This is a genomic window from Paracoccus spongiarum (assembly GCF_030732095.1).
GTDB lineage: Bacteria > Pseudomonadota > Alphaproteobacteria > Rhodobacterales > Rhodobacteraceae > Paracoccus > Paracoccus spongiarum.
This window is the reverse complement of record NZ_JAVAMQ010000011.1, coordinates 1-55,183: the sequence shown is the minus strand read 5'-3', so window position 1 is coordinate 55,183 and position 55,183 is coordinate 1. Positions and strand designations below refer to the sequence as shown.

The window sequence follows — 55,183 nt, the reverse complement described above, 5'->3', positions numbered from 1 at the left end:
CTCGTGGCCGACCCGGACCGGGGCCACCAGCATGGTGTCGCTGCCGATGAAGGCGCGGGCGCCGATCTCGGTGCGGTGCTTCATCACGCCGTCGTAATTGCAGGTGACCGTGCCGGCGCCGATATTGCTGTGCTCGCCGATATGGGCGTCGCCCAGATAGGTCAGGTGGCCGACCTTCACACCCTCGTCCAGCACCGAGTTCTTGATCTCGACGAAATTGCCCACATGCACGTCGCCGCCCAGTTCCGCGCCGGGGCGCAGCCGGGCAAACGGGCCGACGGTCGCGCCCGACGAGATGTGGCAGCCTTCCAGATGGCAGAAGGGCAGGATCTCGGCCCCGGATTCGACGGTGACCCCGGGGCCGAAGACGACATTCGGCCCGATGATCGCATCGCGGCCGATGGCGGTATCCAGCGAGAACCAGACCGTGCCCGGATCGATCAGCGTGACGCCGTTCTCCAGCGCGTCACGCCGCGCCCGGGCCTGGAAGGCGGCCTCGGCGGCGGCCAGTTCGGCGCGGGTGTTGATGCCCAGGGTTTCCTCTTCGTCGCAGGTCACGACATCCGCCCGGCGACCCTCGGTGCGGGCCAGCGCCACCAGATCGGTGAGGTAGTATTCGCCGGCCGCGTTGTCATTGCCCAGCCGCACGATCAGTTGCCGCAAGAGCCCGGCCTCCAGCGCCATGACGCCCGAATTGCACAGCGCGATGCGGCGGGTGGCGGCATCGGCGTCCTTGAACTCGACGATCCGTTCCAGTCCGCGGTCGGTCACGACCAGCCGGCCATAGCGGCCCGGTTCCTCGGCCTCGAAGCCCAGCACCACGACGTCGGCCGGGTGGCCCGACAGCGCCGCCAGCGTATCCTCGCCGATGAAGGGGGTGTCGCCATACAGCACGATCACCTTGCCCTCGAAGCCCTCAAGCTCGGTCAGGGTCTGGCGCACGGCATGGCCGGTGCCGAGCTGCTCGGATTGCAGGACGATCGCTGCATCGGGGTCCAGCCGGGCGACCGCCTTGCCGACCGCCTGGGCGCCATGGCCGGCCACCACGATGACCTGTTCGGGTTCCAGGCTGCGCGCCGCCGCCAGCGCGTGGCCGATCATCGGCACGCCGCCAAGCCGGTGCAGCACCTTGGGCAGGTCCGACTGCATCCGGCTGCCCTGTCCCGCGGCCAGGACCACCACCGCTATCGCAGAATCCGCCATTGCCGCCCTCATCGCCTGTTCACATTCTTTGCGATGGGTTCTAGTCGGGGCCGGCGGCGCTGGAAAGGCCCGGCGCGTTCACCTTTGTTTTCGGATCGTTTCGTGGGGGCGGAAAATGGCTGACGGATCGCGCGGCACGGTGGTGTTCGACCTTGACGGGACGCTGGCGGACACCTCGGCGGACCTGATTGCGGCGGCCAATGCCTGCTTTCGGGCGCGCGGGCTTGGCGCGCTGCTGGACCCGGTCGCGGATGCGCTGATCGCCTTTCACGGCGGGCGCGCGATGCTGCGGGCGGGCTATGGGCGGATCGGTGCCGACACGCTGCTGCCGCCGGGCGCCGAGGACGAGGATTATCCGCGGCTGCTGGATCATTATGGCGCCAACATCGCCGTGCATACCCGGCTGTATCCGGGGGCAGGGGCGGCGCTGGCGCGGCTGGCCCGGGACGGCTTCCGGCTTGCGGTCTGCACCAACAAGCCCGAGGCGCTGGCCGAAACGCTGCTGTGCGAACTGGGCATCCGCGACGCCTTCGACGCGCTGATCGGGGCCGATACGCTGCCGGTGCGCAAGCCCGATCCGCGGCCCTATCGCGCGGCGGTCGAGGCGGCGGGGGGCCGCGTGGCGGCGTCCTTCCTGCTGGGCGACACCGAGACCGACCGCCGCACCGCCAGCGCCGCCGGGGTGCGGGTTGCGCTGGTCGGTTTCGGTCCCGAGGGCGCGGCGATCGGGCGTCTGGCGCCGGATGCGCTGATCGGCCATTTCGACGAACTGCCCGACCTCGCGCGGCGCTGGCTGGCATAGGCTGCCGGCCGCCCCCTACCATTCGGCGCGGCCTTGCGCTAGGAACCCGCCCAAAGCCCGGACCTGATGCCGGCCCGAAGGGATTTGTCCACATGAAATTCACCCTCTCCTGGCTTGCCGAACATCTCGACACCACCGCCACGCTGGACCAGATCACCGAGGCGCTGACCGATCTGGGCCTTGAGGTCGAGGATGTCGCCGACCCCGCGGCACGCCTGCGCCCCTTCACGCTGGCAAAGGTAATCGAGGCCAGCCCGCATCCCGACGCCGACCGGCTGAGGGTCTGCCGCGTGATGACCGACGAGGGCGAGAAACAGATCGTCTGCGGTGCGCCGAACGCCCGCGCCGGCATCACGGTGGTGCTGGCAAAGCCCGGCGATTACGTGCCCGGCATCGACACGACGCTGGGCATCGGCAGGATCCGCGGCATCGAGAGCCACGGCATGATGGCGTCCGAGCGCGAGCTGGAACTGTCCGAGGAACATGACGGCATCATCGAACTGCCTTCGGGCGAGGTCGGCGAACGGTTCACGGACTGGCTGGCCCGGAACGCGCCCGAGCGCATCGACCCGGTGATCCACATCAAGATCACGCCCAACCGCCCCGACGCGCTGGGCGTGCGCGGGATCGCCCGCGATCTTGCCGCGCGCGGGCTGGGCCGGCTGAAGCCGCTGCCAGAGGCGCGGGTCGAGGGCCGCTTTGCCTGTCCCAAAGGCGTGCGGATCGCGCCAGAGGTGGCGGCCAAGGCGCCGTTCTTCGCCGGCCGCGTGGTGCGCGGGCTGCGCAACGGGCCCAGCCCCGACTGGCTGCAGAAACGCCTGCGCGCCATCGGCCTGCGGCCCATCAACGCGCTGGTCGACATCACCAATTTCTTCACCTTCGACCTCAACCGCCCGCTGCATGTCTTCGACGCGGCCAAGGTCACGGGCGATCTGGTCCTGCGTGCCCCGCGGCCCGGCGAAGAGATCACGGCGCTGGACGACAAGACCCATGTGCTGCCGCCCCATGCCGTCGTGATCTGCGACGCGAACGGGCCCGAAAGCATCGCCGGGGTGATGGGCGGCGCCGCCTCGGGCGCCGACGCGGCGACCACGGAGGTGTTCATCGAGGCGGCCTATTTCGACCCGATCAGCACCGCGGCGACGGGCCGGGCGCTGAAGATCAATTCGGATGCGCGCTATCGCTTCGAACGCGGCATCGACCCCGACTTCACGCTTGCCGGGCTGGAGATGGCGACCCGGATGGTCCTCGATCTCTGCGGCGGCGAGGCTTCGGAGGTCGTCACCGCCGGCGCGCTGCCCGACACCCGCCGCGCCTATCGCCTTGATCCGCAGCGCACCAGCCGGCTGGTCGGGCTCGACATCGCCGAGGATCGCCAGCGCGCGATCCTGCAATCGCTCGGTTTCCGGCTGGAGGGCGACATGGCGCATGTGCCCTCGTGGCGTCCCGACGTGCTGGGCGAGGCCGACCTGGTCGAGGAAATCGCCCGTATCGAAAGCCTGACCCGGCTTGAGGGCAAGCCGCTGGCCCGGCCGCAGCCCGGCGTGCCGCGCCCGATCCTGACGCCCGGCCAGATCCGCGAGAAGGCGGCCCGCCGGCAGGCGGCGGCCCTCGGCTACAATGAATGCGTCACCTACAGTTTCATCGACCAGGCCGCGGCCGCGATGTTCGGCGGCGGGTCCGATGCGGTGCGGGTCGAGAACCCGATCAGCAGCGAGATGACCCATCTGCGCCCCGACCTGCTGCCCGGCCTGCTGGCCGCCGCGGCGCGCAACCAGGCGCGCGGGGTGGCCGACCTGGCGCTGTTCGAGATCGGGCCGGTCTTCTCGGGCGGCGAGCCGGGCGAGCAGGCAACACAACTGGCGGGGCTGCTGGTCGGATCGACCGCGCCGCGTGACCCCTTCGCCAGCCGCCGCAAGGTCGATCTTTATGACGCCAAGGCCGATGCCGAGGCCGTGCTTGCCGCCGTCGGCGCGCCGGCGCGGGCCCAGATCAACCGCAGGCTGGACGGCTGGTGGCATCCCGGCCGCGCCGGCAATATCGCCCTTGGGCCGAACATCCTCGCCAGCTTTGGCGAGGTGCATCCGCGCGTGCTGCGTCAGCTGGACATCAAGGGGCCGGCGGTGGCCTTCACCATCCGGCTCGCCAACATCCCCTTCCCCAAGGCGCAGGGCGCGGGACGCCCGGCGCTGGAGATCTCGGGATTGCAGGCGGTCGAGCGCGATTTCGCGTTCGTCGTCGATCCGGGCGTCGAGGCGGTGACGCTGGTCAACGCCGCGCAGGGGGCCGACAAGGCCCTGATCCGGCAGGTCAGCGTCTTCGACCAGTTCACCGGGCTGGAGGGCGGGGCCAAGTCGATCGCCATCACCGTCCGGCTGGAACCGCGCGACAAGACCCTGACCGACGCCGAGATCGAAGCGGTCAGTCAGAAGATCATCGACAAGGTCGAGAAGGCGACGGGCGGCACGCTGCGCCGCTGACGGTTGCCGGGTGCCGCAGGCCGGGACGATCGACCAGCTGCGGAGCCCGCCGGGCGACCGCTCGCCGAACCGGGCCGGGGCCTGCGCCAGTTCGCGAATGCCGGCAATCGCTCTGCCGAGAGTGCCGGTACTGGCCACGCAGTCGAACGACCGCCTCGGCTCGTCGGGTTGGCTGCGGCCATGAAGCGGCCTAGAACGGTCCGGGCGCAGCCATGACGCCCGACCGGATCGGGCGGTGGCACAGCCCCCGCAGGGCCGATGGCTTCGATGACCTGTCGGTCGGGCCATTCGCGCCGAGGCGTGCGGGATGTCCGGAAGGGTGACAGCCATGCGCACGCGGGAACGGGTATTGCTCGGGATGTCCCGCAGGGCGCTGGACGGCGCAAGGCCGGTCGTCGCGGGCGGGACGATGCGGGCTCACTGGTGCGGACGCGGTCCACCGAGGCGGCTGGCCGCCTTCGGCGTGTCCGGCGCGCTGTTCCGGGTCGGCAGGTTCCCCGGCCTCGCCCGGCCCGACCCGGCAGGAGGAGCGGGCTTCCCCCGCCGGTCTCGGTCCGCGCCGACATGCCGGACCCGCAGGGCGGGGACGCCCGCCGTCTCGCCGCCGGCCTCCACTGCCAGCCCCGCCGGGGCGCAGCGCATCGTCGAGGGCAGCGGAGAGGTCCGCAGCCGCAGGGCGGCCGCTACCACGACCCCTGCCCGGTCGAGGACGGCAGGGGCGCCTCGGGCTGCGCTTCTCGAACTCTGCGCGTCGCATCTTGCTGCCGCCTGCCGCGGCCTCAAGGTCGCCGGTGTGACACCCGCCCGGCCGTCCCGCATCATCATCGGCCGAGGCTGCCCGGCGATGCGACGGCAACCATGTCGAAAAGGATGGCCGAGCGCCCGGCCGGCGATCCCGTCCCATGCCCGGGCTGACAGCCGGAGGTGACACCCCTCTGCCTGCGAACGTCAATCTGTTTGGCAAGACGGACAGAAAACCGCGCGGCGATTCGGAAGAATCACCGCAATTCCCTGATGAACAGGACAGGTTCTGGAGCGGGTGATGGGAATCGAACCCACGTATTCAGCTTGGAAGGCTGCTGCTCTACCATTGAGCTACACCCGCGCCGCACCGGTATAGGCGCGGCGGCGCGGGGGTGCAAGACATCCGCGCGCGGCTTGGGCCTCAGCGCCGCTGTGCGAAGAAATCCTGTAGCAGGTCGCGCGACGCATCCGCGCCGATGCCGTCATAGACCTGCGGGCGGTGATGGCATTGCGGATGGTCGAAGACCCGCGCGCCATGCGCCACCCCGCCCATGCGCGGATCGGCGGCGCCGTAATACAGCGTCTCGATCCGGGCCGCCGAGATCGCCGCCGCGCACATCGCACAGGGTTCCAGCGTCACCCACAGGCTGTAGCCCGGCAGCCGCTGCGATCCGGCTGCCGCGCAGCCGGCCCGGATGGCGAGGATCTCGGCATGGGCGGTGGGGTCGGACAGTTCGCGGGTGCGATTGCCATGCGCCCCGGCGATGCGCCCGTCCGGGCCGATCAGCACCGCGCCCACGGGCACCTCGCCCCGCTGCGCGGCGGCCCGCGCCTCGGCCAGCGCCTGCGGCATGTGGGAGGTGAAGATCATGCCCCGCTTGTCGCAAGGCGGGGGGCGGCGCGCAAGCGTCCGCGATAAGGCTTTCCCAATGCCCGGCAACCGCGTAGAAGCCATGCTTTGCCACCGCAGCGATGCGCAGGAGATTTCGCCATGACCGACGATCCCGACCAGACCAGCCATGTCGACGGCCCCGCCGGGCCGGCAGCCCAGAATCCGGCCCAGACGGCAGCCCAGACGGCGGCCTTTACGGCGGCCCATACGGCGGCCAAAAAGCCTGCCGATGCGGACCGCATCGCCAAGGTGATCGCCCGCGCCGGCCTTGCCAGCCGCCGCGACGCCGAGCGGATGATTCTCGAGGGCCGGGTCAGCGTGAACGGCCAGAAGATCGACAGCCCGGCGCTGGACGTAGGGCCGGCCGACCGCATCACCGTGGACGGCAAGAAGCTGGACGAAAAGCAGGAAACCCGCCTGTGGCTGTATTACAAGCCGGTCGGTCTGGTGACATCCGAGGCCGACGAGAAGGGCCGCCAGACGATCTTCGACGCGCTGCCGCGCGATCTGCCGCGGGTGATGACGGTCGGGCGGCTGGACCTGACCTCCGAGGGGCTGCTGCTGCTGACCAATGACGGCGAGCTGAAGCGGCGGCTGGAATTGCCCGCGACCGGGTGGCTGCGCCGCTATCGGGTGCGGGTGAACGGCACGCCCAGCGACATGACCTTCGATCCGCTGCGCCGTGGCGTGACCATCGAGGGCGAGGACTTCGCCCCCATGGAGATCAAGCTGGACAGCCAGCAGGGGGCCAATGCCTGGCTGACCGTCGGCATCCGCGAAGGCAAGAACCGCGAGATCCGGCGGGCGATGGCCCATGTGGGGTTGCAGGTGAACCGGCTGATCCGCGTGGGATACGGCCCCTTCAAGCTGGCCGGGCTGGAACGCAACGAGGTCAGCGAGGTCAAGCGCCGGGTGCTGCGCGACCAGCTGGGCGGGCTGTTGACGGGCGAGGTGGCCGAGAAGGATCGCGAGATGCGGCCGCGCGGCGCCGAGGGCGGCGGCCGGGCGCGGCTGGGCGAGGATCGGCCCCGCGCCGGCGGTCCCGGCAAGGGTCCGCGCCGGCAGGCCGACGGCGCAAGCCCCGGGCGGCGGCGCGGTGCAGACGAGGGCGACCGGCCGCGCCCGGCCGGCGGCGGCTGGGCGCGGGGCGACGGCCGAGCCGGACGCCCCGATCGCGACGGCGCAGCCTTGCCGCGCGGCGAGAGGCCCTGGGCGCGGGGCGACCGCGGCGGGGCGGATCGCGATGCCGGCCCGGGCGCCGAGGCCGGATCGCGCGGCGACCGCCCGCGCCGCAGCTTTGCTGCCCGCGCCGAGGGCGAGGCGCAGGGCCGGCCGGACCGCCGCCTTGGCAAGCCGGGCGGCAAGGGCTTTGGCAGGATCGGAGATGGCGATGCCGCACGGCCCGGGCCGGGGGCCGAGGGCGACCGTGCGCGCCGGCGCTTTGGCAAGCAGGGTGACGACCGGGCCGCACAAGGTGCCGCTTCGGGCCCGGCGACCGGCGCAGGTCTCGCGCGCGGCGGCAAGCCCTTCGGCAAACCCGGCGCGGGGCAGGGGGCGCGCGAGGGCGCGCGTCCGGGGCGGGCGCGCGGAGAGGATGGCAAGCCCTTCAGCCCCCGCGCGGGCGGTGGCAACCCGGGTGGCGGCAAGCCCGGTTTCGGAAAGCCCGGCGGTGGTCGGCCCGGAGCAGGCCGGTCAGGCGGACCGGCGGGTCGGGGGCCGGGCGGCAAGCCCGGCGGCGGCTTCAGGGGCGGCCCGGGTGGCGGCTCTGGTGGTGGACCGCGCGGGCCACGCGGCGGCGGGGCGTAAGACGGAAAAAGAGGGGCGCAACCGGCGCCCCTTTCTCATTTCGTCAGGATCAGCTTGCCCGCCCGGGTGATGCGCAGCTGATAGATCTGGTCGTCCAGCACGATCAGCGCCTGATTTCCCCCACGGGTCAGTTGGGTGGCGTCATGCTGGGGCATGCGGGCCAGCACCGTGGTGGCCGGCTGCGAGAAGTCGGAGGGGCGGGTGGCGGTCATGGGGCTCTCCTGACGGGATGAAGTCGATGGTCCAATGCTGACAAATTTGGTCTGGTATGTCAAAGTAAAAGAGTCGGAATTGGCGCGACCCGGCGCCCTCCCTGCGCAGGGCTGCCCTCACCCGCCCGACAGGCACGCCTCGACCGTCTCGGCCAGACCGCGCAGCGTCGCCTCGTAAAGCCCGGCGCCGCCCTCGATCGCCGCGCCGGCCGGGTCCAGCGCCGCGCCCATCACCACATCGCTGCCGCCGATCGCCGCCTCGATCAGCTTCTTGTCGTGGCCGAACTCGGGAAAGGCGCAGCGCGCACCTGACGCACCGATCTGTGCCTGCACATCGGCGATGCGGGCCGCCGAGGGGCTGGTGGCATCGCCAAGCGCCACGGCGATGGCAGGCTGAAGGCCGAAATGGTCCGTGAAATAGCCATAGGCGTCGTGAAACACCACAAAGCGTCGGTCTGCCAGCGGCGCCAGCCGCCCCGTGATCTCGTGATCCAGCGCGCTCAGGCGGGCCTGCGCAGCCGCCGCGTTGTCGGCATAGGTGGCAGCATTGCCGGGATCGCGACGCGACAGATCCCCGGCGATGGCCCGCAGCCAGATCGCCGCATTGGCGGGATCGAGCCAGGCATGGGGATCGATGCCGTCGTGGCCGTGATCGCCCGTGGCCTCAGGGCCGTCCCCGTCGTCTTGCCCAGCATCGTGCTCTGCCTCCCCGAAGGCGCGCAGTGCGGTGTCGGGCACGTCCAGCAATTGCAGGTCCCGCCCCGCGCCGCGCGGTGCCGCAGCGCGTTCCAGCCAGGGCGTCAGGGCCGGGCCCATCCAGACCAGCAAGTCGGCCGATTGCAGAGCCGCCGCCTCGGAAGGGCGCATCTGGTGGTGATGGGGGCTGCTGCCGGGGGGCAGCAACAGCCCCGGCGCACCCAGATCGCCCATCACCTGCGCCACAAGCGAGGCGGTGATCGGCGTGTCGGCCACGACCCGCGGGGGCTGGGCCAGGGCGGGGCCCGCGATCAGCACGATCAGGGCGGCAATGGGGGCAAAGCGCATCGGGGACGTCCTTCGGAGCATGCGGGGTCGGTTGCAGGACAAGGCTTGTCCATGTTACATGATAACAAGTCAATCCGTATGTAATAAGATAACGGTCCGTGAGCCAGATCCCCCGCCCAGGCGACGCCGCCTTCACCCCGCATGACCATCATGCCTGCCAGTCCGGCGCGCTGGACGCCGCCGAGGCGCGCCTTGCCGAGCAGGGCGCGCGTCTGACCCCGGTGCGGCGGCGCACGCTGGAGATCCTGCTCGAGGCGCATCGCGCGATGGGGGCCTATGAGGTGCTGGACCGGCTGGCCGCCGAGGGCTTCGGGCGGCAGCCGCCGGTGGCCTATCGCGCGCTGGACTTCCTGGTGGAACACGGCCTTGCCCATCGCCTGCAGCGGCTGAACGCCTTCGCCGCCTGCCTGCATCCGGCCAAAGATCACGCGCCGGCCTTCCTGATCTGCCGCGCCTGCGACCAGCTGGCCGAGCTGGCGGCCGCGCCGGTGCGCGCCGCGCTGTCCGACCTGGCGCAGGGCGCCGGCTTCGCGGTCGAGCGCGCGACCATCGAGGCGGTGGGGCTGTGCGCCGCATGCGCCGCCGGGGGGCGGGCATGAGCGCGCTGATCGAGGCGCGCGGCCTGACCATCCACCGCCCCGGCAGCGCCGAGACGGTGCTGCGCGACGTGGATTTTCGCATCGACCCGCAGGAGATCGTGACCGTGGTCGGGCCCAACGGCTCGGGCAAGTCGTCGCTGGTGCGCGCTTTGCTGGGCCACATGCCGCTGGCTGCGGGGCATGTCGCGCGGCGACCGGGCCTGCGCATCGGTTATGTGCCCCAGCGGGTCCAGATCGACACCGCGATGCCGATGACGGTGCGCCGCTTCCTGTCGCTGCCGCGGCGGATCAACGATGCCGAGGCCCGCACCGCGCTGGAACGGACCGGCGTGCACGGCATCGACCGGCGGCAGCTTGCGCAGCTGTCGGGCGGGCAGTTCCAGCGCGTCCTGCTGGCGCGCGCGCTGCTGCACCGGCCGCATCTGCTGGTGCTGGACGAGCCGACCCAGGGGCTGGACCAGCCGGGCATCGTCGCCTTCTATCAGCTGATCGCGGATCTGCGCCGCGATACAGGCGCGGCGGTGCTGATGGTCAGCCACGACCTGCTGGTGGTGATGCGCGCCTCGGACCGGGTGGTCTGCCTCAACGGGCATGTCTGCTGCGAGGGCACGCCCGAACATGTCAGCACGGCCCCCGCCTATCGCGCGCTGTTCGGCGCCGAGGCACAGGGCGCGCTGGCGCTGTATCGGCACCATCACGACCATGCGCACGACGATGGATGCCTGGCCGACGACGGCCGCGGCCACGCCGCTCGCACGCATCACGCATAGGCGTCAGGACACGGACATGCTGGACGATTTCTTTCTGCGGGCGCTGCTGGCCGGGCTTGGGCTGGCGGCGGTGACCGGACCGCTTGGCAGCTTCGTGGTGTGGCGCCGGATCGCCTATTTCGGGGATTCGATGGCCCATGCGGCAATCCTTGGCGTGGCGATCAGCCTTGCCTTCGGCATGTCCATCTATGCCGGCACGCTGGCGGTCGCGATCGCGATGGCGCTGCTGGTTTCGGCTCTGGTGGCGCGGGGGCAGGTGATGGATACGATGCTGGGGGTGCTGGCCCATGCGGCACTGGCGATCGGGCTGGTGGCGATCAGCTTCGTGCCCTCGGCGCGATCAGACCTTGCGGGCTTCCTGTTCGGCGATGTCCTGGCGGTCGGCTGGACCGATCTGGCGCTGATCTGGGGCGGCGGCGCCCTGGTCCTGGGCCTGCTTGCCTGGCGCTGGCAGCGGCTTGTGACGGCGACGGTGAACGAAGAGCTGGCGATGGCTGCCGGAATCGATCCGCGGCTGGAACGGTTGATCCTGTCGCTGGCGCTGGCGGTGGTCGTCGCGCTGGCGATTCGGGTGGTCGGCTCGCTGTTGATCTCGGCCATGCTGATCGTGCCGGCGGCGGCGGCGCGCGGCCTTGCCGCCACGCCCGAGCGCATGGCCGCGCTGGCCGCGCTGATCGCCGCCGCGTCGGTCGCGGCAGGGTTGTGGGCCAGCCTGCATCTGGACAGTCCCGCCGGCCCCTCGATCGTCGCGGCGGCCACGCTGTTCTTCATCATCGGGCAGGTTTTCCGGCGCGGCTGAGGCGGATTTGCGCCGCCCTTCGGCAGGCTTGGGCCGATGCGGAACCAGGCCGTCGGGTGGGTGTTGGCCAATATGCAACAGTGCTCCCAAGCCCTCGGCGGATTTGATTTAATGCTGCTTTTCAACCGTCCGGGATTGTGTAACTGTCGCAGCGATGTTGCCGGAGACGGCAGCCTTCAAACGAAACGGAGCATGATCATGACCAAATTCGCTACCTTCGCTGCCGCTCTCGGCCTGACCGCCACCTCGGCTCTGGCCGGTGGCTATGTCGCCCCCATCGTCGACGTCGAGCCCGTCGTCGTCGAAGAGTCGGCCGCTTCCTCGAACGCCGGCCTGGTTGTTCCCGCCCTGCTGCTGCTGGGTGTGATCGCCGCCGTTGCTTCGGACGACGACGACAGCTGATCTCGGGACGGATCGGTTCTTCCGGTCTGTTTGAAGGGGGTTGACCATCGGTCAGCCCCCTTTTCCATGTGGATGTTTCCCGGGCTCATGCGCCGCATGGCGGTGCCACGGCGCAGCGACCGAAAGGAAAAGGCCGGCCCTCGCGGGCCGGCTTTGGTCGTCTGTGCGGTCGCGCGGAAGGGGGCGCGGTCGCACGGAAGGGGGCGCGGTCAGGGTCGCAGGGTCTGGATGGTGACATAGCCCAGATTCGGGCCGATCCATTGCCGCGATACCGCGATCTGGCCGCCCTGGACCAGATAGTTGTTCTGGAAGCTGGTGCCGTGGCCCGCGCAGCTTTCGATGGTGATGCCGGCGGTGGGGCCGGGGCCCACGCTGCAGTCGAATTGCAGCGGGCGTTCCAGCCCGTCGCCGCTGAAATAGCGCATGGTCCGCTGGCCGTTGCCCGAGCCGCCGGCGCGGATCAGCGCCTCGGTGCGCGGCTCGGCCACGGACAGGTCATGGCCAAGGCCGCGGGTGCCGACCAGCATCCCCCCGCGCAGGATCAGCGCCTCTTCGGCGGGCGTCATGTAGGTGCGCAGCGCGCCGTTCTGCCCGGTCATTGCCATGACCTGGGTGCGGCCAAGCTGTTCGAAGCCGACCTGGATCAGCGGGCCGGGATTGACGCGCAGCGCCTCGGCCGCGGCCTCCTGCGCCGATTTCGGCGGGGCGGCGGGCGTTTCGGGCGCGCGACGCGCGGCGACCGTCTGCGCCACCGCTCCGGCCAGAGCGCCCAGGGGACCGCTGTCGGTCTCGTCGCCGCTGCCATTGCCGCACCCGGCCAGCAGCGCCAGAAGGGCGCCCGTCAGAACGCAATTGCGGGCCGCCGTCATCGCCAGAACCTCCCCCAGCCGTCATAAAGCCTGACCGAATGGCTTTCGCGTACGCGGTCATACAGGCGATCCTGGACCTCCAGCCGCGCCCCGCCGTCGCGCGACAGGGACCGCAGCGTGGTGCCGGCGCGGTCGCGCGTCGGCTGGCCGGTCGCCCATCCGATCGGGATGGACAGCGAGATGCCCTTGTCAAAGCTGCCCTCGCCGAATTCCTCGGCGCTGAGATCGGTCTTGGTGGCAAAGGCGCCGATGCGCCAGCCATTCGCGAATTCCCGCGTCAGCGTGACCGTCGCGCCCCGGTCACCCGCCAGATACTGGCCGACATCCAGTTGCGCGGTGAAGCCCTGCGCGAACTCGTAATAGGCCGAGACATGGCCGGTCGTCACCTCGTAGTCGCGGAAATCCAGCAGGCTGTCGAAATCGCGCTTGCGCACCCGGTTGACCTCGATCCCGAGAGCCAGGGGCGAGTTCGCGGGCTTCCACAGCGCCTCGGCCGAGACGCCGCCATAGGCGCGTTCCAGAAGGCCGGCGGTGACGCGGGTATAGACCGTCTCGGTCGGCTTGGCATACCAGGCCAGGGTCAGTTCGGGGATGGTGGGGCTGCTGTTGCCCGTATACATCCGCGTGTCCGACCGCACCCGCGGCACGCCCTGCGGCGTCGTTTCCAGGGCCGGATCGGCAAGGTATTCCTCGGGCGTGTAATACTGTCCGCGCGTGCCCGGCAGACCGATGCCCGGCCCGCGCTGGTCGATATTGCCGAAGACGCGCTGGCGCAGGGCGCCGGTCAGCACGAGGCCCGGCACGATCTCGTAGCTGGCGCGGGCCTGGGCGCCGACCTCGTGGGTCAGCCCGTCCTCGGCGCTGAAGACGCCGAGATCCAGATAGGGCCGGATGTTCCAGCGAAAGCGCGGATAGATGCCGGGGCTGCGGACCATGCCCTCGGCATAGGCCGGCGCGTCCGACAGCAGCGAGGCGGCGGCGATCTGCCCGGCCTCGGTGTTTTCCAGCCGCTCGAGGTCGGACCGGCGCAGCGTCACCGACGAGGTCGGCACGCCGTCGGCGGTCGAGGTGATCACCAGCGTCTCGACCGAGGGCGGCAGGGCGCGGCTCATCAGCCGCGCGGTGCGCCCGACCGCCTCGGCCTGGTTCACATAGCGCTGGTTGCGGATGCGCACCTCGGCACGGTTCGCCGACAGTGCCATTGCCTCGAGGATCTGGCCCTCCTCGGCCATCGCATCGCCCAGCGCCTTCTGGATGGCGGGCTGCGCGGTGGGGTCCTGCGACCAGCTGCCCGACCAGCCGTCGGGATCGGCCGCGGGCGCGGGCCGCGGCCGGACCGGCGCCGGAGCCTTTTCGAGGCCCGAGGGATAGGGCGCCTCGCGCGGGTTCAGCGCCAGCGAGAACTGCGCGCCGAAAGTCTCGCCGCCGATCGTGTAGAGGCCAAGCTCGTAATTGCGGCCCAGACGGTAATAGGCGCCCAGGTTCAGGTTGCTGCCGGGTTCGGCATCGCCCTGCTGGAACTCCCGGCCGTTGCTGTAGCGGGCCAGATAGGTGTCGTTGGAATATTCCGCGACCAGGCTGAGGCGGTCATTGACCTGCCAGCTGACCGAGCCGAAGGGATTCGCGCCGCCGGTGAACCAGTCATCGACATTGGGCGTGCCGCCCTCGTCCGCGACGTCGATGGTGCGCGGCTTGCCGGCCAGCGTGCCCCAGCCGAGGCCGGCCGAGACGCGGATCGCCGGCGTGACATTGCGGGTCGCGACGATGTATTCGCCCGAATAGACCCCGGTGCCCAGGAAGTCGCGCAGACCCACGGCGACGGCCGGCCGCCAGCCCTGTTCGTCCAGCAGCTGGTAATGCAGGTCAAGCGAGCGGTCCGAGATATAGCCCTCGCCGCGGAAATCGTTGATCCCCTCGACGCGGGAATAGCGCAGCACGACGCTGAGATCCGGCAGCGCCTGGAACAGCACGTTGCTGCGCCGGGCATAGTCCGACCAGGACAGCGAGGCGCCCAGCGTGCCATCGGCCAGTGTCTCGGCGGTCGGCGTGTCGATCCCGCCCGGAAGGCCAAAGCTGGACAGGTTGCGCGCCAGCATCGGGTCGGCCACGGCGGTCGAGGACACCGACCCCATCACAAGGGCCGCCGGCAGGGTCGTCGCCAGCAGGCGGCGGGTTAACAGGGATCGGCGCATCGGGGTTTCCTCGTTCGGCGGATGTCCGGATCATAGCGGCGGGGCCGCCGGATTGCAGCCCGCCCGCGCATTTTCACCAGCGGACTGCGTCATCTGGGCCGCAATGCGGCCGTCGCGGCCTAGTTGCCGTCGGTCGCGGCCTCGGGCGTGGTCGTGGATGCCGCCGGCGCGGGCGGCAGGACCGGCGGCGTGGTGGGCAGCGTCATGGCCGGCGCCGGCAGGGTCGTCGCGGGCGCCGCGGTCGAAGGCGCCGTGGTCGAAGGCGCCGGGGTCGAAGGCGCCGTGGAAGAGGGTGCCGGGGTCGCAGGGGCCGTCGCGGCCGGTGCCGGGGTCGCCGGTGTGGAACTTGCAGGGGCCGGGCTGCTGGTCGTCGGCGCAGGCGTTGTGGCGGCGGGTGCCGGCGCAGCGCGGGCCGGGCTTGGCGCGGCGGGCTTCGGCGCGGCCGCCCTTGCGCGCGGCTCGGCCGGGGCAGGCGCCTTGACGGCCGCCACCGCCGCCGCGACCTCGGCGGTCGCGGGGCGCGCACAGCCGGCATTGCTGCGGCCGGACACGATCAGGGTTGCCGTCATCGGGAATTTCTCGCCGGCCATGCTGTCCTGGCACTGGCGGCTGCGGACGGTCAGCGCGAAGGGCCGCCCGTTCAGCACGCCGACATATTCCACGCCCTCGGCGAAGGTCAGGCGGTTGACGCGGACCGCGCGGCCCTTCTGGTTCTCGGGCGTCTTGTAGATCGCGGTGCTGCCCGCCACGTCCACCGACCAGAACGGCTCGTTGCCCCGCGCGCTGAAGGCGGCGGTGTTCATCGTGGTTGCCTCGGCCGTCGCCACGGCGCGGGGCGCGGCCGCGCCGGTCTCGATCGGCTGTTCCAGCGGCGAGACGCCCGGAGGGCCCTTGTGACCCTGCGCCGCCGGCGCCTCGTCCGTGCCCCCCAGTCCGGGCAGGCTGACGCCCTGGCAGGCGGCAAGCGGCAGGGTCAGCAGGGCGATGAGGGCAAGACGCGTGGACATTCTGGGGCCTATTCGTGGGATCACTGTCCGCCAAGCGTTAGCAACCGCCGGCGGTCGGGGCAAGCGCGGCGCTTGGCTGCCGGCGGCAAGGCGCCGCGCGCGGCCATCAACAGTTCGGCACGTTGACCGCCAGCCCGCCCAGCGAGGTTTCCTTGTACTTGTCGGACATGTCCCGGCCGGTCTGGCGCATCGTCTCGATGGCGGCATCCAGCGACACGAGGTGCTGGCCGTCGCCGCGCAGCGCCAGGCTGGCCGCGCTGACCGCCTTGATCGCGCCCAGCCCGTTGCGTTCGATGCAGGGCACCTGCACCAGCCCCGCCACCGGGTCGCAGGTCATGCCGAGGTGGTGTTCCAGCGCGATCTCGGCCGCGTTCTCGACCTGCTCGGGGGTGCCGCCCAGCACGGCGGCCAGCCCCGCCGCTGCCATCGCGCTGGCGCTGCCGACCTCGGCCTGGCAGCCGCATTCGGCGCCCGAGATCGAGGCATTGTGCTTGATCAGGCCGCCGACCGCCGCCGCCGTCAGCAGGAATTCGGGCAGGTCGCGCTCGGTCGCGCCGGGAACGTGGTCCAGCCAGTAGCGGATCACCGCGGGCACCACGCCGGCGGCGCCGTTGGTCGGCGCGGTGACCACCTGCCCGCCGGCGGCGTTCTCCTCGTTCACGGCCATCGCATAGGTGGACATCCAGTCGTTGATGACATGCGGCGCCGTCAGGTTCATGCCACGCTCGGCCAGCAGCTGTTCGCGGATCGCCGCGGCGCGGCGGCGCACGTTCAGCCCGCCGGGCAGCCGGCCGGTCGCGGCAAGCCCGCGATCCATGCAGTCGCGCATCACCTGCCAGATCCGCGCAAGCCCGTCGCGCAGTTCGGCCTCGCTGCGGAAGGTCAGTTCGTTGGCGCGCTTCATCGCGGCGATCGACTTGCCCGAGCGTTCCGCCATGGCCAGCATCTCGGCGGCGCTGGCGAAGGGATGGGGCACCCGGGCCGAGGCGTCGCTGCGGTCCTCGTCGCCCTTGCGGGCCAGTTCCTCGTCGGTCAGCACGAAGCCGCCGCCGACCGAATAATAGATGCGATGGAAGATCACGTCGCCCTGGGCATCGGTCGCCGACAGCGTCATGCCGTTGGCGTGGCCGGGCAGCGCCCTGTCGAAGTCGAACTGCAGGTCGCGTGCCGGATCGAAGGCCAGCCGGCCCAGCCCCTCGATCTCCAGCACGCGGCTGTCGCGATTGGCGGCCAGCGCGGCCTCGGCCTTGCCGGCATCCATGTCGTCGGGGCGGAACCCGGCGAGGCCGAGGATGGTGGCGCGGTCGGTCGCGTGACCCTTGCCGGTGAAGGCCAGGCTGCCATGCAGGCTGGCGCGCAGCCCCGCGGCGCGAAAGGGCTGGCGCCGCAATTCGTCGAGAAAGCGCGCACCGGCGACCATCGGCCCCATCGTGTGCGACGATGACGGGCCGACGCCCACCTTGAAGAGATCAAAGACCGACAGGAACATGCTGACTCCGGGTTCGCCCGCGCCATCTAACCACGCCGACCGCGCCGCGGCCATGTCGGATGCGACAGGCTGGCGGGATGGTTGCGACATGAGCCGGCGCCACGACTGCCTGTAAAATTTGCACAATGCCGAAAAGTGGTGCAGTCACGACCGGGTGCATCGCGGCCGGTGGCACCCGCACAGGCCGATCCTTGCGGGGGCCGCGGGCAGGGGTGAGGAACAAAACATGCAATTGCCGGAACCGATCATCTTGGGCAGGACGCGGCTGGGGCCGCCGGTGTTTCTGGCGCCGATGGCCGGCATCACCGACCTGCCGTTCCGCCGCGCCGTCGCCCGCCACGGCGCCGGGCTGATGGTCAGCGAGATGGTCGCCTCGTCCGAGATGGTGACACAGCGCCCCTCGACCCGCGCATCGGTGCGCGCGAAGGCGCTGACCGAGGGCGGGCTGCCGGTCTCGGTCCAGATCGCCGGGCGCGAGGCGGGCCCGATGGCCGAGACGGCGCGCATCGTCGAGGCGATGGGCGCCGCGATCATCGACATCAACATGGGCTGCCCGGCCAAGAAGGTCACCGGCGGGCTGTCGGGCGCGGCGCTGATGCGCGATCTGGACCACGCGCTGAGCCTGATCGACGCGGTGGTCGGCGCGGTCGCGGTGCCGGTCACGCTGAAGATGCGGCTGGGCTGGGACGAGACCTGCCTGAACGCCGCCGACCTGGCCCGCCGCGCCACAGATGCCGGCGTGCGGATGCTGACGGTGCATGGCCGCACCCGCGCGCAATTCTACAAGGGCCGCGCCGACTGGTCGCGGATCGCCGGGGTGGCCAACCTGCCGGGGCGTCCACCCCTTGTCGCCAATGGCGATGTCGTCGATGCGGCGACGGCGCGGGCGGCGCTGGCGGAATCGGGCGCCGAGGCGGTGATGGTCGGGCGCGGCGCGCAGGGGGCGCCGTGGCGGCTGGCGCAGATCGCGCATCAGCTGTGGGGCTGCGCGGCGCCCGCGATCCCGTGCGGCGCGGCGCTGGCCGATGCGGTCGAGGCGCATTACGACGACATGCTGGGCTTCTATGGCAGCGATCTGGGCCTGCGCGTGGCCCGCAAGCATCTGGGCTGGTATGCCGAGGCGAATGGCGCACCCCTGCGCGCCGAGATGCTGCGCGCCGACAGCCAGGCCGCCACGCGGGCGCTGATCCGGCTGGCCTTCGCCGAGGCCGGGGAGATCGCCGCATGACCTGCCCGAGGCCGTCCGATTTCCGCGAGGCAGAGCCGGGCCCCGGCTGGAACGCGATCCCGCTGCCGGCGCTGATCCTGGACGCCAAGGGCCGGGTCGCGGCGCTGAACGACGCGGCCGAGGTCTGGCTGAACATCTCGCGCAACTCGACCTTCGGCAAGGCCATCGACGGCGAGTCGATGTCCAAGCGGCTGCGCATCTTCCCGGCGCTGCGGCCACTTCTGGGCCGGGTGATGGCCAGCGGCGAGGCGCTGTATCAGGGCGAGGTCCGGTTCGAGATCGACGATCGCGCGGGCGGCCACGAGGAACGCCGCGCCGCCATCCATGCGGGTCCGGCGGGCGCCGCGGGCGGGGCGGTCAGCTTCGTGCTGGTGCCGCTGACCGATGCCGGGCTGCAATATCACAGCCGCGCGGTGCGCACCGCCGCGCGCAGCGCCATCGGGATGGCCGAGATGCTGGCCCACGAGATCAAGAACCCGCTGGCCGGAATCCGCGGCGCGGCCCAGCTGATGGCGATGAACGCGACCCCCGAGGATCGCGAGATGGCCGAGATGATTGTCAGCGAATCGCGCCGCATCGTTGCGCTGCTGGATCAGGTCGAACGCTTTGGCGACACCTCGGCGCCGCGGCTGGCGCCGGTCAATGTGCATGACGTGCTGGAGCGGGTGCGCCGCTCGGCCGCGGTCGGCTTTGCGCGGCGCATCACGCTGGTGGCCGATTACGACCCCTCGCTGCCGCCGGCACTGGCCGATGCGGACCAGCTGACGCAAGTCTGCCTCAACCTCGTCAAGAACGCCGCCGAGGCGCTGGCCGGCACCGAGGTCGCCACCATCCGGCTGCACAGCTTCTATGACCACACCCTGCGGCTGCCGCCCGACGAGGCCGATCCCGCCGGCCGGCCGCTGCCCTTGCAGATCGCCATCGAGGACAACGGCCCCGGCCTTCCCGCCGCCATCGCCGACCAGATCTTCGAGCCCTTCGTGTCTGGCCGCGAGAACGGCACCGGGCTGGGCCTCGCGCTGGTCAGCAAGATCATCACCGATCACGGCGCGCTGCTGCGGGTGGAAAGCCGCCCCGGGCGCACCAGCTTTCGCATCTCATTGCCCAAGGCATAAGGACCGACGCCATGGACGGAACCGTTCTGATCGCCGATGACGACCGCACCATCCGCACGGTGCTGACCCAGGCGCTGACCCGCGCCGGCTGCCGGGTCCACGCGACCGGCAGCCTTGCCCAGCTGACCAAATGGGTCGAGGAGGGCCGGGGCGATCTGGTGATCACCGACGTGATGATGCCCGATGGCAACGGCATCGACCGCATCCCCGCGATCCGCGAGGCGCGCCCCGACCTGCCCGTGATCGTGATCTCGGCGCAGAACACCATCGTCACCGCGATCCGCGCCACCGAGGCCGAGGCCTTCGAATACCTGCCCAAGCCCTTCGACCTGCCCGACCTGATGAGCAAGGCCGGACAGGCCCTGTCGCGTCGCCCGCGCCGCTCGGATGCCGGCGCCGGCGAGCCGATTCCGACGCCGCGCGAAAGCGCCGACCCGACGATGCCGCTGATCGGCCATGCGCCGGCCATGCAGGCGCTGTTCCGCATGGTCGCGCGGGTGCTGAACGCCGATCTGCCGGTGATCATCGCCGGCGAGGCGGGGGTCGGCAAGACGACCATCGCGCGGTCGTTCCACGACCTCTCGGACCGGCGCGACCGGGGTCTGGCGATCCTGACGGCGGCCGATGCGGCCGAGGATTCCGTGGGCCGCGCCGCCGAGAAGGCGCGGGCCGGCACCATCCTGATCGAGAACCCCGCAGGCTTCGACGCCGCCGCGCAGGCCCGGCTGATCGGGCTGATCGAGTCGATGGAGGCCGGCCCCGACCGCGCGAGCGCGCCGCGCATCGTGGCCACCACCGGCCCCGATCCGCAGGCCGATGTCGCGTCGGGGCGGCTGCGCTCGGACCTGTACTACCGGCTGGCCGGGGTGACCGTGGCGGTGCCGCCGCTGCGGGCGCGGGTCGACGACATCCTGCCGCTGGCCGCGCATCTGCTGGCGCGGGCCGCGGCGCAGGGCCTGCCCGATCGCAGCCTGTCGGACGAGGCCGCCGCGATCCTGCGCGCCCATCCCTTTCCCGGCAATGTGCGCGAACTCGAGAACACCATGCGCCGCCTGGCGCTGACCGCAAGCGGGCCGGCGATCACGGCCGCCGAGATGCGCGAGACGCTGAGCCAGCAGAGCGCGCCGCGCCCGCCCGCGATGGCCTCGGTCGCTGCGCCCGCGCCCGAGCCGGCGGTGCCCGGCGCCGCGATGCCCTTCGCCAGCGGAGCGTCGCGGCTGTCCGATGCGGTCGAGGCGCATCTGCAGCGCTATTTCGACCTGCATGGAGAGGCGCTGCCGCCGCCGGGCCTCTACGACCGCATCCTGCGCGAAGTCGAACGCCCGCTGCTGCAGGTCGCGCTGGACGCCACCGGCGGAAATCAGCTGCGTTGCGCCGATCTGCTGGGAATTAATCGCAATACCCTGCGCAAGAAGCTGACCGAGCTGAATATCGAGGTGACACGGCGCCGCAAACTGATGTAAAACCGCCACAGATGGCAGGGCCAGCGTCACGGCCCTGCAACATTCAAGCCGCGTCAGACGGCGAGTGGGGGAAATGGCAGAGTCCGCATCAGGGCTGAGCTGGGACAGGCTGGCACGGATCAGGTTGCCGCGACAGTCGCGCGGCGTGCTTGCCTGGGGTGCGCTGCTGCTGGGTGCGGTCCTGGTGGTGGCGACCATCGCGGTGCTGGGGCCGTTCAGCCCCGGCGTGCCAAGCCGCGTGCTGCGGCTGATCCTGATGCTGGATCTTCTCTATCTCATCTGCCTTCTCGGCCTGGTCCTGGCGCGAATGGCGCGGCTGATCACCGCGCGCCGGGCCTCGGCCGCCGGATCGCGGCTGCATGCGCGGCTGGTGATGGTGTTCGCGGGCCTCGCGTTGGTGCCGACCGTGCTGGTGGCGCTGTTTGCGGGCCTGCTGGTCAACATCGGCCTCGAGGGCTGGTTCTCGGATCGGGTGCAGCAGGTGGTCACCACCTCGCAGGCCGCCGCCGAAGCCTATCAGGAGGAACATCGCCGCGACCTGACCGAGGACGCCCGCGCCCTGGCCGGCATCCTGACCCAGGCCGGCCGCGCCAATCCGATGATCGAGGACGGCGAGATGCGCCAGCTTCTGGTGCAGGGGCAGGCGCTGATCCAGCGCGGCCTGCGCGAGGCCTATGTCATCAGCGGCGCGGGCCAGATCAGGGCCCGGGGCGATCGCAGCTATCTGTTCTGGTACGAGGCCCCCACCAGCACGCAGCTGGACCAGGCGCAGGCCGAGGGGCTGGTGCTGGTCGAGGACTGGCAGAACGACGAATTCCGCGCGCTTGTCGCGCTGCCGCCGCTGGCCGATCGCTATCTTTACGTGACGCGCGACGTGGACGGCAACCTGCTGGGCCTGCTGGACGACACCCGCGCGACCGTGGGCGATTACCGCCGGCTGGAACAGACGCGCGGGCAGGTGCTGTTCGAATTCTCGCTGGTCTATCTGGGCTTTGCGCTGCTGCTGGTGGCGGCGGCGATCTGGCTGGGGCTGTGGTTCGCCAGCCGCCTGTCGCGGCCCATCGGGGCGCTGGCGCTGGCTTCCGAGCAGGTCGGCCGCGGCGATCTGGACGTGCAGGTGCCCGAGCCAGACACCGGAGACGAGATCCAGACCCTGGGCGAAAGCTTCAACCGCATGACCCGCCAGCTGAAGGCGCAGCGCGAGGAGCTGGTCGAAAGCTATCGCGCCGGCGACGAACAGCGCCGGCTGTTCGACAATGTGCTGACCTCGGTCACCTCGGGCGTGATCGGCCTCGATCCGGCGGGCGAGATCGACTTCGTGAACCGCTCGGCCACGCGGCTTCTGGGCCTTGACCCAAAGCGCGACATCGACGCGCTGCTGTCCGAGGCGGTGCCGGAATTCGCGCCGCTCTTCGACCGGTTGTCGGCATCGGTCGCCGAGGCGGTGCAGGACGAGGTGCGGCTGTCGCGCGAGGGGCGGATCGAAAGCCTGCTGGTGCGGATGGCGGTCAGGCGCGGCACCGATGGCGGGCTCGAGGGCTATGTGGTCGCCTTCGATGACGTGACCGAACTGGTCAGCGCGCAGCGCATGGCCGCATGGGGTGACGTGGCGCGCCGCGTCGCGCACGAGATCAAGAACCCGCTGACCCCGATCCAGCTGTCGGCCGAACGGCTGCGGCGCAAGTTCGGTCCGCTGGCCGGCCCGGACGACCGGGCGTCGCTGGATCAGTATGTCGATGTCATCATCCGCCAGACCAACGACCTGCGCCGGATCGTCGACGAGTTCAGCCGCTTTGCCCGGATGCCCGAACCCGACCGCGCCGAGATCGATCTGGCCGGCGTCCTGCGCGAGGTGGTGCTGTTGCAGCGCGATGCGCTGAAGGGTGCCCTGCACGCGCGCATCCCCGACGAGCCGGTGATCGTGGACTGCGATGCGGGCATGTTGCGGCAGGCCTTCACCAACCTTCTGAAGAACGCCGGCGAGGCGGTCGAGGACCGCGCGGCCTCGGCGCCCGCGGGCTGGGTGGCCCATGTCGCGGTCGAGATGCTGGCCGAACATGACGCGGTGACCATCCGCATCATCGACAACGGCCCCGGCCTGCCGGCCGACCGGTCGCGCCTGTTCGAACCCTATGTGACGTTGAAGGCGCAGGGCACCGGGCTGGGGCTGCCGATCGTCAAGAAGATCGTCGAGGAGCATGGCGGCAGCCTGATCCTGACCGATGCGCCGGCGCGCGACGGCGCGATGGCCGAGATCCGCCTGCCACGGGAACGCCAGCCCGTGCGCGGGGCGCAACGCAAACACAGGCATGAAAAAGACGAGGCGGGAGCGACATGAGTGACATTCTGATCGTCGATGACGAACGCGACATCCGCGAACTGATCGCGGACATCCTGAAGGACGAGGGCCACGAGACGCGGCTGGCCGCCCATTCCGACGAGGCGGTGGCCGCGCTGAACGACCGCGAACCGGCGCTGATGATCCTCGACATCTGGCTGAAGGACAGCCGCATGGACGGCATCGACATCCTCAAGCTGGTCAAGCGCAACAACCCGGACGTGCCGGTGATCATCATCTCGGGCCACGGCAACATCGAGATCGCGGTCGCCGCGATCCGGCAGGGCGCCTATGACTTCATCGAGAAGCCCTTCAACATCGACCAGCTGATGGTGGTGGTGAACCGGGCGCTGGAAACCAGCCGGCTGCGCCGCGAGAACAGCAGCCTGCGGCGCGGCGGCGACCGGGCGACCGAGATGCTGGGCCAGTCCGCGGCGTTCCGGCGGCTGCGCGACAATCTGGACAAGGTGGCCAAGTCGAACGGCCGGGTGATGCTGTCGGGCGAGCCGGGGGCGGGCAAGGAACTGGCCGCGCGCTATGTCCACGCCCACAGCGCACGGGCCTCGGCGCCCTTCGTCACCGTCCCCTGCGCCAGCATCGAACCCGAGCGCATGGAAGAGGTGCTGTTCGGCCGCGAAAGCCCCGAGCGCGGCATCGAGCCCGGGCTGCTGGAACAGGCGCATGGCGGGGTGATCTATTTCGACGAGGTGGGCGACATGCCCCTGGGCACCCAGCCCAAGATCCTGCGGGTGCTGACCGAACAGCAGTTCGCGCGCGCCGGCGGGTCCGACCGGGTGCGCGTCGATCTGCGCGTGATCTCGTCCAGCAACCGCGACCTGCCCTCCGAGATCGCCGCCGGGCGCTTCCGGCAGGAATTGTTCGACCGGCTGAACGTGGTGCCGGTGGCGGTGCCCTCGCTGGCGGAACGGCGCGACGACATCGCCCTGCTGGCCCGCCAGTTCATCGCCCAGTTCAACAGCCAGCAGGGCCTGCCCGCGCGCGAACTGCCCGAGGAAACCGTGGCCGCGCTGCAGGCGATGCGCTGGCCGGGCAACATCCGCCAGCTGCGCAACGTGATCGAGCGGGTGCTGATCCTGGCCGAGGAGGCCGGGCCGATCCAGCCGGCCGAGCTGGAGCCGCAGGGCGCCACGCCCGACAACAGCGACGCGCTGAGCCTTGGGCCGCAGGTGACGGCGATGGCGCTGCGCGAGGCGCGCGAGATGTTCGAGCGCGAATACCTGCTGGCGCAGATCAACCGCTTTGGCGGCAATATCAGCCGCACCGCGCAATTCGTGGGCATGGAACGCAGCGCCCTGCACCGCAAGCTGAAATCGCTGGGCGTGGTCGGCGGCGTGCGCGGCGAGGAGGAGCTGATCGGCGGCGCCTGAGGCGACCGGTCAGGCAGCCGTCCGATGGCGCCGGCGACCCGCAGGGTCAACGGGGTGAACGGGGTCGGCGGTGCGCTGCCAGGCCATCACCGCCGACCACGCCCGATCCAGTGTGACTGGCGACGGCCGTTCGGGGGAAACAAACTTCATGCGACACGAGCCCTTGGCCACGGGAGCAGACGAAACCGGGGCCGGCAAGGTCGGCATACTCCATCTCCGTTCTGTCAACTGGTTCGTTCGGTGCCGCCCGGAGGTCTTCCGGGCGGATGTCGTCGTGTCAGCAGGGGCGCCGCGGGGTCAAGAACGGGCTGCGGCGCGGCCCTCTACGACTTAAGTCTAACAAGGAACGGCTCGCGCATCAAGTGCCGGGCTGCTAAATTCTGCAATTCATGGTTGCAATCGCCGGACGGGTCGCGGGCCGTTGCGCCAGCGGCAGTCAAGGACAGTTGCGCCGCCCTCGGCCCCGGCATAGGCAAGGGCCTGGGCGGTTGCCCGCAAGAGAGGCGAGGACTGGCATGAAGGTCATCATCTGCGGGGCGGGGCAGGTCGGCTGGCAGATCGCGCGGCATCTGTCGGGCGAACGCAACGACGTCACCGTGATCGACAACAACGCCGAACTGGTCCGCCGCGCCACCGATGCGCTGGACGTGCAGGGCGTGACGGGCTTTGCCAGCCATCCCGACGTGCTGGACCGCGCCGGCGCCCGCGACGCCGACCTGATCATCGCCGCCACCCATTCCGACGAGGTGAACATGGTCACCTGCCAGGTGGCCCATTCCGTGTTCCAGGTGCCGCGCAAGATCGCCCGGCTGCGCAGCAGCGCCTATCTGGACGCGATCTATTCCGATCTCTACCGCACCGACCACCTGCCCATCGACGTGGTCATCAGCCCCGAACGCGAGGTCGCCAAGGCCGCGCTGCAACGCCTGTCGGCGCCCTCGACCTTCGATGTCGAGACCTTCCTGCGCGGCCGCATCCAGCTGCTGGGGATCGTGCTGGAAGAGGATTGCCCGGCGCTGAACACGCCGCTGCGGCAGCTGAACGAGATCTTTTCCAGCCTGCGCGCCATCGTCGCCGGGGTGCGCCGCGCCGGCCGGCTGTTCGCGCCCGAGGCGGGCGACCAGCTGTTCGAGGGCGACCAGATCTATGTCTTCAGCCATGCCGAGGATGTGCCGCGCACGCTGGAAATCTTTGGCAAGCCGCCGCAAAAGCAGGAACGCGTGGCGATCATCGGCGCCGGCAATGTCGGCCTTGCCGTGGCGCAGGCGCTGGAGGCGCGGGCCGACCGGATCCGCGCCAAGCTGATCGAACGCGACCGCGCCCGCGCAGAATTCGCCGCCGACCGGCTGGAGCGGACCATCGTGCTGAACGGAGACGGGCTGTCGGCCGAGTTGCTGGACGAGGCCGCGGTGCCCACCGCCGACGCCGTGCTGGCGGTCACCGACGACGACAAGACCAACATCCTTGCCGCCGTGCGCGCCAAGCAGGCGGGCGCGAAGATGGCCATCTCGCTGATCAACGATCCGACGCTGGTGCCGCTGATGGGCGCGCTGGACATCGACGCCTACATCAACCCCCGCGCCACGACCGTTTCGACCATCCTGCGCCACATCCGCCACGGACGGGTGCGCGACATCTATTCGATCGGCGATGCCGAGGCCGAGGTGATGGAGGCGCAGGTGCTGTCCACCTCGCCGATGTCGGGACGCGAGATCCGCGACATCGAATTTCCCGAAGGCGCGCTGATCGGCGCGGTGCAGAAGGGCGACCGGATCGTGAAACCCTCGTCCGAGACCCGCATCGAAGAGGGTGACATCGTGCTGATCTTCGCGCTCAGCAAGGACGTGCCGGAGGTCGAGCGCCTTCTGCAGGTCTCGATCGACTTCTTCTGAGGCGGCGCCGGTGTCCGTCCTGCTGCGCCTGCCGCTTCTGATCCAGCTGATGATGCTGGGGGCGCTGGCGATGCTGCTGCCGGCTGCCCATGCCTCGGCCACCAACCACGAGGCGATCGCCCGGCATTTCTTCTATTCGGCGCTGCTGGTGCTGATCCTGTCGGGGCTGATCGGACTGGCGACGATGGCCAACCCGCGCGAGGCCAGCGCCCGCGGCACGCTGCTGGGGATGCTGTCCGCGCTGGCGGTGCTGCCGCTGGTGCTGGCGCTGCCGTTTTCGGAAAGCCTGCCCGATACCGGCATCTTCAACGCCTGGTGGGAGATGGTGTCCTCGCTGACCACCACGGGCGCGTCGCTCTATTCGGCGGATCTGCTGCCCGCGCCGCTGCATCTGTGGCGGGCGACGGTGGGCTGGATGGGTGGCTTCTTCATGCTTGTGGCGGCGACGGCGATCCTTGCGCCGCTGCGGGTCGGCGGCTTCGAGATCATGTCCTCGCCCTATGGCCGCGACGAACAGTTCCAGCGCCTGCCGCCGTCCGACGACCCGCGCAGCCGGCAATCGCACCTGTCCTCGCCCGACTTCCGCACCCGGCTGAACGATCCCGCAAACCGGCTGCTGCGGGCCGCGCAGACCGTGTTGCCGGTCTATGGCGGGCTGACACTGGCGCTTTGGCTGATCCTGCTGCTGCTGGGCGACAGCGGCCTGGTGGCGCTGTGCCGTGCCATGGGGACGCTGGCCACCAGCGGCATCTCGCCGGTGCTGGGGCCGACCGGCGAGGGCGCGGGGGTGGCCGGCGAGATGGTCGTCTTCCTGTTCCTGATCCCTGCGCTGTCGCGGCGGTTCTGGCCCGGCGGGGGCGAACTGCGCGCGACCGAGCGGATGATCGACGATCCCGAGCTGCAGATGGCGGTCGGGTTGGTCGCGCTGGTCACGGCGCTGCTGTTCGCGCGCCACTTCCTCGGCGCCATCGAGATCGGCCCCGGTGATCCCCGGACCGGGCCGGGCCTTGCGGACCTGCGCGCGGCCCTCGGGGCCTTCTGGGGCAGCATGTTCAACACGCTCAGCTATCTGACGACGACCGGCTGGACCTCGGTGGACTGGCAGGACGCCCGCGCCTGGTCGGGGCTGACCTCGCCGGGCCTGATCCTCGCAGGACTGGCGATGATGGGCGGCGGCGTGGCGACGACGGCGGGCGGGGTCAAGCTGCTGCGCGTCTATGCGCTGGCCCGGCATGGCGAGCGCGAGATGGAGCGGATCATCCACCCCAGCTCGGTCGCGGGGGGCGGGCGCATCGCCCGGCGGCTGCGCCGCGAGGGCGCCTATCTGGCCTTCATCTTCTTCATGCTGTTCGCCATCTCGATCGCGGTGACGGTGATGCTCGTCTCGATCCAGCAGATCGAGTTCGAGACCGCCACGATCCTGTCCATCGCCGCGCTGACCAATACCGGCCCGCTGGCCGCCGCAATCCCGCTGACCCCGGCCTTCGAAGGCACGGCAGGCGTCGCATCGGCGCCCTGGGAGGGGTGGTCGGGCCTGCCGGTGCTGACCAAGTCGGTGCTGGCCGCCGCGATGATCGTCGGGCGGCTCGAGACTCTGGCCATCCTGGCGCTGTTCTCGCCCGAGTTCTGGCGCCGCTGAGGCGCTGCCGAAGTCGCGGAACCGGTTTGCTTTTCCGCAATCCCCGTCTTGCTTGCAAGGCCCGCCCCGACTGCTTAGATGTGGAAGCTGAACGGGACAGATCAGAAACGGACCCCCAAGATGGCCAACGACAAGCAGAATTTGCAGGATGCCTTTCTCAACCATGTCCGCAAGGCCAAGGTGCCGGTGACGATCTTCCTCATCAACGGCGTCAAGCTGCAGGGCGTGATCACCTGGTTCGACAATTTCTGCGTGCTGCTGCGCCGCGACGGCCAGTCGCAGCTGGTCTACAAGCATGCCATCAGCACGATCATGCCGGGCCAGCCGATCTCGCTTTACGAAGGCGAGGACTGATTGGCCGAACCGACCGAGACCGAGGCCAGACCGACCCGCGCCTATGTGATCCATCCCGATCTGGGCCACGCGCGCACGCAGCGCCGCCAGCCCGAACACGCCCTGGCCGAGGCCGTGGCGCTGGCGCTGGCGCTGCCCGGCATCGAGATCGTCGGCTCGGAGGTGGCGCGGCTGCGCGAGCCCAATCCCGGCACGCTGTTCGGCAAGGGAAAGCTGGCCGAGATCGGCGCGCGGATGGCCGAGGTCGAGGCGGAACTGGTGCTGGTCGACGGACCGGTGACGCCGGTGCAGCAGCGCAACCTTGAAAAGGACTGGGACGTCAAGCTGCTGGACCGCACGGGGCTGATCCTGGAAATCTTCGCCGACCGGGCCCGCACCCGCGAGGGCGTGTTGCAGGTCGAACTGGCGGCGCTGTCCTACCAGCGTACCCGGCTGGTCCGCGCCTGGACCCACCTCGAACGCCAGCGTGGCGGGCTTGGCTTCGTGGGCGGGCCGGGCGAGACCCAGATCGAGGCCGACCGCCGCGCCATCGACGAACAGATGACCCGGCTGCGCCGCCAGCTGGAGCGCGTGGTCAAGACCCGCACGCTGCACCGCGCCGCGCGGGCCAAGGTGCCCTATCCCATCGTCGCGCTGGTGGGCTATACCAACGCGGGCAAATCGACGCTGTTCAACCGGCTGACCGGGGCCGAGGTGCTGGCCAAGGACATGCTGTTCGCCACGCTGGACCCGACCATGCGGGCGGTGCGCCTGCCCGGCGCAGGCGGCGGCGGGGGGCAGGGGCGGCGGATCATCCTGTCGGACACTGTGGGATTCATCAGCGACCTGCCGACCGAACTGGTCGCGGCGTTCCGCGCGACGCTGGAAGAGGTGCTGGAAGCCGACTTGATCCTGCATGTGCGCGATGTCAGCCACCCCGAGACCGAGGAACAGGCGGCCGACGTGGCCGAGATCCTCGAAAGTCTCGGGGTCGACGAGGACGTGGCGCTGATCGAGGTCTGGAACAAGATCGACGCCCTTGGCCCCGAGACGCGGGCGGCGCTGCGGCGCACCGATGCCCGGACCGAAGGCGTGCAGGCGGTCAGCGCGCTGACCGGCGAGGGGCTGGACGATCTGGTTTCCGCCATCGACGCCCGGCTGTCCGAGGTTCTTGACGAGCCGCGCGAGGCGGGCCTGGTGACGCTGCCCTTTGCCGACGGGCGCAGGCGGGCCTGGCTGCACGAGGCCGGCGTGGTCGAGCGCGAGGAATCGGGCGAGGACGGGTTGACCCTGCATCTGCGCTGGACCGCGCGGCAGCGTGCGGGCTTCGAGGCGCTGGACCACCCGGACGGCTGAGGCCGGGCGCGGGCTGCCGGCCGGCCTGGGCCGGCGCTGCGGCGCGCCCGAGCGGCAGGCTCAGCCGGTCGGCATCTCGTGCGCCCAGGGCGGGTTCGCACCATGCCGCGAGACGGTGATCGCCGCGGCCTGCGCGCCCAGGGTCAGCGCCTCGCGGATCTGGTCCGCGGTGATCGCGGCCAGCCCCGCCTTGCTCAGCAGGCCCTGCCGGCGCAGGCTGGCAAGCACCCCGGCGTTGAAGGTGTCGCCCGCGCCGATCGTGTCGGCGACCGTGGTGCGGATCGCGGGCGCGGCCACCGAACCGCCGGCCCAATGCGCATGGGCGCCCGCCGCGCCGCCGGTCTGCAGGACGATCCGCGGCCCGGTCTCCAGCACCTTGCGGGCGGCGCTCGCGGGGTCCAGGTCGGGATACAGCCATTCGAGGTCGTCAGAGGACAGCTTGACGATGTCGGCCTGCGGCATCAGCCGGTCCAGCCGCGCCCGGAACGCCTCCGCATCCTTGATGAAGAAGGGCCGGATATTGGGGTCCAGCATCACCGGCAGGCGGTCGTGATTGCGCGCCACCAGCGCCTCGATCGCCGCGCCGCAGGGATCGGGAACAAGGCTGATCCCGCCCGCGAAGATCGCCGCCACCGCGTCCGGCAGTTCTGGGATGTCGTCGGGCGACAGCATGCGGCCGGCCGAGCCCTCGTCATAGAAGGAATAGCGCGCCTCGCCGCCGGTCAGCGTCACCAGCGCCAGGGTGGTGAGCCGGTCCGAGCGCGGGCAGAGATCGGTGTTCACCCCGGCCTCGGCCAGCGGGCGCAGCAGCACCTCGCCGAACACGTCGCGGCTGATCGGCCACAGATAGGCCACCGCCTCGCCCAGCCGGCCGAGGGCGACGGTCGTGTTGTAGACCGCCCCGCCCGCCAGAGGCCGGAAGGCGCCGTCCTCGGGCACCATGTCGATCAGTGATTCCCCTGCGCACAGGATCATGTGGCTTCCCCCTCGCCTAGTAGCCGCGGATCACATAGTCCCCGCCCGACCCGGTCTCGTCCAGCGTCAGGCCGCTGCCCAGCTGCACGTAGCCGCCCGCCTCAGCCAGATACAGCATTGTCGCTAGCGCTACCAGCGCCGCGATCACGGCGGCGGCGATTTTCCAGGCCGACCAGGGCCGTTCGCCCTGCACACGGCCCGACTGGCCGTTCACGAGAAAGCGATAGCTTTTGCCGTTGTAGCGATAGGCCGCGGTCCAGACCGGCAGCAGGATGTGCTTGAAGGTCTCGGCACTGTAGTCGGTGCGGATCTGTTCGACGCGCTGTTCGTCGCCGCCAATGTCGCGGCGGGCATCGTTCAGGATCACGCCGGCCATCTCGGCCCGTGCCGTTGCGTGGCCATCGGCCAGCGGGATCGTGTAGCCCTCGGCCTCGAATCCCGCCAGGTAGTCGGGCTGGTAGGGACGCAGATGCGCCATGTCCCACGGCGTCAGCCCGTCGGTGAAGCGCCGCGGCAGGGCGGCCGAGGCCAGCACCAGCACGTCGTTGAAGTCGCGCGCCACGCGACCCGCCGCCCGGCGCCAGCGGATGCGGCGCACCTGCTGCGCGACGCGCTGGTTCTGGCCGTTGATGCGGCGCACGACATGAACGGTCTCGTAATAGGCGTCGCCCCGCTGGCCGGAATAGTCCGAGCGGGTGCGGGCGTCGAAGGTCCAGTAGGGCGAATAGACGCCGCGCATCTTCCGGCCGCGCCGCGCATAGGCCAGAAGGCCCGAGGGCGCGAACCACAGCCGGCCCAGCCAGTCCTCCATCGCAGCATGGGCCTGCGCCTCGGTCAGCAGGAAGGGCAGCACCGCCTGCGGCTTGATGCGCCGCATCCGGCCGGTATCGGTGACGACCGGCGTGGCGCAGAACGGGCAGGCGGTGGCGTGGCTGTCGCCGGTCATCTCGATCCGGGCGCCGCAATTCGGGCAGGAAAGGGTGCGGATCTCGTCCACGATCTCGGATCCCGCATCCAGCCGCAGCCCCGCCTGCAGCGGGATCTCGGCAAGGTCGGGGGCCTTGTGACCGGCATCCCATTGCAGCGCCCGCCCGGTCGAGGGGTCGGCGAGGATCGCGGCCTCGCCATCGGCGCCGCCCTGCGCCTGCCGGGCCGGTGCGCGGGCGGCACCGCCGCCGATCTGCTGCTGATGGCCGCAATAGTCGCAGACCAGCTGCTGCTGGCCGGGCTGGAACCGCAGGCTGGCCCCGCAATTCTCGCAGGGATAGCGGAATTCGGTCGGAGCGGTGGGCATGCCGGCGTCAGCGCGGCAGCGGCGGCGGCATCATCGTGAACAGCTGCGCAAGCTCGGGCACCTCGTCGGCGGGCCGCCAGCCATCCTGGCCGGGCGTCCAGACCAGCGTGTCGCGGGTGAAGCCGCCCTCGGCCGCCAGCCGCCCCAGATGGCCGCGCCCGAAGGGGCCCTGCGGCTGCCCGTCGCGGGCGATGTGCCAGACCGTCTCGACCTGCCGGCCGGGCAGGGGGGGCGGCGCCGCGGGCGCGGCGCCCGCAGGCTGCGGCGAGGCGCCCCAGGGACCGGGGCGGGCCAAGCCCATGCCCATCGCGGCCCCCATCGCGGCGCCCATCCCCGCGCCCGCGCCGCCGCTGTTCTGGCTGGCATTCACCATCGCCTCGCTGGCCGCATACTGGCCAAAGCGGTCCAGGTCGCCGATGATCCCCATCGAGGTGCGCTTGTCCAGCATCGCCTCGACCGCATCGGGCAGGCTGATGTTCTCGATGTAGAATTCCGGGATCGAGATGCCGTATTGCGCGATCACCGGCTCGATCGCCTTGGCGACCATCCGGCCCAGCTGGTCGGTATTGGCGGCCATGTCGAGGACCGGGATTCCCGCGCCCGCGATCATGCGCGAGAATTCCTGAACGATCACGTTGCGGATCTGGAAGCTGATTTCGTCGCGGGTGAATTCGCCGTCGGTGCCGACGATCTCGGACATGAAGCGGGCCGGGTCGGTGACGCGCATCGAATAGGTGCCGAAGGCGCGCAGGCGGACCGGGCCGAATTCCGGGTCACGCGCGATGACCGGGTTCTTGGTGCCCCATTTCAGGTCGTTGAAACGGGTCGTGTTGACATAGTAGATCTCGGACTTGAAGGGGCTGCGAAAGCCGTGATCCCAGTGCTGCAGCCGGGTCAGGATCGGCAGGTTGTTGGTTTCCAGGAGGTAGAGGCCCGGGCCGAACACATCGGCAAGCTGGCCCTCGTGGATGAAGACCGCCGCCTGCCCCTCGCGGACCGTCAGCTTGGCGCCATACTTGATCGCCTTGCCAACCGTCGGATAGCGATAGACCATCGTGTCGCGGCTGTCGTCGGTCCATTCGATGACATCGATGAACTCGCCGCCGAGAATGTCCAGAATGCTCATGTCGCGTGCCTTTCCTGCACCGGGCCATGCGCGACATTCAGGGTCGCGACGCGGGTTTTGTCAACGGAAACAGGTGGCACAGCGGCCGCGAAAGGCCTCAGCCGCCGCTGGAGCGGGTTCCCGCGCTGCTGCCGAAGCCCCCGCGCGAGGCAGCGGTGGCGCGCGACATCGGCGCCTGCCCCGCGGTCGTGGCCGGGCGGGTGAACTGCTGCGCGCCCATCGTGCCGCGGCCGCTGTTGCTGGAAAAGCTGCTGGTGCCGGCGGCATTGGTGAAGCCGCCCGTGGCGTTGCGATACATCGGCTGCGCCGCGGCCATGCCGCCGCCGGCACGGCCCAGCATGCTGCCGATCAGGTAACCCGCCAGCAGTGGCATGAAGATGCTGCCCGAGCCGCCATTGTCGACCTGCTCGGCCTCCGAGCCGCAATTGCCGGCGCCGTGCTGTTCCTCGCAGACGGCCAGGCTGTCATAGCGCGGCGCGGCCTCGACATGCAGGGTCTCGGCCTCGGCGAAGGCCTGCTGGCATTGCTCGGCCGTGAACAGACCGCCATCCGACACCGCTGCCTGACAGCTGGCCAGGTCGGGAAAGGCCTGCGCGTCCACCTGTTCCTCACGGCAGCCCGCGACGGTAAAGGACGCGGCGCCGAGGATGGTCAGGGCAACGGTTCTGGATCGTCTTCTCATGTCCCCTCCTTAGCGCGTTTCAGGCCGCAATGAAATGCGGCTTGAAGCGCGACAGGTCCTGCGTGATCCGTGCGCGGTCCTCGCGCACCCCCATGCCGGCGCAGCTGCCACCGACGATCCAGGCGCCGATCACCGGGTGGAAGCCGTCGAATTCGGGCAGCGGGTGATAGGCCTGCACGATGCGCGGATGCCGGTCGTAATCGCCGGGCGCGGTGGCCTCGGTGACCGTTCCCTCCTCGACGATGCTGATGCCCGCGCCCTCGCGCGAGAAGATCGGCTTGACCACATGCCCCCGCCGCAGCGCCGCGGCCGCGCGGTCGAAACTGGCGGCGACCGCGCGGTCCGGCCGGCCATTGGCCACCAGCGCGTCGGCGACGTCATCGGCGAAATAGGCGGGCAGCAGGTTGGGATGGCCCTCGAACATCTGCCACAGCACCGGCAGGATGGCCTTGTTCGACACCAGCGCCTTCCATGCGGGTTCCAGAAACATGCAGCCCCCGCCGGCGATGTGGCGCGCATAGTCGTCGGCCAGCAGATCCTCCCAGGGATACAGCTTGAACGGCGTGCCGATCACCCGGTCCTCGGCATCGACGAACTGCCCGTCACGGCTGATGCCGATCTTGTCGAGATCGCTGTAATGCGCGCCCATGCCCGCCTCGCGCGCGGCCCAGCCCATCGCCTCGACGGTGGCATAATCCTCGGGATTGCCGCCGATCGCGGTGAAATGCAGGTCGGTGCCCCTGGCGAACAGCGCACCGAAGCGTTCCACAAGCGCCTCGTGGATGCCGTTGAACTGGTCCGAGCCCTCCGGCAGCACACCCGCCTGCAGCTGGTCTTCCAGCCATTGCCACTGAAAGGACGCGCTTTCGTAAAGCGAGGTCGGGGTATCGGCGTTGTATTCCAGCAGCTTCGCCGGCCCGCGCCCGTCATAGGCCAGGTCGAAGCGGCCATAGATCTCGGGCTCGTTGCGCCGCCAGCTGTCGACCACCAGATCGCGATGCGCCTCGGGGATGCCCATGCGCGCGATCAGCGCCTCGCTGGCCGTAATCGCGGCGACCGCCTCGCGGCACATCGCATGCAACTCGGTCGCGGGGTCCTCGATGTCGTCCTCGATCTGGCGCAGGTCGAAGCGATAGGCCGAGCTTTCCTCCCAATAGGGCTCGCCATGCATGTCGGCGAAGGTAAAGCCGACCTCGCGGGCGGTCTCGCGCCAGTCGGGGCGCTCGGGAAGGCTGATCTTGTCCATGCGCCCAGCCATAGCGCCCTTTGCGCGCCCCGACCAGACGGATCGAGGCGCCCCCGGCGCGCCGATCAGCGGATGCTGATCGGCTGGGTAAAGGCATAGCTGCCCTCGCTCAGCCCGGCAGGCGCGGCGGCGCAGCGCGCCCGCCCGGCGCCGCGGGCGATCTCGCGGTCGATGCGGGCATTGCCGGTCGATCCGGTGACCTGCGCGGCCTGTACCCGGCCATTGCGGCCGACCTGCACCACCAGCGTGGCGCGCAGCCCCGACCCGCCCGAGGTGCGCGCGATGCTGCGCAGCAGGCAGGCCGAGATCTGCGCCTGCCACCGGGCCTGGAGGCTGGCGCGCTGCGACGAACTCAGCCCGCCGGCACCGCCCGACGCGCTGCGCGCCGCCTGGCCGCCCTGACCGCGGGGTGCGGGGGCAGCTGCCTGCCGGCGCTGCGGCGCGGGATCGCGCGGGGACTCTGCGCGCGGCCTCTGCGGCTCGCGCGCGCGGGTGTCGCGCCCCGGCTCGGGTCGGGCGGGGCGCGGTTCGGGGCGCGCCGAGGCCTCGAGGCGCAGGGGTGGCGCGGCCTCGAACACCGGCGGGGCGAAGCTGTGCAGCGGTGGCAGGTCGTCCGGTGGTATGCGCGGCTGGGGCTCCCGCTGCGGCTCGGGTGGCGGCGGCAGGTTCGGGCGCATCGCCAGTGGCGCGGGCGTGGCCAGCGCGGGTGGCGGCGCCATCGCGGTCCCGATCGGCGCCTCGGCCGGCGGCTCGGGGAGGGGCGCGGCGTCCAGCGCGGCCGCCTCGGGCGTGGGCTGCGGCGGCGCGTCCCATTCGGCCACCAGGTCGGCCAGATCCGCCGATCCTGCCGCCAGCCTCGCCTGCGCGGCGGGCGCCGTCAGCGGATCGCCCTGCCGGGTCGGGTCGGGAATCATGATCGCCGCAGCCGAGACATGCAGCGCGGCGGCAATGAGGATGAAGCCCGTGGTTTCGAACAGGCGCCCCGATGCCATCTCAGCCTCCGCTGACGACCAGCTGCGCCCCGGCCTCGCTGATCGTGCCAAGCCTGCGCAGCAGCGCCGCGACCTGCGCGGCAGGGGTCGCGGCATCGGCGCGGATTTCCAGCGGCAGGGCCGCGTCCCGCGCGGCGATCAGCGCCCAGACCGCCTCGCCGCGCGCCGCGTCATAGGCCAGATCGCCCGCCGCCGAGACGTGCAGGACGCCCTGTTGCAGGGCGGTCTCTTCGGCGGCGCCCTTCGGCGGGGTCACCTCGAAGGGCACGGGCGGGGTGATCCGGGCGGTCAGCAGGAAGAAGATCAGCAGCAGGAACACGACATTGATCATCGGGATGATGCTTTCGCCGCGGGGCCGACGGGGGGGCATGTCGATGCGCATCGGCTATTCGACCAGCACCAGCGTGTCGAAGCCCCCGGCCCGCAGCAGGTCCATCACCTCGACCAGCCGCTGCAGGTCCGCGCCGTCGCGCGGCCGCAGGACCAGCGCGGCATCGGGCGCGGGCATCAGCGGCGCCAGCGCCGCAGCCAGGTCCGCCGCGGCGACCGGGACACCGTTCAGCGCCAGCGATTGCGGCCCGATGTCGATCAGCCGCGGCGCGCCCTGCCAAGTGGTGCCGGGCCCCTCGGCCCCCGCCGCGACGGGCAGCACCGCATCGGTGCCGAAGCGCGAGGCAAGCATGAAGAAGATCAGCAGCAGGAAGACCACGTCGATCATCGGCGTCAGCGACATCCGGCGCGGATGCCGGCGCGGACCGAAATCCAGGCTGTTCCCGGTCATTCGGCGGCCTCGAACAGGCGCGGGCGCGCGCGTGCGGGCAGGGGGGCCCTGACGAAGATGCGCGTCGCCAGATCCTCGAGATCGGCCTGCAGCCGGTCGGCTGTCGATTCGAACCAGCTGAGCGCGATGCCCGCCGGGATCGCCACCGCCATGCCCGCGGCGGTGGTCAGCAGCGCCTCCCAGATGCCGCCGGCGAGGGCCGAGGGATCGGCCTGACTGCCCGATTCCTGCAGCGCCTGAAAGGCCGCGATCATGCCCAGCACGGTGCCCAGAAGCCCCAGCAGCGGGGCGATGGTGACGATCAGTTCCAGGGCGCGAAGTCCCTCGCGGGCGCGATACAGCGTCTGGCGGGCCACCCGGGCCGTTTCCTCGCGCGCGGTCTTGTCGTCGATGGCCGGGTCAAGCGAGGTGCCGATGGCCGCCTGCACGACGCGGGCGCGGGCCGAGGGACGGCCACGCACCTGGTCGAGGGCGCGGGCCCGCTCGCCCGCCGCCCACAGGCTGACGGCGCGGCGAGAATGGCTGTCACCCCAGACCCCAAGCCGCCACAGCGACCACGATTTCCACAGCACGACCGCCAGCGTCGCGACCGACAGCGCGGCGATCAGCCACATCGTCCAGCCGCCATCGCGGATCAGGCCGACCAGGGGCAGGGCGTCCAGGGATGCGGCAATCGGGGTCATGGCAGGTCTCCGGCAGGTTGCGGGCGGTGGTCGCCCGGTCTCGCTACTGTTTCCGATCAATTAAGTCAAGATTAACGGGCGGCCTGTGGGCGGCGATGCGGGCGCGGGCCGGCTGCGGCTTTGGCTTGCGCGGGCCACCGCGCTGTCGGACAGTCGCGGGATGGACGAACTGCCTGCCATCATCCTGGCCGGAGGCCGCGCCCGGCGGATGGGCGGCGGCGACAAGGGCCTGCTGGACATCGGCGGGACCGCAATCCTGGCCCGGGTGATTGCGGCGTTGCGGTCGCAGGCGCATCCGGTGGCGATCAACGCCAATGGCGATCCGGCGCGGCTGGCCGGTTTCGGGCTGCCCGTTCTGGGCGACGGGCTGCCCGACCAGCCCGGTCCGCTGGCGGGCATCCTTGCGGGCCTGGACTGGGCCGCCCGGCTTGGCGCGCCGGCGGTGGTCAGCGTGGCGGCCGACATGCCCTTCCTGCCCGGCGACCTCGTGGCGCGTCTGCGCGCGTCCGCGCCCGGCATCCAGGCGGCGATGGCGGCCGGCCGCGCTGCCAACGGCAGCCTGCGCAGCCATCCGACCTGCGCGCTGTGGCCGGTGGCCCTGCGCGCGGATCTGCGGGCGCAGCTGGTCGCGGGCGGTCGGCGGCTGCATGATTTCGCCCTGCGGCACGCGGCGATTCCGGTGGTCTGGGATCATGCTCCGATCGATCCCTTCTTCAACGTCAACACCCCGGCCGATCTGGAACAGGCGTCGCGGCTGGCGGGGGCGGGGCGCTGAGGTGGTGTCATCCGCGCGGCGGCGCGGTCGAGCGGCCGACGACCAGTTCGGCCTCCATCAGATGCTGCCTCGGCTGCGGATCGCGGCCTTCGATCCGCTCGATCAGCATCGCGGCGGCGCGCCGGCCCGCCTCGCGCACCGGCGAGCGCATGGCGGTCAGCACCGGGACGGCGCCCGGATTGCGCAGATAGGACAGATCGTCGTCGAAGCTGACGACCGACAGGTCGGCGCCCGGATGCAGGCCGCGCTCGTCCAGCGCCTGGACGACCCCGGCCGCGATCAGGGTCGAGGCGCAGAGCAGGGCGGTCGGCGGGCGCGGCCCCGACAGCAGGCGCATCGTCGCCGCGTAGCCATAGGCTGCGGTCATCTCGTCGCTGCACAGCAAGGCGGGGTCGACCGGCTGCCCGGCCTCGGTCAGCGCCTTCAGGTGGCCCTGGCGCCGCCGCGCGGCGAAATCCAGCGCCTCGTCGCCGTTCAGCAGGCCGATCCGGCGATGGCCCAGCTGCAGAAGAAAGCCGGTCGCACGTTCGAAGGCACGCTGGTTGTTCACGTCCACCCAGGAATAGGCGCCGGGATGGTCGCTGACCCGCCCATGCACGACATAGGGCATGCCGATCGCGTCCAGCAGGGCCGGGCGGCGGTCGTCGCGCCGGGGAAACTGCACGATGACGCCGCCGATCAGGCCCTTCGACTTCAGGGCGCGGTAGGTCTGCTCCTGCTCGTCATCGGGCACCACGGTCAGGTTGATCTCGAACTTGCGGGGGGCGCATTCCTCGGCGATGCCGGCCAGGAAATCGGTGTAGATCGGGTTCACGATCTCGTTCCGGCCCGAGATCGGGATGACGCATCCGATCGCCGACGGGTGTCCCTTCGCCAGCGAGCGGGCATGCGCGTTGGGCGCATAGCCATGCTGGCGCGCGGCCTCGATCAGCCGCGCGCGGGTGCGGGCGCTGACTTCGGGATGCCCGTTCAGGGCACGGCTGACCGTGGTCGTCGACAGTCCGACGAGACGGGCGAATTCCTTCAGGTTCATCGGCGGGTCCGTGGCTTGCCGCGGTGCTTGTGGCCGCCGCGTGTCCCATCCATGCCCGCGATGAGTCCACGACGCAATGCCGCAGCGCGACCGGGCGGCGCGGAACAGGGCGCCGCCGCGACGGAAAAGGGGCGACGCAGTTGCTGCGCCGCCCCGTCAGATCAGCCGGATGCAAGGTCTCGATCAGGGGCCGGTCACCTGGCAGGTCTGCGACCGCGCCATCATGCGCTCGCAGGTCAGATTGGCGTCGGCCTTCGACAGGTTGACGAAGCGTGCCTCGAAGCCGCGGCGGGTATCGGCGACCGAACGTCCAGCGCCTTCCAGCACCGCGCCATCCTGCAGGGCCACGCGCAGCAACAGCGTTTCCGCCTCGGCCTGCGAGCGATAGCGGCCCAGCACGACCCCCCATTTCCGCCCGCTGTCCGGGCCGCGCGACACCACCTCCAGCGCCGCCGGGTTCGAGATGTCGCCCTCGCCCATGGCTGCGAGGATGACCGTTTCAGACCGCCGCTTGGGTGCCGGCGAGGCCAGAAGCGACAGCGAGTCCCCGTCCTGCGGTGCCGCGCCTGCCTCGGCCACGGCCTGCGCGATGGCGTCGGCCTGACCGTCGGCCGTCGCGGCGATCGCCGCGGTGCTGCCTCGGCCCGGGGCCGCCCGCGACCGCGGGGCGGGGGCAGGGCGCGACGAGGCCGCGAGGACCGGCGCCGCAAGGCTGGCGCTGCGGGCCGTGGCCGGTGCCGGCTGGGTTGCCGGTGCCGCCGCGACCGCCTGCTGGACCGCCGCCTCGACGGCGGCAGGAGCTGCGCCGGGGCGCAGCCGCGGCCGCGCGCTGCTGGCAAGCCGCAGCGCACTGCCGGACAGCGGCGCGGTCTGTGCCTGCCGCATGGCGTCGGCCAGCGCGTCACGGGTCGCGACCGCCGCCGTCGAGGCCGCGGCGGCCGGGCGTGTGACGCGGGCCGGCGCTTCCGAGGATTGCAGCACCAGCCGCTGCGGCTGCGTGGCGACCGGCTTCGGCGCCACTTGTGCGCGGCGCACGACCTTCTGGGCCAGCATCTGCGGCGGTGCCGGGCGCTGTTCGCGGACGCGGTTGGGCACGCGGGAGAAGCCCGCATCCAGCAGTTGCCCCATCACCTGGTTGCGCTGCGCCGTCGAGGTGCCGCCGAAGACCGTGGCGATCAGGCGCTTGTTGCCGCGCTGCGCCGACGCCGTGAGGTTGAAGCCCGCCGCCCGCGTATAGCCGGTCTTGATGCCGTCCGCGCCCGCATAGCCATCGAGGAACCGCTTGTTGGTCGACGATACCTGCGCGATCCCCGCATCCGCGGAACGCCGGGAGAACAGGTTGTAATATTGGGGGAAATCATAGAACAGCCGCCGCCCCAGGATGCTCATGTCCTGGGCGGTGGAATAATGCCCCTCCTGTGTCAGGCCATGGGCGTTGCGGAACTGGGTGTTGCGCATGCCCAGGGCGCGGGCCATCGCGGTCATCTGCTGGCCGAACGCAGCCTCGGACCCGGCCAGCCCCTCGCCGATCGTGGTCGCCGCGTCATTGGCCGACTTGATGGCCGCCGCGCGCAGCAGGTAGCGCAGTTCGATCTGCTGGCCGGCGCGCAGGCCCAGCTTGGATGGCGGCTCCGCCGCCGCATTGCTGGACACCGTGAACCTGGAATCCAGCCGCACCTGTCCGCGCTCGATCGCCGTGAACGCCATGTACAGCGTCATCATCTTCGTCAGCGACGCCGGGTGCAGCCTGGTGTCGGCATTCTGGGTGTAGATCGGCTGGCCGGTGCGCGCATCCATCACGAAAGCTGCGAAGGGCGCGGCGGACAGGCTGGCGGGGGCCATGCCGGCCAGCATGAGGGCAGCCCAAAGCCGGGCCGAAAGAAGGAATCTGGTCACTGTCGCGGTCTCTCTGCCTCGTGCGGGCGCGTCTTTTTCTCGCACACCCGTCGTTAATGGATCGATAATAGCACGGGATGTTTTCCCATGTAACCGGGCATTTGACTTATTTCACCCTCTCGCCCGCGGCCGGCGCCCACCGGCGGGGTGCCGAGCGGCGCCGCGACGGCCGGGGCTTTCATCCTCATCAGTTTCGACTATATTTCTGCCGATACAGGCTGCGGACTCCGCGGCCCCCTCTTGTGTTTGGCGACCAGCGAAGGCCAGGCTTTACCCGATGACGCAGTGGATGACCGACAGCGACAAGCCCGACGAGAAGACCGATCTCGCCGTCAAGCCGCGCGCCCGCACGCAGCGGCCGCCGATGTACAAGGTGCTGATGCTGAACGACGATTTCACGCCGATGGAATTCGTGGTGCATGTGCTGGAGCGGCTGTTCAACATGTCCCACGCCCAGGCCATCGAGATCATGCTGACCGTGCATCGGCGCGGCGTGGCGGTCGTCGGGGTGTTCTCGCACGAGGTCGCCGAAACCAAGGTCGCGCAGGTCATGGAACTCGCGCGCCGCCAGCAGCACCCGCTGCAATGCACCATGGAAAAAGAGTAGCCGGTGACCGCATCCCGCCTTGCCCTGGCCTTTCCGGACGGTCCTCCGGAAGGTCGATTGCTGGTCATCGGCGCGCGTGCCGGCGATGACCTGTCCGCCCTCGACCCCGACCGGACCGAGATCCAGCAGGGCAGTTTCCCCGACCACCGCGCCCTTGGGGTGCAGGGATATCGCGTCGCGCCCCGCGTCGAGGGCGCATTCGACGGCGCGCTGGTGATGCTGCCCCGCGCCAAGGCCGAGGCGCGGGCCCGCATCGCCGATGCCGCGGCGCGGCTGCGCCCGGGGTCGGCCCTGTGGATCGACGGGCAGAAGACCGACGGCGTCGATTCCCTGCTGAAGGAACTGCGCGGCCTCGCGGCCGTGGACGAGGTCCACAGCAAGGCGCATGGCAAGATCTTCCGCCTCACGCTTCCCGCCGCCGACTGGCTGCCCGAGGGCTGGGCCGCGCGGCCCATCGAGGCCGTGCCGGGCTTCGTGACCCGGCCCGGGGTGTTCTCGGCCGATGGCGTCGATCCCGGCTCGGCGCTGCTGGCGCTGCATCTGCCGGACCGGCTGCCGACGCGCATGGTCGATCTCGGCGCCGGCTGGGGCTGGCTGGCCGCGCAGGTGCTGGCCCGTCCCGGGGTCGAGACGCTGTACCTGGTCGAGGCCGATCACGCGGCCCTGGACTCGGCGCGCGACAACATCGCCGACCCGAGGGCGCAGTTCCTGTGGGCCGATGCGCGCGATGTCACGCTGCCCGCGCCGGTCAATGGCGTGGTCATGAACCCGCCCTTCCACGAGGGGCGCAGCGCCGATCCCGCCCTGGGGGCGGCCTTCATCGCGACCGCCGCGCGGCTGCTGACCGGGGCCGGCAGGTTGTGGATGGTGGCGAACCGTCATCTGCCCTACGAGGCGGCGCTGGCGGCGCATTTCGCGCAGGTGACGCAACTGGGCGGCGACGGCCGCTACAAGATCATCGAGGCCACCGGCGCAGGCCGTGCCGCAGGTCGCAAGGGGGGCCGCAGATGAGCATGTCGATCCAGGGCAGGACCGCCATCGTCACCGGCGCCGGCCGCGGCATCGGGCTGGCCGTCGCCCATCACCTGGTCGAGCGCGGCGCCAATGTCGTCTTCGCCGACCGCGACGAGGCCGCGCTGGAGACGGTCGTGGCCGATTACGACGATGACGCACATGTGCTGACCTTCGCCGGCAACATGTCGGAAAAGCTGGTCATGGCGAACCTGCTGTCGGCCACGCTGGACAGCTTCGAGCGCGTGGATATCCTGGTGAACGCGCATCGCTTCGTGCAGGGCTCCGACCCGCTGGACACCGATCCCGCCGTGCTCGAGGAGATGCTGCGCCAGAACATGATCTGCGGGCTGCGGCTGTCGCAGATGGTCGCCAAGCGGATGATCCGGCAGGCCGAGGATCAGCGTGACCTGACGCAGGCCGGCGCCATCGTCAACATCTCGACCCTGGCGGCGATCCGGCCGGTGCCGGCGATGCTGGGCTATTCCATCGCCTGCGCCGCGCAGGAACAGGCCACGCGCGGCTTGGCGCTGGCGCTGGCGCCTCACAAGATCCGCGTGAACGGCGTCAGCTTCAGCAGCGTCATGTCGCACGAGCTGAAACTGGCGCTGAAGGCCACGCCCGACCTGCGCGACCAGATCATCGCGGGCACGCCGCTTGGCCGCATCGCCGCGGCGGACGAGCTGGCCGAGACCGTGCATTACCTCGTCAGCGATGCCGCCCGCTTCGTCACCGGGCAGATCCTCACCGTCGATGGCGGGCGCTGCCTTGCCGACCCGGTCACCGCGCAGGTGCTGTAGGCGCGGCTCAGCCCTGCCGCTCGGGGAAGGCTTCGCGGCAGGCCGCGACCGAGGCCGAGGCGCGGCCCGCCAGCGCGGCGCGGCGCGCGATCAGGTTGTCGCGCTTGCGGGTCTCGGCGGCCGGATCGATCGGCACGCGATACCGTTCCACATCGACATAATCGCGCCAGCAGGGCCGCGTGGTGACCTGGGTGTTGCCCTTGCGGTCGCGATAGAGATCGCGGCACTGGGTCAGCCGGTCGCGCACCACCTGTCGTTCCTCCCAGGCATAGCCGCGCGCCAGGTTCCCCTCGACCTCTGCCAGCAAGCGGCTGACGGTGCGGTATTCCGCGGTGTTGCGGCTGATGCAGCGTTCCTGCGGCGTTCCGCAACCGGCGATCAGCAGCGGCAGGGCGACAAGGGCGAAGGCGGTGTTGCGGCGCATGGTCAGGCTCTTTACAGCGGTCGAGGGATGCTATCTGCCGGGGCAGGAGCTTGGCAATTCACGATTGAGGGCCTGATGGACGATCAACGCCGCCGCGCCGCCGCATGGTTCCGCGACCTTCGCGACCGCATCACCGACGCCTTCGAGGCGCTTGAGGATCGCGGCCCCGGCGAGGCCGCGCCCGGCCGCTTTCAGGTCACGCCGACCGAGCGTGCCGGGGATGGCGGCGGCGGCATCATGTCGGTCATGCGCGGTGGCCGGGTCTTCGAGAAGGTCGGCGTCAACTGGTCCGAGGTGCATGGCACGCTGGCCCCCCGCGCGCAGGCCGCGATGGCCGCGCGCGGCGTGCCCGGCATGGCCGAGGATCCGCGCTTCTGGGCCTCGGGAATCAGCCTCGTGGCGCATATGCAGAACCCGCATGCGCCCGCGGTGCACATGAACACGCGGATGTTCTGGACGCCGGGCGCCTGGTGGTTCGGCGGCGGCACCGACCTCAACCCCTGCATCGAATATGACCGCGACACCGCGCATTTCCACGACACGCTCCGTGCCGCCTGTGCGCCGCACGGGACCGACTATTACGACCGCTTCAAGGCCTGGGCCGACGAATATTTCTTCATCCCGCATCGCGGCCGCGCGCGAGGCGTGGGCGGCATCTTCTATGACGACCTGAACAGCGGCGACTGGCAGGCCGATTTCGACTTCACCTGCGCTGTCGGCGCGGCCTTCCTGCCGGCCTTTCTGCCGCTGGCCGAGGCGCACATGGCCGACCCCTTCACCGAGGGCGACCGCGAGGTGCAACTGATCCATCGCGGGCTCTATGCCGAATACAACCTCGTCTATGATCGCGGCACGAAATTCGGGCTCGAGACCGGCCACAACGCCGATGCCGTGCTGATGAGCCTGCCGCCGCTGGCCAAGTGGACCTGATCGCGACGATCTTCGGCGACCTGCAGCCCTCGCTGCTGGGCAGTTTCGTGCTGGCCTCGGTGCTGATGGAGATCACGCCCGGCCCGAACATGGCCTATCTGGCGATCCTCGCGCTCAGCGACGGGCGCGGGGCCGGCTATGCGGCGGTGGCCGGCGTGGCCACCGGGCTGCTGGTCGTCGGCCTGACCGCGGCGCTGGGGGTGGGGGCCGCGGTCTCGGCCTCGCCGCTGGCCTATCAGACGCTGCGATGGGGCGGGGTGCTTTACCTTCTGTGGCTGGCATGGGAGGGCTGGCGCGATGCCGACGAGGCGTCAGAACATGCGGCCCAGGGCTCCAGCCTCGGCCGGTTCTTCGGGCGGGGGCTGATCACCAACCTGCTGAATCCCAAGGCCTTCGCCTTCTACATTGCGGTCCTTCCGGGCTTTCTGGCGCTGGACCGGCCGGTCGTGCCGCAGGCTATCGGGCTGTCGCTGCTGTTCGTGGCGATCGCCACCACGATCCATCTGGGGATCGTCACCCTGGCCAGCGCCTCGCGGCGGCTTCTGTCGGATCAGCGCCGGCGCCGCGCCATGCGGCGGGTGCTGTCGGTGCTGCTGGCCTTTGTCGCGCTGTGGCTGGCGGTGCGCACCGCCGCCTGAGGCGCCCGCGCCGCATCAGCCCCGCGCGGTCAGCGCCAGAAGCCAGACCACGCCCAGCACGATCAGCCCCATCCCTGCCAGCCGCGCGGGCGCGATGCCCTCGCGCATGACGCGGCGCGACACGAGTTGCGCCAGCACCACCTCGACCAGGGCAAGCGTCCGCACATTCGCCGCCGATGTCAGCGAGAAGCCGATGAACCAGAACAGCGAGGCGAAGGCGCCCAGCGCCCCCGCCAGCAGCGAGGCCCGCCAGGCGCCCGCGATGCCGCGCAGCGCGGCGCGGTCGAACAGCGCCATCCAGGCCAGCATCGCGACGGACTGCATCGCCAGCGCCATCGCCAGCACGGTCAGCGCCCGCAGCGCATGCCCGCCCTCGGGCAGGGCCAGCACGGCTCCGCGAAAGCCCACCGCCGACAGCCCGAACAGCGCCCCGGCCCCGACACCCGTGGCGACGGCGCGCAGCGACGCACCCGACCAGCGCGCCCCCGAGGCCAGCAGCACCCCGCAGGTCGCCAGGAGGATGGCGCCGATGCGCCCCGGCCCCAACGGCTCGGACAGGATCAGCGCGCCGGCCAGCGCCAGTGTCACGGGCTCGGTCTTGGTCAGCGCGGTGGCGACGCCGAAACCCTGGCCGCGCATGGTTGTAGCGGCGCACTAGCTTTGAGACGGAAATGCACTAGCTTTGAGACGGAAATTTTTGCCAGATGATCCCTTCCGAGGCGATTTCCTGACACCCGCCTGACGCCGTCGCGGCCTCGTCAGGACCACTCCTCCAGCCGGTCCCGGTGCTGGCGGACCCACCGCCTCGCCTCGTCGCTTCTCGCCTCCATGGCCGCCCGCAGCTGGGCGCGGGTGACGGCGGCGAACAGGCCGTCATAGCCGCGCTTCATCCGGTCCGCCTCGGCGACACGATATTCGGCGGGATCGCGGTCATAGATGAGGCAGGCTGCCTGCACCTCGCATTCATGCCCCATGACCTCCATCTCGCGGCGCGCGGTGGCCGACAGCCGTGTACGCAGCAGGTTGACCGGGTTTGCCTTGTGCATGGCCTCCCAGGCCTCCTGGGCCAGGACCGCCGCGGGGAGCCTTGCGTCGGGGTCGAGCAGGACGAGGCCGGGCCAGTTGCGGGCGTTGGCGCCGTCGAGGCGGCGGTGAAGGACGACGGGGAAGATCATGGTACCGGCTCCTGCGGTATATGGCTGTTGGCCCAGGCCCATGCCGCATCGCGCCCGGTCGCATCCAGCGCGGCGTCATAGATGCCGAAGGCCGCGACATCGACGGTGATCGAATTTCCCGATTGGCTCACGAACATCGCGATCTGCGAAGTCGCCCATGCGGTGATCGCCGCATCCGTGACCGGCGCGGCACCGTTCACATCATCAACGGCGCCTCGGATCGTGCCGAGATCCACGTCTTCTTGCACGACAACCCAGGTATCGGCGCTGTAGCTGCCGAAATTGGCGCCGTCGATTGTCGCGCTGCCGGTCGAGGTGGCCATCCTTGTAATCCTGCTCGACGTGGTCTGGGGCGCCGTTGCGGTGGAGAACATAGCGCGCGATCGACACCGCCCAGCTGCGGACCAGCGGCGGCACGGATGGCAGGGGCGTGGCGTATTTCGCGGCGACATAACCGTCGATCAGGTTGTCGGCATCCTCGAGCGCCGCCTCGACCACCTCGGTGTCGGCCGTGCCGGACCTGGTGTGGTCGGCGACCTGGCGCATCTCATGCTCGCCCATGCGCTCGAGGAGGTCGGTTTCGGTGGCGTAGGGCATGGCGCCTGGAGTTCCCTGGGCTGGTATCCGGTTTCAGGATGACCGAGGAGATGGTGACCGCCTCGGCCGAGGCGCCGACGGAGCGCGGCGCATGGAAGGGCTGGGGAGGAGGATCAGCCCTTGGTCTTCGCGCCCTTCTTCGGCGAGGGCTTGGGGGTATCTTCGGCAGGCTCCTCGGCGGATGGGTCGGCATCGGCCGCCTCGGCGATCTGCGCCTCCAGCTCGTGGTTCCGCGCCTGGAGACTGCGGACCTCCGCCTCGGCCTCGTCGGCGCGAAGGCGGGCGGCGTTCCGGTCTCCGGTCAGCCCTTCGATCTGGCTCTGCAATTCCTGGACGCGGGCCTGGAGCTGATCCCGTTGCAGGCCTGCCTCGGTCGCGGCGGCCCTGGCCTCGTTCAGCGCAGCCTCATGGTCCTTGAACGCCTCATCGACCGCCGCGCCGACCATCTCCTCGGCGATGGCCTTGGCGGTGGCCGCGACCGCCTCGTCGAAACCGGGCAGGCCTGTCGCGCCTTCACCCGGCCCTTCGGCCAGGCAGCCGTCGCGCGCGAGCTGCGCGGCGGTGTCCGGGCCGACGATGGCGGTGTCGCCCGGGCGGTACCATTTGCCTTCGGTCTTGACCGGCTCGGCGATGACGACGGAAATCCTGCTGGTGGCCATGGCGCTCGCCCTTACGCCGCGGCCGCGCCGGCATTCTGGAACAGGAAGCCGCCCTCGGCGCCGGTCAGATAGGTCCGGCGTTCGGCCTTGGTCGGGTAGATCCAGCTGTCGTTCGGCTCCCAGAAATACGGCACGTTGACCTGCGGATAGCCGGTCAGCTCGTAGGTATAGCCGTAGGACGGCACCTGGAAGTTGTCGCCGGTATCGGGGACATAGGCGAGAATCGCGTCGTCGCCCCAGACATCCGACGCCGGCACGGTGTCGGCCGCCGTTTCGGGCAGGTACACGGCCTTGCCGACGATGACGCGCTTGACGTCGAAGAACGCCGCCAGCATCTCCGTCGTGATCGAGTTCGAGGAGGTGTACTTGAACTGCTCCTTGATCTTCGGATGGCGTTTCAGCGCGTTGAAGGCGGTCGGGCCGAGCGTCAGGGTATTGGGATAGCGGCCGATCATGCGGCGGATCGCTTCCTTGGCCTCGTCGATGTCGGCGGTCGGGTCGCTGGTGTCCGAAGTCCAGCGATCGGCACCGGCCAGGGCGACGCGGTTGCTGACGGCATAGTTGGCGGTGTTGCGCGCCAGCTGGGCGGCCTCGTATTCGTGACCGAGATCGATCACGTCCAGGACCATGGTGATCGCGCCCCGACCCAGATCGATGCCGGGAACCTTCTGCGCCTCTTCCTGGTGCTCGACGGGCACCACGCCTTCGAGCGCATCCTGGATCAGCGACACCGGATCGGACGCATAGCCGTACTGGACGCGCTTCTTGTCGGCGCCGGGCGCGCGCCGGGTGTTCATCATCCGGAAGGCTTCCTTGCCGAATTTCAGGACGCGCATGGACCTGTTCGGGATGGTGACGCGCGGGAAGAGCAGGTGGGCGATGAATTCGCTGTTGCGATAGCCGCGGGCATGGGTCGACAGGATCGGGTCGATCACGGCGGCGGTGCGGGTATTGACGGGGGCCATGTTCGATGGGCTCCTTAGCGGATGAGGATGTCGACGAAGCCGCCATCGGCGGCGGCGGTCAGGGCGGTGGCGAAGGCATTGGCCGGCGTTCCGCCAGCAGCCTGGACGCCGCCGGCGGCGGCGGAGACAACCCTCGCGCCCACGGTGATGGCGCCGACGGCGCGGACGCGCGCCACGCCGATCACGACGACACCAGCAAGATCGCCGACCACCGTATTCGGGTGTTTGGCGACCCCGAGAACCGGCGCATCGGCCGCGGCGACCTTGGCGCCGGCGGGCGTGATCAGGTCATAGGCTTCGAACAACCCGGTGGTCGGGACCGTGAGCGTCAGGACGTCCTGGAAATACTGTGTCATCTGGCCCTCCTTCAGGACACGGCGCGGACGGCATCGAAATACTCGGTGCCGGGATGGGCGCGCTGATAGGCCAGCGCCTTGTGGTGGATGGCGAGGCCGGCGGGATCGACGGCCTTGCCGTCGGCCGAAAACGCGACCGAGCCGCCCTGGCTGCCCTCTTCGGGCAGTTCCAGCTCGCCGAACGACACGACCTTCGGCTGCGCGGCCAGCACCTCGCGCAGGGCGGCGGCGGGCGTCAGCGTTTCAGCGCCTTCCGCGAAGCTGACGGCGGCCTCACCCGGCATGGCGTCCAGGATCGCAACCACCTTGTCCTTCGAGGCCGGGATGAGGCGGCCTTCGGAGACCAGTTTTTCGGCGAAGGACACATTGTCGGCATGGACGGCGGCCCGTTCGCGATCGGCGATCTGCTTTTCGCGCGCGGTCAGGTCGGCCTCGCGCGCGGCGAAGGCCGGGTCGGGCTGGGTGGTCACTGCAGGCTCCTTTTCGGGGTTGGCGGGAATGACGATGGGTGCGGCGCTGAGCGTCACGGTGGATGCTCCGCTCGCCGCGGCGGCCGTGTAGCTGGCGGCGGGAGAGGCGGGCGTCTGGACCTCCATCTCGCCCAGCCATTCGAGGCGATACGAAGGCAGCGCCTTGTCGGCGTCCTCGATCCCGAAGGTGTCGATGATGAATTCGCGCAGCAGGCGGAGAATGCTGGCGGTCTCCTCGAAGCCGCGCTCGCCGAAGGCCGCGGTGAAGACCGCGTCGGCCGGCGCGCTGAATTTCGCGTTCTTCAGGCCGCTGACGGCGGGTGCCGCCGCGCCCAGGAACCCCACATGCTTGGGATACCAGGTTCCGGGGACCGGGTTGTGGCTCTGGCCCGGCGCGAAATAGGCCATCGAGACCTTCTTGAAGCGGCCGGCCTTCACCAGCTCGGCAAAGGCCGGCTCGATATCGGTGAGATCCGCGAAGAGCCGCTCGGCCGAAGCGTCGTAGTCGAAGCGATCCACCCAGCCGAAGGCCGGGGCGTCGGCGTCCGGATGGCCGATCACGATCGGCGCCGGGGCGGTCTCCGGGTCGTAGGCGTCGGCGATGGCGCGCAGGTCGGCCGCCGAATAGGTGATCGGGTCGCCCGCCATCGGCTTGAAGGTGCCGGGGCGGAAAACCTCGATGCGGGCGGTCAGGGGCGTGGCTGTCATGGTCGGTCCGGGTTGATGTCCGGGCCACCATGGCGGGCAGGGAAACGGAAAAAGCCCGGACACAGGTCCGGGCCGGTCTCATGCTTGCGATCGAGGCATCTTGGAGCCGATTTCGTCTCCGATCAACGGAATTGATGATCGCGATCCCCGCGCGGGGGCGGAACAGGCTCTGGCAGCGATCCTAACAGGGGGCTAACAGGCCTCTGGCCCTTGCTGCGGGCCGATGCGCCCGAAACAGGCCAGAGGCCGTCAGCGGGCAAAAAACGGGGGTGTCGGGTTTCAGCGGGTCAACCAGTCCTCCGCGTCCTCGAAGATGCCCGCGCGGTCGGCTTGCGAGAGGCCGAGGAAGGGCCGCGCGGGGATGGTTATGCTGTGGCCCGGAATCGTGACGTCGGAGACATGGTTCGCCTCTTTCTTTTTAACGAAGCGCCGGCCGACTTTCCCGTCCTGGACCTTCAGCCGGTAGATCTTCGCCGCCCGCGCCGGCTTGCCCTTCTTGCCCAGAGAGGGGTCGATGGCCCCGAAATGCACCCATTCCCGCATCGGCTGGACCCAATAGACCAGATCGCCGAAGGGGTTGCCCTCGCTGATCGGCTTGTTCTGGTATTCCGTCAGGAAGGCCGACAGGTCGGCCGCGCGCTCCAGCATCAGGAAGATCAGCGGCTGGACCATCGGCCAGTTGACGATCGCCCCCGCGTCCATTTCAGCGGCGTTGGCCTGATAGAACGCGGTGGCGGCATCCTTGCCGTCATTGTGATAGATCTCTTCCAGCCTGTCCCAGAGGTCCATGCGATCAGGGAATTTCACGACCGCCTGGAACTCGGTCACGTTCCAGTCGGGGTGTTTCGACGCCTTGACGATCACCGCCTCGAAATGCAGCACGGTGCCGACCCAGATCACGTCCATGCTGCCATCGGGCGGGCCGAGCTTCAGCGCCGCCCGGTAGATCCAGTTCCAGAGCTTCTGGCGCTGATCGGGCGACCGGACGCCCTCGTCGTTCTCGATATCGTCCAGAAACAGCAGGTCGGGGCGATGCGGTCCATGACGCCGGCCGCGGACCTTCTTGCCGGCACCGAGGCCCTGAACCTTGATGTTGTTGCGGGTGACGAACTCGCCCTCGCGCCAGATGCGGCCCTCGCCGCAGGCGTCGGGGAAATCGTTCTGAAGCCGGACGTTCGTCGTCAGCTCGGCCTTCAGGGCCTCGATCAGCAGCACGGCCTGGTCGTAGACGTCACAGACCTCGACGATGTAGTGCTTCAATCCGCGCGCGATGCAGTAGAGCGCGAAGCCGAGCGAAAGATGGGTCGATTTCGAGGCGCCGCGCGGTGCGACGAACAGATCCCTCGCGCCCTTGCCGGAGGTGAGGATTTGCGGGACGCGCGCAAAGATGTGCTGATGAAAGAGGCTGTGCTCGCCGCGCACATAATGCGGCAGGTAGGTCTCCATGAAAAACCGATACCCGGTTTCGGGATCCGCCGCCTTGCGCAGCCGTTCGGCCTTCGCGGCTGGATCCGGCGGGAAGGCATCGACATTCAGCTCGATATGTCGGGCGAACTCGCTGGCCATCTCCGCGATCTTGTCGCGGAAATCCTTGCGGCTGAGTGCGGCCTTCAGCTTCGGCCGCGCGCTCATGTCGAATAGATCTCGGCCAGCCGGTCACCGAACGGCTCGATGATCTCGAGGATCGTCGCCGCGTGATGCGGAAACTCCTCCCGCACGAACTCCAGCAGCTTCGCCATGACGTCCTGGGCCACGCCGAGTTCCGACACCTTCGGCGCGAACCGCTTGGCGCTGGCGGCCATCTTGGTCATCGCATCGGACAGGGAGACCAGCATACCCACCTTTTCGGCCGTGCTGTGGCTGCCTTCCTTGATCTCGTCGAGGATCGCCTGCGCCTGGATCATGAAGTCCTCGACGACCGAGGAGACCACCACCTCGACGCCCTCGCCGGCAATGACATGTGCAGTGCGCGCCTTGTCCCAGTCGTCGCCGGCCTCCTTGGCCGCCTTCTTCCAGCGGCCGATCGTCGCCTCGCTCTTGCCGTAGGCCGCCGCGATCGTCGAGATCATCATGCGGCGGTAAACATAGTCCGATCGCGCCTTGCGCTGAAGCTCGCCCCGCTCAGACATTGAAACCCCCCGACAGCAGGAAGGTCAGGATGCCGGCGAGAATGCCGCCGATGACAAGGCGGGTGATCCAGGTGATGCCGGACTGGATCTCGGTCAGGGACCGTTCGATGTTCTGACTGCGCACGGTTTCGCTCGCCGAGTGGATTTCCAGTTTCGTCAGACGGGCTTCATGCGCGTCCAGGCGTCGATGCGACTGGACGATCTGGTCCGCGTGGTGGGTGCCGAAATCAGTCAATTGGGGGCCTTCTGCTCGTCTGGCCTTCTCAGGAGGTCTTGCCGGTGCGATGGTCCTCGACCCGCGCCTGTGCCGCGCGCCACGACTGCCAGGCGACAAAGGTGCCGGCGGCCAGGATGACCGCCCCTGCAACGATCCCGTGTTCGGCGAACAGCCGTCCGATGATGTCGGCCTGACCGTTGACCTCGTCGATCATGGTCACCAGCCCGCCGCCGCCGAGGACTGCGCCGATGACGCCATTGCTGATCGAGGCTTTCGCGATCCGGCTGCCGCCCTTGGCGAGATCCGAGATCCCGGCAAAGGCGCGTGCCGGCGCGATGGGGCGGGGCGATGCGCCGCCGAGGGCCTCCCGGGTCAGCGGCCCGACGCGCCCGTCCAGGGACAGGTGGTTGTCGGCCTGGAAGGCGATCACCGAATCGCGGGTGCGGTTGCCATAGATGCCGTCAATGGCGCCGCTGTGATAGCCCAGCCCGGCGAGCAGCGTCTGCAGCGCCCGGACGTCCTCGCCTTTCGAGCCCACCTTCAGGATGGTGGCCGAGCTCTTCAACACCTCGAGATCGTCAGGATTGACGTTCGGAACGGAAACCTGGGCACGGTGACGTCGCGGACGAGGGGCATCTTGCCCTCGGCGTCGATCCCGAGGACGTCTTCATAGGTGAAGACGGGACAGCTCTTCGGCGAGACCTCGCAGTGGCCATGGAACGTCACATTGCCCGCATAGGCCCGGTTGATCTGGATGCAGAGCCCGCGCAGCGAGGCAAACTGCGCCGGGGTGAACTTGCTGATCTCGAGGCCATGCAGGCAGATCGCGATCGTGCCGGTGTTGTGGCCACCCTGGGCGGCCGGCACCTTGTTCAGGTCGCGGCCAGATTCGAGCGTGCCGTCCTTGCGGATGAAATAGTGATAGCCGATGCCGGCCCATCCGTTGGCCTTGTGCCAGGCGTCGATGACGGCCGCGCTGTCATGCTCGGGGCGGTCGGAGGCCGAGCAATGGAGGAAGACGCGGCTGACAGGCCTGGCTGGCTTCTGGAAGCGGTAGAACACGGGGGCACCTCGCGAGGATCAGATCGTCCCCGGTATGCCGCGCGTGCGAAATCGACTTGCCCGGACATTGGTCCGGTCAGTCGAAAAGATCCCGCTGGCGGTCGTCGTCGGTGCGATTGGCGACCCGGCGCACATGGCGCTGCGAGATCCCCAGGACGCGGGCAATGCTCGCCCGGTCGAGGCCCTTGGCCTCCAGCTTCAGCACATCCGCCCGGACCGAGCCGGCGCGGTTGTGGGGGACATAGATCGACTGCCCGCCCAGGAAATGACATAGCGCAAGACCATCGGTTTCACCAAGAGCCTTGATGATCGGATGGTCGGGACGCGGCCGGGCCGGGAACTTCACCTCCAGCCCCCCGAAATGCTGCATCAGCCCGACAGCCACCCGCAGGCCGAGCGTCTCCGCGACATCCACGAGGGATGTCGGCAGATCGTCGAGCCGGACGGGCAGCTGGCGGGTCATGCGGGCCGCTTCGCCTTCGCACGGGCTTCCATCTTCTTCAGCGCCTCGATGATCGGCGTCGCCTGCTCGGAGGACAGCAGGTCGGGATCGACGGCGACGTGATCGTCACCATGAGCGATGAAGCGCTTGCAGAAGGCGCGCAGGGCCTCGCGCGATCCGTTCTCGATCGCACCAGCCCTGTGGCAGGATTTCCAGAGGGCGTGGATCAGCCGGATATAGGGCTTTGTCGATGCCGGCAGCTGCTTGCCGCGCGCCGTGACGCGGAAGCCGAGACGCTTCAGCTCCTCGATGACGTCGAGCTTCTGACGCTCCGACATCGCCCGCAGCGAGGCTGCGCCGGTGACGCGGACCAGCATCGCCCGGTAGGCATACCAGTTCGACTGGAGCCACGAGGTGGTGCTGATCGACGGCGTTACCGTGACGGTGA

General features: G+C 70.1%; 57 protein-coding genes and 1 tRNA gene (1 of these 58 cut by a window edge). 22 read left to right on the top strand and 36 right to left on the bottom strand.

Translation table 11 applies throughout. The features are described 5' to 3' along the window. Nucleotides 1-1,203 carry the 5' portion of a bifunctional UDP-N-acetylglucosamine diphosphorylase/glucosamine-1-phosphate N-acetyltransferase GlmU gene (glmU, locus tag Q5Y72_RS12800; RefSeq protein WP_305963811.1) on the bottom strand. The gene continues 141 nt to the left of window position 1, outside the view, so 1,203 of the gene's 1,344 nt are visible here — the first part of the coding sequence; it begins with the start codon at nt 1,201-1,203; its stop codon lies beyond the left edge, outside the window. Between the two features lie 115 nt (nt 1,204-1,318). On the opposite strand from glmU, the gene Q5Y72_RS12795 reads away from it, so the two are divergent. After that, entirely contained in the window at nt 1,319-2,005 is a 687-nt protein-coding gene (locus tag Q5Y72_RS12795) for an HAD hydrolase-like protein (protein WP_305963810.1), read from the top strand. A gap of 92 nt (nt 2,006-2,097) precedes the next feature. After that, complete coding sequence (gene pheT, locus Q5Y72_RS12790; protein ID WP_305963809.1) at nt 2,098-4,485, top strand: phenylalanine--tRNA ligase subunit beta; 2,388 nt, start codon at nt 2,098-2,100, stop codon at nt 4,483-4,485. A 1,031-nt stretch (nt 4,486-5,516) separates the two neighbouring features. Here the strand turns inward: pheT and Q5Y72_RS12785 are convergent. Beyond that, nucleotides 5,517-5,590: transfer RNA gene (locus Q5Y72_RS12785), tRNA-Gly, on the bottom strand. A gap of 60 nt (nt 5,591-5,650) precedes the next feature. Then, a complete protein-coding gene (locus tag Q5Y72_RS12780; protein ID WP_305963808.1) occupies nt 5,651-6,100 on the bottom strand; it encodes a nucleoside deaminase in 450 nt (149 codons plus the stop codon). 120 nt (nt 6,101-6,220) lie between these two features. On the opposite strand from Q5Y72_RS12780, the gene Q5Y72_RS12775 reads away from it, so the two are divergent. After that, nucleotides 6,221-7,927 carry a pseudouridine synthase gene (locus tag Q5Y72_RS12775; RefSeq protein ID WP_305963807.1) on the top strand — a complete coding sequence of 569 codons (1,707 nt, stop codon included), beginning with the start codon at nt 6,221-6,223 and terminating at the stop codon, nt 7,925-7,927. A gap of 35 nt (nt 7,928-7,962) precedes the next feature. Here the strand turns inward: Q5Y72_RS12775 and hemP are convergent, their stop codons facing one another. Together hemP and Q5Y72_RS12765 are read right to left on the bottom strand one after the other, a co-directional pair. After that, nucleotides 7,963-8,139 carry a hemin uptake protein HemP gene (gene hemP / locus Q5Y72_RS12770; protein WP_305963806.1) on the bottom strand — a complete coding sequence of 59 codons (177 nt, stop codon included), beginning with the start codon at nt 8,137-8,139 and terminating at the stop codon, nt 7,963-7,965. A gap of 117 nt (nt 8,140-8,256) precedes the next feature. Next, on the bottom strand, nt 8,257-9,183 hold the full coding sequence (locus Q5Y72_RS12765; protein ID WP_305963805.1) for a zinc ABC transporter substrate-binding protein: 927 nt from the start codon (nt 9,181-9,183) through the stop codon (nt 8,257-8,259). Nucleotides 9,184-9,281: 98 nt separating this feature from the next. Here Q5Y72_RS12765 and Q5Y72_RS12760 point away from each other — a divergent pair, with 98 nt between their 5' ends. The 4 genes from Q5Y72_RS12760 (at nt 9,282) to Q5Y72_RS12745 (ending at nt 11,753) form a co-directional block, all read left to right on the top strand. Beyond that, entirely contained in the window at nt 9,282-9,782 is a 501-nt protein-coding gene (locus tag Q5Y72_RS12760; RefSeq protein ID WP_305963804.1) for a Fur family transcriptional regulator, read from the top strand. After that, nucleotides 9,779-10,552 carry a metal ABC transporter ATP-binding protein gene (locus tag Q5Y72_RS12755; RefSeq protein WP_305963803.1) on the top strand — a complete coding sequence of 258 codons (774 nt, stop codon included), beginning with the start codon at nt 9,779-9,781 and terminating at the stop codon, nt 10,550-10,552. Before Q5Y72_RS12760 ends, Q5Y72_RS12755 begins: the two co-directional genes overlap by 4 nt. 16 nt (nt 10,553-10,568) lie before the next feature. Then, nucleotides 10,569-11,351 carry a metal ABC transporter permease gene (locus Q5Y72_RS12750; RefSeq protein WP_305963802.1) on the top strand — a complete coding sequence of 261 codons (783 nt, stop codon included), beginning with the start codon at nt 10,569-10,571 and terminating at the stop codon, nt 11,349-11,351. 198 nt (nt 11,352-11,549) lie between these two features. Further along, a complete protein-coding gene (locus Q5Y72_RS12745; protein WP_371930823.1) occupies nt 11,550-11,753 on the top strand; it encodes a hypothetical protein in 204 nt (67 codons plus the stop codon). 209 nt (nt 11,754-11,962) lie between these two features. On the opposite strand, the gene Q5Y72_RS12740 is transcribed toward Q5Y72_RS12745, so the two are convergent. The 4 genes from Q5Y72_RS12740 to Q5Y72_RS12725 form a co-directional block, all read right to left on the bottom strand. Continuing rightward, a complete protein-coding gene (locus Q5Y72_RS12740) occupies nt 11,963-12,622 on the bottom strand; it encodes a YjbF family lipoprotein (RefSeq protein ID WP_305963800.1) in 660 nt (219 codons plus the stop codon). Beyond that, nucleotides 12,619-14,814, bottom strand: a complete 2,196-nt coding sequence (locus Q5Y72_RS12735; RefSeq protein ID WP_305963799.1) for a YjbH domain-containing protein — start codon at nt 14,812-14,814, stop codon at nt 12,619-12,621. Before Q5Y72_RS12735 ends, Q5Y72_RS12740 begins: the two co-directional genes overlap by 4 nt. Nucleotides 14,815-14,933: 119 nt before the next feature. Then, the gene (locus Q5Y72_RS12730; protein ID WP_305963798.1) at nt 14,934-15,821 is read right to left on the bottom strand and encodes a COG3650 family protein; all 888 of its coding nucleotides are present in this window, start codon (nt 15,819-15,821) and stop codon (nt 14,934-14,936) included. Between the two features lie 106 nt (nt 15,822-15,927). Then, a complete protein-coding gene (locus Q5Y72_RS12725) occupies nt 15,928-17,310 on the bottom strand; it encodes an L-serine ammonia-lyase (RefSeq protein ID WP_305963898.1) in 1,383 nt (460 codons plus the stop codon). 226 nt (nt 17,311-17,536) lie between these two features. Here Q5Y72_RS12725 and dusB point away from each other — a divergent pair, with 226 nt between their 5' ends. The 9 genes from dusB (at nt 17,537) to hflX (ending at nt 30,062) form a co-directional block, all read left to right on the top strand. Next, nucleotides 17,537-18,538: a tRNA dihydrouridine synthase DusB gene (gene dusB / locus Q5Y72_RS12720; protein WP_305963797.1), complete on the top strand. Its 1,002-nt coding sequence runs from the start codon at nt 17,537-17,539 to the stop codon at nt 18,536-18,538. Further along, nucleotides 18,535-19,653 carry a two-component system sensor histidine kinase NtrB gene (locus Q5Y72_RS12715; RefSeq protein WP_305963796.1) on the top strand — a complete coding sequence of 373 codons (1,119 nt, stop codon included), beginning with the start codon at nt 18,535-18,537 and terminating at the stop codon, nt 19,651-19,653. The genes dusB and Q5Y72_RS12715 overlap by 4 nt, the downstream gene beginning before the upstream one ends. 11 nt (nt 19,654-19,664) lie before the next feature. Next, a complete protein-coding gene (locus Q5Y72_RS12710; protein ID WP_305963795.1) occupies nt 19,665-21,116 on the top strand; it encodes a response regulator in 1,452 nt (483 codons plus the stop codon). A 73-nt stretch (nt 21,117-21,189) separates the two neighbouring features. Then, nucleotides 21,190-23,454 (top strand): sensor histidine kinase NtrY-like, encoded by a 2,265-nt coding sequence (locus Q5Y72_RS12705; RefSeq protein ID WP_305963794.1) that lies wholly within the window; start codon nt 21,190-21,192, stop codon nt 23,452-23,454. Continuing rightward, nucleotides 23,451-24,842: a nitrogen assimilation response regulator NtrX gene (gene ntrX / locus Q5Y72_RS12700; protein WP_305963793.1), complete on the top strand. Its 1,392-nt coding sequence runs from the start codon at nt 23,451-23,453 to the stop codon at nt 24,840-24,842. The genes Q5Y72_RS12705 and ntrX overlap by 4 nt, the downstream gene beginning before the upstream one ends. A 515-nt stretch (nt 24,843-25,357) precedes the next feature. Further along, nucleotides 25,358-26,734 carry a Trk system potassium transporter TrkA gene (trkA, locus tag Q5Y72_RS12695; protein ID WP_305963792.1) on the top strand — a complete coding sequence of 459 codons (1,377 nt, stop codon included), beginning with the start codon at nt 25,358-25,360 and terminating at the stop codon, nt 26,732-26,734. 10 nt (nt 26,735-26,744) lie between these two features. Then, nucleotides 26,745-28,373 (top strand): potassium transporter TrkG, encoded by a 1,629-nt coding sequence (locus tag Q5Y72_RS12690; RefSeq protein WP_305963791.1) that lies wholly within the window; start codon nt 26,745-26,747, stop codon nt 28,371-28,373. Between the two features lie 120 nt (nt 28,374-28,493). Then, nucleotides 28,494-28,727: an RNA chaperone Hfq gene (gene hfq, locus Q5Y72_RS12685; RefSeq protein ID WP_216032680.1), complete on the top strand. Its 234-nt coding sequence runs from the start codon at nt 28,494-28,496 to the stop codon at nt 28,725-28,727. After that, nucleotides 28,728-30,062, top strand: coding sequence for a GTPase HflX (gene hflX, locus Q5Y72_RS12680; RefSeq protein ID WP_305963790.1), 1,335 nt, complete (start codon nt 28,728-28,730; stop codon nt 30,060-30,062). Between the two features lie 60 nt (nt 30,063-30,122). Here hflX and Q5Y72_RS12675 read toward each other — a convergent pair whose 3' ends face one another. The 9 genes from Q5Y72_RS12675 to Q5Y72_RS12635 all read right to left on the bottom strand — a co-directional run bounded on the left by Q5Y72_RS12675 (nt 30,123) and on the right by Q5Y72_RS12635 (nt 37,841). After that, entirely contained in the window at nt 30,123-31,037 is a 915-nt protein-coding gene (locus tag Q5Y72_RS12675) for a carbohydrate kinase family protein (RefSeq protein WP_305963789.1), read from the bottom strand. A 16-nt stretch (nt 31,038-31,053) separates the two neighbouring features. Next, nucleotides 31,054-32,331 (bottom strand): TFIIB-type zinc ribbon-containing protein, encoded by a 1,278-nt coding sequence (locus tag Q5Y72_RS12670; RefSeq protein ID WP_305963788.1) that lies wholly within the window; start codon nt 32,329-32,331, stop codon nt 31,054-31,056. 7 nt (nt 32,332-32,338) lie between these two features. Next, nucleotides 32,339-33,457 carry an SPFH domain-containing protein gene (locus tag Q5Y72_RS12665; RefSeq protein WP_305963787.1) on the bottom strand — a complete coding sequence of 373 codons (1,119 nt, stop codon included), beginning with the start codon at nt 33,455-33,457 and terminating at the stop codon, nt 32,339-32,341. A 97-nt stretch (nt 33,458-33,554) separates the two neighbouring features. Beyond that, a complete protein-coding gene (locus Q5Y72_RS12660; protein ID WP_305963786.1) occupies nt 33,555-34,139 on the bottom strand; it encodes a DUF1190 domain-containing protein in 585 nt (194 codons plus the stop codon). Nucleotides 34,140-34,158: 19 nt separating this feature from the next. Next, nucleotides 34,159-35,385, bottom strand: a complete 1,227-nt coding sequence (locus Q5Y72_RS12655) for a glutathionylspermidine synthase family protein (protein ID WP_305963785.1) — start codon at nt 35,383-35,385, stop codon at nt 34,159-34,161. Nucleotides 35,386-35,450: 65 nt separating this feature from the next. Then, on the bottom strand, nt 35,451-36,377 hold the full coding sequence (locus tag Q5Y72_RS12650) for a hypothetical protein (protein ID WP_305963784.1): 927 nt from the start codon (nt 36,375-36,377) through the stop codon (nt 35,451-35,453). 1 nt (nt 36,378) lies between these two features. Then, nucleotides 36,379-36,759, bottom strand: coding sequence for a biopolymer transporter ExbD (locus Q5Y72_RS12645; RefSeq protein ID WP_305963783.1), 381 nt, complete (start codon nt 36,757-36,759; stop codon nt 36,379-36,381). A gap of 3 nt (nt 36,760-36,762) precedes the next feature. After that, nucleotides 36,763-37,158, bottom strand: coding sequence for an ExbD/TolR family protein (locus tag Q5Y72_RS12640; protein WP_305963782.1), 396 nt, complete (start codon nt 37,156-37,158; stop codon nt 36,763-36,765). After that, nucleotides 37,155-37,841: a MotA/TolQ/ExbB proton channel family protein gene (locus tag Q5Y72_RS12635; protein ID WP_305963781.1), complete on the bottom strand. Its 687-nt coding sequence runs from the start codon at nt 37,839-37,841 to the stop codon at nt 37,155-37,157. Before Q5Y72_RS12635 ends, Q5Y72_RS12640 begins: the two co-directional genes overlap by 4 nt. An 85-nt stretch (nt 37,842-37,926) precedes the next feature. On the opposite strand from Q5Y72_RS12635, the gene mobA reads away from it, so the two are divergent. Further along, the gene (mobA, locus tag Q5Y72_RS12630) at nt 37,927-38,616 is read left to right on the top strand and encodes a molybdenum cofactor guanylyltransferase MobA (RefSeq protein ID WP_371930822.1); all 690 of its coding nucleotides are present in this window, start codon (nt 37,927-37,929) and stop codon (nt 38,614-38,616) included. A 7-nt stretch (nt 38,617-38,623) separates the two neighbouring features. Here mobA and Q5Y72_RS12625 read toward each other — a convergent pair whose 3' ends face one another. Beyond that, nucleotides 38,624-39,649: a LacI family DNA-binding transcriptional regulator gene (locus tag Q5Y72_RS12625; RefSeq protein WP_305963780.1), complete on the bottom strand. Its 1,026-nt coding sequence runs from the start codon at nt 39,647-39,649 to the stop codon at nt 38,624-38,626. Between the two features lie 183 nt (nt 39,650-39,832). Next, the gene (locus Q5Y72_RS12620) at nt 39,833-41,545 is read right to left on the bottom strand and encodes a D-alanyl-D-alanine carboxypeptidase family protein (RefSeq protein WP_371930821.1); all 1,713 of its coding nucleotides are present in this window, start codon (nt 41,543-41,545) and stop codon (nt 39,833-39,835) included. Between the two features lie 289 nt (nt 41,546-41,834). Here Q5Y72_RS12620 and clpS point away from each other — a divergent pair, with 289 nt between their 5' ends. The 3 genes from clpS to Q5Y72_RS12605 are packed head-to-tail and all read left to right on the top strand — an operon-like array spanning nt 41,835 to nt 43,963. Continuing rightward, a complete protein-coding gene (clpS, locus tag Q5Y72_RS12615) occupies nt 41,835-42,152 on the top strand; it encodes an ATP-dependent Clp protease adapter ClpS (RefSeq protein ID WP_305963779.1) in 318 nt (105 codons plus the stop codon). A gap of 3 nt (nt 42,153-42,155) precedes the next feature. Further along, the gene (locus tag Q5Y72_RS12610) at nt 42,156-43,163 is read left to right on the top strand and encodes a class I SAM-dependent methyltransferase (RefSeq protein WP_305963778.1); all 1,008 of its coding nucleotides are present in this window, start codon (nt 42,156-42,158) and stop codon (nt 43,161-43,163) included. Continuing rightward, nucleotides 43,160-43,963, top strand: a complete 804-nt coding sequence (locus tag Q5Y72_RS12605; protein WP_305963777.1) for an SDR family NAD(P)-dependent oxidoreductase — start codon at nt 43,160-43,162, stop codon at nt 43,961-43,963. The genes Q5Y72_RS12610 and Q5Y72_RS12605 overlap by 4 nt, the downstream gene beginning before the upstream one ends. Before the next feature lie 7 nt (nt 43,964-43,970). Here the strand turns inward: Q5Y72_RS12605 and Q5Y72_RS12600 are convergent, their stop codons facing one another. Next, entirely contained in the window at nt 43,971-44,387 is a 417-nt protein-coding gene (locus Q5Y72_RS12600) for a hypothetical protein (RefSeq protein WP_305963776.1), read from the bottom strand. A 75-nt stretch (nt 44,388-44,462) separates the two neighbouring features. Between Q5Y72_RS12600 and hemF the strand changes: the two genes are divergently transcribed. Further along, nucleotides 44,463-45,317 carry an oxygen-dependent coproporphyrinogen oxidase gene (gene hemF / locus Q5Y72_RS12595; protein ID WP_371930820.1) on the top strand — a complete coding sequence of 285 codons (855 nt, stop codon included), beginning with the start codon at nt 44,463-44,465 and terminating at the stop codon, nt 45,315-45,317. Beyond that, nucleotides 45,308-45,955: a LysE family translocator gene (locus tag Q5Y72_RS12590; protein ID WP_305963775.1), complete on the top strand. Its 648-nt coding sequence runs from the start codon at nt 45,308-45,310 to the stop codon at nt 45,953-45,955. The genes hemF and Q5Y72_RS12590 overlap by 10 nt, the downstream gene beginning before the upstream one ends. A 15-nt stretch (nt 45,956-45,970) precedes the next feature. Here the strand turns inward: Q5Y72_RS12590 and Q5Y72_RS12585 are convergent, their stop codons facing one another. The 15 genes from Q5Y72_RS12585 to Q5Y72_RS12515 form a co-directional block, all read right to left on the bottom strand. Continuing rightward, nucleotides 45,971-46,594: an EamA family transporter gene (locus Q5Y72_RS12585; RefSeq protein ID WP_305963774.1), complete on the bottom strand. Its 624-nt coding sequence runs from the start codon at nt 46,592-46,594 to the stop codon at nt 45,971-45,973. A gap of 119 nt (nt 46,595-46,713) precedes the next feature. Continuing rightward, nucleotides 46,714-47,130 (bottom strand): hypothetical protein, encoded by a 417-nt coding sequence (locus Q5Y72_RS12580; protein WP_305963773.1) that lies wholly within the window; start codon nt 47,128-47,130, stop codon nt 46,714-46,716. Then, a complete protein-coding gene (locus tag Q5Y72_RS12575; protein WP_305963772.1) occupies nt 47,127-47,330 on the bottom strand; it encodes a hypothetical protein in 204 nt (67 codons plus the stop codon). The genes Q5Y72_RS12580 and Q5Y72_RS12575 overlap by 4 nt, the downstream gene beginning before the upstream one ends. A gap of 4 nt (nt 47,331-47,334) precedes the next feature. Then, nucleotides 47,335-47,727, bottom strand: a complete 393-nt coding sequence (locus tag Q5Y72_RS12570; RefSeq protein ID WP_305963771.1) for a gp436 family protein — start codon at nt 47,725-47,727, stop codon at nt 47,335-47,337. A gap of 113 nt (nt 47,728-47,840) precedes the next feature. After that, on the bottom strand, nt 47,841-48,386 hold the full coding sequence (locus Q5Y72_RS12565) for a hypothetical protein (protein ID WP_305963770.1): 546 nt from the start codon (nt 48,384-48,386) through the stop codon (nt 47,841-47,843). Between the two features lie 11 nt (nt 48,387-48,397). Beyond that, the gene (locus tag Q5Y72_RS12560) at nt 48,398-49,351 is read right to left on the bottom strand and encodes a major capsid protein (RefSeq protein WP_305963769.1); all 954 of its coding nucleotides are present in this window, start codon (nt 49,349-49,351) and stop codon (nt 48,398-48,400) included. Nucleotides 49,352-49,365: 14 nt separating this feature from the next. Continuing rightward, on the bottom strand, nt 49,366-49,707 hold the full coding sequence (locus tag Q5Y72_RS12555) for a capsid cement protein (protein ID WP_305963768.1): 342 nt from the start codon (nt 49,705-49,707) through the stop codon (nt 49,366-49,368). An 11-nt stretch (nt 49,708-49,718) separates the two neighbouring features. Continuing rightward, nucleotides 49,719-50,885: a hypothetical protein gene (locus Q5Y72_RS12550; RefSeq protein WP_305963767.1), complete on the bottom strand. Its 1,167-nt coding sequence runs from the start codon at nt 50,883-50,885 to the stop codon at nt 49,719-49,721. Nucleotides 50,886-51,164: 279 nt separating this feature from the next. Continuing rightward, nucleotides 51,165-52,517, bottom strand: coding sequence for a hypothetical protein (locus tag Q5Y72_RS12545; protein WP_305963766.1), 1,353 nt, complete (start codon nt 52,515-52,517; stop codon nt 51,165-51,167). After that, nucleotides 52,514-53,014 carry a DUF1804 family protein gene (locus Q5Y72_RS12540; protein ID WP_305963765.1) on the bottom strand — a complete coding sequence of 167 codons (501 nt, stop codon included), beginning with the start codon at nt 53,012-53,014 and terminating at the stop codon, nt 52,514-52,516. The genes Q5Y72_RS12545 and Q5Y72_RS12540 overlap by 4 nt, the downstream gene beginning before the upstream one ends. Further along, nucleotides 53,007-53,249 (bottom strand): hemolysin XhlA family protein, encoded by a 243-nt coding sequence (locus tag Q5Y72_RS12535; RefSeq protein WP_305963764.1) that lies wholly within the window; start codon nt 53,247-53,249, stop codon nt 53,007-53,009. The genes Q5Y72_RS12540 and Q5Y72_RS12535 overlap by 8 nt, the downstream gene beginning before the upstream one ends. A gap of 28 nt (nt 53,250-53,277) precedes the next feature. After that, entirely contained in the window at nt 53,278-53,799 is a 522-nt protein-coding gene (locus tag Q5Y72_RS12530; RefSeq protein ID WP_305963763.1) for a peptidoglycan-binding domain-containing protein, read from the bottom strand. Next, nucleotides 53,793-54,293 (bottom strand): N-acetylmuramoyl-L-alanine amidase, encoded by a 501-nt coding sequence (locus Q5Y72_RS12525; protein WP_305963762.1) that lies wholly within the window; start codon nt 54,291-54,293, stop codon nt 53,793-53,795. Before Q5Y72_RS12525 ends, Q5Y72_RS12530 begins: the two co-directional genes overlap by 7 nt. 76 nt (nt 54,294-54,369) lie before the next feature. Then, nucleotides 54,370-54,756, bottom strand: a complete 387-nt coding sequence (locus tag Q5Y72_RS12520) for a helix-turn-helix domain-containing protein (RefSeq protein ID WP_305963761.1) — start codon at nt 54,754-54,756, stop codon at nt 54,370-54,372. Beyond that, on the bottom strand, nt 54,753-55,183 hold a 431-nt coding region (locus tag Q5Y72_RS12515), incomplete at its 5' end, for a regulatory protein GemA (protein ID WP_305963760.1). The genes Q5Y72_RS12520 and Q5Y72_RS12515, both read right to left, overlap by 4 nt.

Bases quoted from the DNA above. Each gene is read 5' to 3' on its own strand.
- Q5Y72_RS12740 (WP_305963800.1), bottom strand. From the start codon at position 12,622: ATGACGGCGGCCCGCAATTGCGTTCTGACGGGCGCCCTTCTGGCGCTG.
- hemP (WP_305963806.1), bottom strand. From the start codon at position 8,139: ATGACCGCCACCCGCCCCTCCGACTTCTCGCAGCCGGCCACCACGGTG.
- Q5Y72_RS12640 (WP_305963782.1), bottom strand. From the start codon at position 37,158: ATGACCGGGAACAGCCTGGATTTCGGTCCGCGCCGGCATCCGCGCCGG.
- Q5Y72_RS12775 (WP_305963807.1), top strand. From the start codon at position 6,221: ATGACCGACGATCCCGACCAGACCAGCCATGTCGACGGCCCCGCCGGG.
- Q5Y72_RS12600 (WP_305963776.1), bottom strand. From the start codon at position 44,387: ATGCGCCGCAACACCGCCTTCGCCCTTGTCGCCCTGCCGCTGCTGATC.
- Q5Y72_RS12735 (WP_305963799.1), bottom strand. From the start codon at position 14,814: ATGCGCCGATCCCTGTTAACCCGCCGCCTGCTGGCGACGACCCTGCCG.
- Q5Y72_RS12650 (WP_305963784.1), bottom strand. From the start codon at position 36,377: ATGGCATCGGGGCGCCTGTTCGAAACCACGGGCTTCATCCTCATTGCC.
- Q5Y72_RS12780 (WP_305963808.1), bottom strand. From the start codon at position 6,100: ATGATCTTCACCTCCCACATGCCGCAGGCGCTGGCCGAGGCGCGGGCC.
- ntrX (WP_305963793.1), top strand. From the start codon at position 23,451: ATGAGTGACATTCTGATCGTCGATGACGAACGCGACATCCGCGAACTG.
- Q5Y72_RS12730 (WP_305963798.1), bottom strand. From the start codon at position 15,821: ATGTCCACGCGTCTTGCCCTCATCGCCCTGCTGACCCTGCCGCTTGCC.
- Q5Y72_RS12660 (WP_305963786.1), bottom strand. From the start codon at position 34,139: ATGAGAAGACGATCCAGAACCGTTGCCCTGACCATCCTCGGCGCCGCG.
- hfq (WP_216032680.1), top strand. From the start codon at position 28,494: ATGGCCAACGACAAGCAGAATTTGCAGGATGCCTTTCTCAACCATGTC.
- Q5Y72_RS12710 (WP_305963795.1), top strand. From the start codon at position 19,665: ATGGACGGAACCGTTCTGATCGCCGATGACGACCGCACCATCCGCACG.
- Q5Y72_RS12645 (WP_305963783.1), bottom strand. From the start codon at position 36,759: ATGCGCATCGACATGCCCCCCCGTCGGCCCCGCGGCGAAAGCATCATC.
- Q5Y72_RS12670 (WP_305963788.1), bottom strand. From the start codon at position 32,331: ATGCCCACCGCTCCGACCGAATTCCGCTATCCCTGCGAGAATTGCGGG.
- Q5Y72_RS12520 (WP_305963761.1), bottom strand. From the start codon at position 54,756: ATGACCCGCCAGCTGCCCGTCCGGCTCGACGATCTGCCGACATCCCTC.
- Q5Y72_RS12765 (WP_305963805.1), bottom strand. From the start codon at position 9,183: ATGCGCTTTGCCCCCATTGCCGCCCTGATCGTGCTGATCGCGGGCCCC.
- Q5Y72_RS12605 (WP_305963777.1), top strand. From the start codon at position 43,160: ATGAGCATGTCGATCCAGGGCAGGACCGCCATCGTCACCGGCGCCGGC.
- Q5Y72_RS12675 (WP_305963789.1), bottom strand. From the start codon at position 31,037: ATGATCCTGTGCGCAGGGGAATCACTGATCGACATGGTGCCCGAGGAC.
- Q5Y72_RS12570 (WP_305963771.1), bottom strand. From the start codon at position 47,727: ATGCCCTACGCCACCGAAACCGACCTCCTCGAGCGCATGGGCGAGCAT.
- Q5Y72_RS12745 (WP_371930823.1), top strand. From the start codon at position 11,550: ATGACCAAATTCGCTACCTTCGCTGCCGCTCTCGGCCTGACCGCCACC.
- Q5Y72_RS12585 (WP_305963774.1), bottom strand. From the start codon at position 46,594: ATGCGCGGCCAGGGTTTCGGCGTCGCCACCGCGCTGACCAAGACCGAG.
- Q5Y72_RS12755 (WP_305963803.1), top strand. From the start codon at position 9,779: ATGAGCGCGCTGATCGAGGCGCGCGGCCTGACCATCCACCGCCCCGGC.
- Q5Y72_RS12655 (WP_305963785.1), bottom strand. From the start codon at position 35,385: ATGGACAAGATCAGCCTTCCCGAGCGCCCCGACTGGCGCGAGACCGCC.
- Q5Y72_RS12725 (WP_305963898.1), bottom strand. From the start codon at position 17,310: ATGTTCCTGTCGGTCTTTGATCTCTTCAAGGTGGGCGTCGGCCCGTCA.
- Q5Y72_RS12625 (WP_305963780.1), bottom strand. From the start codon at position 39,649: ATGAACCTGAAGGAATTCGCCCGTCTCGTCGGACTGTCGACGACCACG.
- Q5Y72_RS12665 (WP_305963787.1), bottom strand. From the start codon at position 33,457: ATGAGCATTCTGGACATTCTCGGCGGCGAGTTCATCGATGTCATCGAA.
- Q5Y72_RS12795 (WP_305963810.1), top strand. From the start codon at position 1,319: ATGGCTGACGGATCGCGCGGCACGGTGGTGTTCGACCTTGACGGGACG.
- hemF (WP_371930820.1), top strand. From the start codon at position 44,463: ATGGACGATCAACGCCGCCGCGCCGCCGCATGGTTCCGCGACCTTCGC.
- Q5Y72_RS12565 (WP_305963770.1), bottom strand. From the start codon at position 48,386: ATGGCCACCAGCAGGATTTCCGTCGTCATCGCCGAGCCGGTCAAGACC.
- Q5Y72_RS12555 (WP_305963768.1), bottom strand. From the start codon at position 49,707: ATGACACAGTATTTCCAGGACGTCCTGACGCTCACGGTCCCGACCACC.
- Q5Y72_RS12550 (WP_305963767.1), bottom strand. From the start codon at position 50,885: ATGACAGCCACGCCCCTGACCGCCCGCATCGAGGTTTTCCGCCCCGGC.
- Q5Y72_RS12545 (WP_305963766.1), bottom strand. From the start codon at position 52,517: ATGAGCGCGCGGCCGAAGCTGAAGGCCGCACTCAGCCGCAAGGATTTC.
- Q5Y72_RS12580 (WP_305963773.1), bottom strand. From the start codon at position 47,130: ATGATCTTCCCCGTCGTCCTTCACCGCCGCCTCGACGGCGCCAACGCC.
- clpS (WP_305963779.1), top strand. From the start codon at position 41,835: ATGACCGACAGCGACAAGCCCGACGAGAAGACCGATCTCGCCGTCAAG.
- trkA (WP_305963792.1), top strand. From the start codon at position 25,358: ATGAAGGTCATCATCTGCGGGGCGGGGCAGGTCGGCTGGCAGATCGCG.
- Q5Y72_RS12540 (WP_305963765.1), bottom strand. From the start codon at position 53,014: ATGTCTGAGCGGGGCGAGCTTCAGCGCAAGGCGCGATCGGACTATGTT.
- pheT (WP_305963809.1), top strand. From the start codon at position 2,098: ATGAAATTCACCCTCTCCTGGCTTGCCGAACATCTCGACACCACCGCC.
- dusB (WP_305963797.1), top strand. From the start codon at position 17,537: ATGCAATTGCCGGAACCGATCATCTTGGGCAGGACGCGGCTGGGGCCG.
- Q5Y72_RS12560 (WP_305963769.1), bottom strand. From the start codon at position 49,351: ATGGCCCCCGTCAATACCCGCACCGCCGCCGTGATCGACCCGATCCTG.
- Q5Y72_RS12750 (WP_305963802.1), top strand. From the start codon at position 10,569: ATGCTGGACGATTTCTTTCTGCGGGCGCTGCTGGCCGGGCTTGGGCTG.
- Q5Y72_RS12635 (WP_305963781.1), bottom strand. From the start codon at position 37,841: ATGACCCCGATTGCCGCATCCCTGGACGCCCTGCCCCTGGTCGGCCTG.
- Q5Y72_RS12715 (WP_305963796.1), top strand. From the start codon at position 18,535: ATGACCTGCCCGAGGCCGTCCGATTTCCGCGAGGCAGAGCCGGGCCCC.
- Q5Y72_RS12705 (WP_305963794.1), top strand. From the start codon at position 21,190: ATGGCAGAGTCCGCATCAGGGCTGAGCTGGGACAGGCTGGCACGGATC.